Genomic DNA, 41,618 nt, shown 5'->3' with positions numbered 1-41,618 from the left:
TCAACGCCTTCGCCATCACGTTCGGTGACCGCTGGCCGGGAGCCGAAACCTACTGATCAACAACGCCGGAAACACCGATCATGGGATAGACCCGCTGTGTCGCGCGCGGGGTCCATCTCGACAGACCACACGCCCGCCACCCGTCGATGTCTTCCGAAATCCGCCGCTATCCGTGTTGGCCGTTGGCGAGGGTGTTGCCGAGTGGGGTGCGGGTGTAGAAGGTGTGGCCGGCATGGCGGGCTTCGGTGATGAGGTTGTTGTTGCGCAAGACGGCGGCATGGCGGGACAGTTGTGACGCGGAGACGCCGGTGCGCTGGTGGATGGCGCGGGTAGGGGTGGCGGTGGTGATGGCGAGCAGGACCGCCGCGCGCGTGGGGCCGATGAGTTTAGCCAGCGCGCGGGGGTTGGTGACCGGCGGCGGAATGTGGGTGAGGGGATAGACCAGCACTGGCGGCAGGGCGGGGTCGACCAGTGCGACGGGCATGTCGGAGCAGAACCAGGACGGGATCAGGGTCAAGCCGCGGCCTTGCAGGTCGATGGTGAAGTTCATCGGGTAGGGGGCTTCCAGGACGCGGTCGCCGGGGTGCCAGATGGTGGTGGGGAGCAGGTTGGCCAGCATGGCCTCGATGCCCTGGGTGGTGAGGATGCCGGTGAGGCGGGTGTGCTCGGTGGTGGTCCGGTCCTGGATAGCGGGCCAGGCGGGGGCGAGCGCGGTGGTGAAGTAGTCGCGCAGGGTGACGCCGAGCAGGTGCAGTGCTTGGGTGTTGCCAGCGGCCAGCTCGGTGCCCCAGCTGGGCGCGCCGCTGCGGGTGGTCAGCTCGTCCAGCTCCCGCCCGATCTGTGTTCGCGGGGTGGACAGCACGGTGTCCAGGCCGGGCTCGAGACCTTGCAGGCCGGTGTGCGGGGTGAGGAAGTCGGGGAAGTAGGAGGAGATCGGGGCCAGCGGCACCAGATGGTCGCGGACCCGGCGGCCGAGGGCCCGGCCGGACAGGCAGTCCAGGGTGTTGGCCCGCCACCGCAGGACCTCGTCCGGGACGGGTGGGCCGTGGCCGCCGGAGGGACGGCGCCGCTGGAGCCGGTGCAGGCTCAGCACAAGACCCCAGAGAGCGTCCGGCCTTCCCGATACCCGGGTACGTGCCAGATCCTCCCGGGTGAAATGGATCAGCAACCTCGCCGCTCCCCCGAGCGTGGCCATAACCCTATGGTGCCTCATGTCACGCCTTTTGCGCCAGGACGCAAAAGAGTGTACTTCCCACCAGGGCCCGGCAATACTCGGTGACCAGGCCGTTCATATCGAGGCCAACTGGCAGGGGGAGAGCTCGCACGGATGCAGTCCTATTGTGCTGGGTTCATGACACAAGGAAGAGATTTGTACTGAGCAGCAAGGTCGCGACTTTTCCCTGCCTTCTATGACAGTAGAGCAGAAGGGTGATGACCTTGATTCGAAAACGGTGTTCCACAATTGTGACACTACTTTTAGCGACACTCTCGGGATCGATCTCACTTTCGCAGTCAAACGCGAGTGCGGACGACGTCTGCGGCCCGGGACTTAGGGTTATTTACAGTGGCCACTATCGCGGCTGCCGGATCGACAACGATACGATGCATTACCCTTACGCCTCCGTCTACTGGCCCTCGGGCGCAGCCTATAGGACTCTGGTTGTTGTCGGCAAGGATTACAAAATGTATGTTGCAGACAATCAAGGCCCTTTCAGGAGGCTTGGAAACGGCATTGCCGGAACGGACGGCAACGGCGTCTTCATGAATTATGCTGACCCTGGCGGAAACAGTGCCGTCGCGAGGATTCTAGGCTCGGATAACCATACGAGGTATTGCATAAATTTCTACAAAAATGCGGATCACCCGGAATGGGATGCAACATTCCACGGGTGGTACGTGTGCTAACTTGGAAAATATCCGCTAACCTGAAGTCTTTTCGCATGGACGCCAGAGGCTCGCAATTTCCCTGAGCCTAGACCTAAATGAATTTTGCGAGTCCCTCCGACTGCGGATGGATCCCCGATCGCTAGATTCATCGCGATCATCAGACGCCGGATGGCCCCGATCCCTCGGGCTTGACTCATAATGGAAGGTTGGTGGCGCTCTCCCGGGATCGGAGAGCGCCACCAGAGACTGCCAAGGTGCGGCCTGTGGTCGGTTGACGCAGAGAGGCATGGCCGTGGCCGACTCCCGCGTCCATGGGGAATGCATCTCACGCCCACCACATTCCCGCCAGACGATCGAGACGCCTCCACCCGGTCAGACCAGCAGCATTATACGGGGCCACCGGAATCACCCCTCCACAGCGCTGGACGTGCGCTTTCGCGACGAGCGGAGCGGACAAGTTACCTCATGAACCCTTTCCCATGGGCATTCTTCGGAATTGTCGCTTCGCGCGGCCGCTGCCCAGCGCTGCTGTCTGAGGCGTCGGGGAGCGTCCTCCTCTAGCCGCTTAGCGCGCGTTCGTCGAACGTCCTGTCATGCCGTTGCGCGGGCGTTCGCCGATTTCGGACCTCAAGGTTCTGTTCCTCACTTGATTGGTCTCCTGATCGAACACCCAACCGACTCAGCTTGGAACGAAAGATCCGAATGGCGGCCACGATGTCCCCCCCTCCCTCCCGAACACAGCCAAGCACGTCCGCGGTGCCGTGCTAACGGTCGATGAGGCACCCCAACGTGCCGATCCACCGGCGACAACGAACGGCCCGCAACCGGATGCGCCCGGCCGACCTGTTCGACCACTCCGCGTTCCCCGGACTGGTCGACGGGCGGGTCTGGGTCTTCACCTCGCCCGGGACATGTCGACCTGGAACAGGGAGGAACCGCGCTGACAACACGACCGGGTCCTCAGCGTCGAAGGCGACTGGCTCGCCGTCCGAGACGCCCACCAGTAAGCGCGGGACCCTGCTGGCGCTGCTGATCGCCGACTACGCCCTCAATCAGGGCAGGTCGGTGGCCCTACCTGACCGGAACCCGCCAGTTGGCGAGGGAGTCAAGGACGAGGCCGCCAAGCTCGGCTTGGAGATCGTGCGGTTCGCCGGCGGGAGCAATCGTCCGACGTGCCGACCTCTTGATCGGCTCAGCAGGTCGCTGGCGGCAACCCCAGCTCGTGCCCCATCGAACATCCGCCGCATAGCGGCCGTTCGGGAACGTCCGGTATTTCCGACGAGCGGACGTTTGCCCGCTGTGTTGTCACGCGGTAGACGTCGTCGCGTTGCGGGTCGTAGACGGCCAGACCATGGTGCGCGGCCAGGCGCAGCACCGTCTCGATCGCCGGTGTACTCCGGGAACCGAGCCCGAGATGCATGATCACGTGGTCGATGCCGACCGAAAGCGGCGTCGAGTTCCACGGACAGTCAGGCGCTTCAACAGCTGGACCCTGGTCGGGGTGGATGGATCGCAGTTGCTCGTAGAAGGCCATGATGCGCCTGTCTGGCTCGCCGACGTCGTGTGTGCCCGCGGCGATGCAGTGCTCGTACATCCGGCGTGCGGAGCCGTCGTCGTTGTCGGCGCCCAAGGCCAGAACCGCCAGATCGAAGCTCATGACCTCACCCTTGTCCTCACGACCGGCGCGCGTGTGGTCGCCTGACTCAGTTCGTGTCCTCGTCTTCCAAGGTGGGGATCACCGGTGACAAAAGATGGTCCGCGTACTCGGTGACCGTGCCTCGGACCAGCCGGTGGATACGGAAGTTCAGCATGTGTTCCGGGTGTTCGTCGTCGTGGACGTACAGCAGCCCGTATGCCCCAGGGGCAAGCTTCCCGACCTCGGCGAACAAGCCGATCACCGCTTCAGCGTACTGCCCGCCGTGATTCGGATGCCCGCCGAGATGGATGTAGTACGTGCCGTTCATCGGCCGCAGATCCATCAACGCGTAACCAGCGAACTCGTCGACCAGGGCCTGGATCTCGCCGAGCCGAAGGGGCGGTTCGTCGTCAATCGCCTCAGCCGTCGAGCGAAGCGCTATCCAGCCGTGGTACTCGAACATGCCAAGAGCCTAGTAGGCCGGGCCGCTGGGCCACCCACACATTTGATGTGCAATACCGGCCCGCCTGCCTCCCCGGTCCCTTGAGTCGCCCACGGAGCATCCTCCCCGTCACCGAGATCGCCCCAACGCCGCACAAGAGCCTCGGCGAAACGTGCGATCTTCGGCGTCACCGGCACCTCCCCCTCTTCCAGGAACCGCTCCGCGAGCTCGCCGAAGACCTCACCTGCTTCGTCGTCACTGCCCGGCCGCGCACCCTCCCAAACCACCAAGTCGTAGCTCATGAACGAATCATGGCACCCAGCACCGACATTCCGTCTCCGCCACCCAACGCACACCCGCTGCCCGAAGATGCGACGACATCGCCAGGCGCTTGTCAGCCGCGATCTTGGGACCCCTCCCACGCCACCTAGCTATCGTGCGGTTCGAGCTGGGAAAGAGGGATGTGGGCATGCGGTGGCTGATGTCAGTGCTGGGGTCGGTGCTGGTTCTCACCGGGTGTTCGAAAGCGGGAAACCAGGCCGCGCCCCCACCGTCACCGGCTCCTCCCCCTGCCGGCCGGGCGCTGGTCGCGTGGGCCGAAACGACCTGTACACAGGTCAAGCAGATCGATGCCCTGCGCGCGAAGTCCGGCGAGCCGGGCAACCAGCAGGCCCCGCCGTCCGGCATGAGCTCGGTTCTCGCCGGTATGCAGGCCGAGTCCACTATCCGCGACGCGGCGGGGTCGGTGAATTCGGTGACCAAGGCGCTGCGGGAACTGGCGCCCACCGGAATCCCCGCCGCGGACGCGTATGCCGGCGAACTGGTGAAGACGCTGGACGGCGTGCGACCGCAATTGCCCGCCGCTGACGACGCCAAGCTGATGGCGGCACCGGACGAGGAGAAGATCGCCAAAGCCAAGCAGGTCAGCGCGGTCCTCGCCGCGATCGAAGCACAAGGCCCGAAGCTGGCGGCGATGGCCGACGGCACGCCGCAGCTGATCTCCTCCTACAACCTGGCCCCCAGCTGTGTGCCAGGGAAAAAACACGATGAACGGGCCCGCCGGCTGCTGGTCTGGTCGAACGTGCTGTGCGAGAGCACGAAATCGGTGCTCTCACTGGACACCGACCCGTTGGCGGATCCGGGTTTGACCGACCCGCGGTTCGCCCGGCTGGCGGAAAGCATGCTGTCGGAGTACCCGGCGAGATGGCTGCCCACCGTCGAGCAGATCGCTCGACAGCTGAGCTCGGTATCGGCGATCGGGATCAAGGATGCCGACGAGTACCGGTCGGCTTTGCTTGCCACCGCCCAGGCCGCACTGCCGAAACTGCCGAAGAGAGAATTCGGCGCTTCCCGGCCGGGGTCGCAGTCCATCGAACAGCTGAAGCAGCAGGCCGCTCAGGTGGCGGACACGCTCAGGTCGATCAAGCCGAAGGGGCCGGAACTGGCGGCCGTCGCTGCAGCCGACCCGCAGCTGTCGGCTGCGTACGGTCTGGCCCCAGCGTGTGAACCGCCCAAACCCGCGCCGTCGACCGCGCTGCCGACGGCGGCCAACGGCACCGACCTGGCGGCTTGCCGGTCCGGTAAATGCCAGATCCAGGTGAGCGGTTCGGCCGAGGTGACCATGAGCGGCTTCCGGTTCACGATTTCGGTGACCCAGTCCGGGGTCAACGTCGTCGACGATCTTCGAATGCTCCGGCTGGGTACGCACGGTCAAGGCTCGGTCGGCAGCGGCAGCAAAACCGTCACGTTCAAGGTCCTCGGGGTGAACGCGAACACCGCGGTGCTGGACATCGGCACCTCCTGATCCCGGCGATCCGGCGGCGGGGTGGTGGTGGGTGGGCATGGAACCCGGCAGGCCGCAACCCTCCGGAAGCCATGAAATCCCGCGAATCGCAAATCCGCCCGAGGGCACACAATTGTTCAGTACGCAAATCCCTCCCGGGGCATATCGTCCGCCCGGTCGCAACATTATTGACGAGAATCTCTAAACTTGACAGCCTCATGGAGTCTGCTTATGGTCATTCGAGTTCCCGCCGTTCGATATCCGAAGGTGGTCATGACCACGCCTCCCGCGCTGCCAAAAATCAGGCAGTATTCAGTTCTTGCCGTTCTCATGGTGTGTTCGCTGCTGATCTGGCTGGACAACACCGTCCTCAGTATCACCCTGGAAACCCTTGCCGACCCGGTCCGCGGACTGGGTGCCAACCCGGCCGAACTGCAATGGGCCACCGGCGCGTACACCCTGGTGTTCGCAACCCTGATGTTCACCGCGGGCGCGCTGGGCGACAGCTTCGGCCACCGGAATGTGCTCGCGATCGGCCTGGTGATCTTCGGCGGGACCTCGATCTGGGCGGCGTACGCGGGCGATCCGGGCCAGCTGATCGCCGCGCGGGCCGGGATGGGAGTCGGCGCCGCGCTGATCATGCCCGCCAACTTCGCCATCCTGTTGTGGACCTTCACCGGCCCCGGGCGGGCGACCGCGATCGCCATTTCCTCGACATCCACCGGTGTCGGAATGGCGGCGGGCCCGGTGCTGGCGGGACTCCTGCTCAGCCATTTCTGGTGGGGTTCGGTCTTTCTCGTCAACGTCCCCATCGTCGTGGTGGCGCTGGCCGGGATCATCCTGCTGGTCCCCAATTTCCGCAGCCCCATCGTGCGGCCGCTGGACCCGGCCGGGATTCTGCTGTCGATCAGCGGGCTCGCGGCACTGACCTACGGCCTGATCCGCGCGGGGCAGGTGGACGACTGGGGTCGTCTGGACGTCTGGGCGCCGATCGTGGCCGGGCTTGTCCTGCTGACGGTTTTCGTGCTCGTGGAATTGCGGGCCAAGCTGCCGAGTTTCGACCCGCGGCTGCTCGCGCAGCGGATGTTCGGCGGCGGCAACGCGTCCATGGCCTTGCTGCTCTTCTCCGTGGCCGCGGTCACTTTCTACAACGCGTTCTACATGCAGGGCGCATTGGGCTACTCCCCGATGAAGGCCGGCTTGGCCAACGTTCCGACCGCGGTCGGCGCGATCGTGGGAGCGCCGCTGGGCGCACGTCTGGTCCGCCTGTGGTCGCTGCGCACGGTCGCCGTGCCGGCGATCGCGGTGGGGGCGGTCTCCATGGGCGCCGTCGGGCTCCTCGATCTGAACACCCCGCTCCTCTGGATCGAGATCATGTTGCTGGTGCAGGGCCTTGCCGTCGGCATGGTGCTGGCCCCGGTGACCGGAGCGCTGATCAGCAGCCTGCCGCTGGAACAGTCCGGGGCCGGGTCGGCCGTGACCAACACGGCGCGGCAGGCAGGCAGCGTGATCGGGATCGCGGTGGGCGGCACGATCATGTCGATCGCCTATCGAAGCGCGATCGAACCCTCGCTGAGTACTGTTCCGCCGTCGCTGCAGGACAGCGTACGGGTTTCCGCGGAACAGGCCCGGCACGTCGCCGCCACGCTCGGCAGGCCCGCTCTCACGCAGGCCGCCGATCAGGCGTTCATCCACTCGATGCACGTCGGCGGGATCTGGATCATGGCCATCACGCTCGTCGCGACCGTCGTGCTGGTGTTCGCCCTGCGTCCGGCCGGAAAGCTCAAGAAGACGGCACAGAAGCCTGACGACGGCCGGGAAAGCAGCCCCGCCACGGCCGGGGTCACCGCCCACGCCGGGGCCGACACCGCAGCCACGTATTCGGGCGCTGACGTTGACAGCCACTGAAACAACGGGAATCCGGCACCGGCTTCCCGGTGCCCTGCTCGACAGTCAGGCCACGTATCTGCTCGACCGTCACATGTTCGCGTTGTGGACCTGGTCCGGGGATCACCGTGTGGCAGGGGATGCCCCACCACACGGTGACACCCAGAGCGTGGCCCTGGTCGTCCCGGCCTCGGACCTGTCCACGTTCGAGGTGTCCGACGTCGACTGCGCGCTGGTCGAGCCGGACAAGCTCGCCGGCACGCCTCTCGACTCGCCCGGTCAGTCGGTCGACGCCTGGCGGGCGCGGATCACGGGCGGCGACGCGGTCCTGCCGATCGCCGGGCATGCCGTTCCCGATGCCACGGGTACCGCCGTGACCTCGGCGGAGCATGCCGTGGCCGTTTTCCGGCACACTACTGCCGTCGCGGCTGAACTGCGCTCCGCACTGACCGCCGAGCTGCGGCCGTATCAGGCCCGCGGGGTGAGCTGGCTGCGCGAAGCCGTCGACGCGCACGGCGGTGCGGTGCTGGCCGACGAGATGGGGCTCGGCAAGACGCTGCAGGCAATCGGCTATCTCGTCGGGCGCGCCGACGAGGGGCCGCAGGTGGTGGTGTGTCCCACGTCGCTGGTCGGGAACTGGGCACACGAGATCGCGCGGTTCGCACCCGATCTGCGGACGATCGCCTGGCGTGGCGAATCGTTGGAGGCGCTGGACAAGCGGACGGTGGTGCTCACCGGCTATCCGACGCTGCGCCTGCACAGCCCTGTCCTCATGGAACATCAGTGGAGCACCGCGGTCTTCGACGAGGCGCAGGTGCTGAAAAACCCGCGCACACAGGTATCGAAGGCCGCGCGGACCCTCACGGCCGACGCGAGAATCGCGTTGACCGGAACGCCCGTCGAGAATCGCCTGGAGGAACTCTGGGCGATTCTCAATCTGGTCGTACCACAGCTGTTCGGGCACCGGACGCAGTTCCGGCGTCGCTTCATCAAGCCGATCGCGGACGGTTCCCTCGCGGCCGCCGCCCGGCTGCGCGGGGTGATCGAGCCGGCTGTGCTGATGCGGAAGAAGTCGCAGGTCGCCGGGTCGCTCCCGCCCAAGATCCACGCCGACCTGATCTGCGATCTCACCGAAGAACAGCAGCACCTGTACGACCGGCTGCTGGAGCAGGCGATCGACGACGGCTTCGGGAGCGGCGTACAGCGCCAGGCCCGGGTGCTGGCGGCGTTGACCGCGCTCAAGCAGGTCTGCAACCACCCGGGACTGGTCGGCGGCGATCCCGACGACGACTCCGGGGAACTGGCCGGGAGGTCGGGAAAGCTCGATCTGTGCACCGACATCGTGGCCAACAACCTCGAAACCGATTCTCCGACACTGATTTTCACCCAGTACCGGAAGACCGGCGAGCTGCTCGTGCGGCACTTCGGGGAGCAGTTCGGGGTGTCCGTCCCGTTCTTCCACGGCGGCCTGAATCAGGAACAGCGGGCCGGCATCGTCCGCGACTTCCAGGCCGAGCACGGCCCGAAAGTGCTGGTGCTCAGCCTGAAGGCCGGGGGAACCGGGCTCACCCTCACCCGCGCGGCCGACGTCATCCACTTCGACCGGTGGTGGAATCCGGCCGTGGAAGCGCAGGCCTCCGATCGAGTCCACCGGATCGGCCAGACCCGCACCGTGACCATCACCACCCTGACCACCAACACCACCGTCGAGGAGCACATCGCGGCCATGCATTCGCGCAAATCCGCGCTATCCGATATCGCCGACATGTCCGGTGTCGCCGAATTGGCCCGCTTGGACGACGACCGCCTCATCGCGACCCTGCGCCGGAAGCGAGCGGGCTGACATGGCGGACGACGACTTCGGTTACACAGCATGGGGACGGGACTGGGTCCGGCTCGCCCAGCCGTTGCGCCAGACCTTGCCCAACCCGGCCTTGCCGCGCGCCCGGAAGCTGGCGCGGGCCGGCGGAGCGCAGGTCACGATCGACGGCCGCATCGTCCGCGGCGCCGTCCAGCGTGGCCGCACCACCTCGGTGGTCCACATCGAAGTGGCGCCGATGTCCCGGGAGACGATCGCGGGGATCACCGGCCAATTGTCCGGCACCCGGCCCGTCCTCACCGACGAGGTGCACCGCGCGATCACCGAGGCGGGCCACCCGCCCGCACCGATACTCGCCGGCGTCGACTGCTCCTGCTCGGATGACACCGGGCGTTGTATCCATGTGCTGGCCGTCTATTACGAAATGGCACGGCGTGTCGATGACGATCCTCGAATCGCGCTCGACGTCCAGGAATTCTTCAGCGCCTCCCCGGCGAGCACTCGAGTACCCACCGCGGCATTACCGCAGCGGTGGATCGCGCTCAATGCCCTTGATCCGGCCGGCTACTTCACAGTGTCGAAGTAGCCGCACTCCCCTGCCCCGCACAGCGGAGTCGCACGGGACAAACGGGAAGTTTCGGTGCGCGCCGGCGGGAAATTCCCGTGAGCGGCGTCACAGTCGCCGGACCGAAGCCCGGCGGCCCGGGATTGATCAGCTACCGGACCGGACTTCCACCGGCAAGTGACAACAAACTTACGCATCACATCAATCGGGAGTAGTTTGTTTCCCGCGAGTTACTACTAATGTGCGGGATTGACATAGGCAGTGCCGGTATGGCTCCGGTGAGCGATGTGGACGTTCAGCAGGTAGCGGCGGAGGTGACGTCGTGGCTGGAGGAGCTGAAGTGGCGAGAGTCCGAGTTGTCTCGCGATCGCCGTCTTCATCCACCTGGAGCGCCCTGACCAGCACAAACCCGCCTCTGCGATCCTGAAAGGACCACCACCGGGCCCGCGGAACCCGGCAGTCCGCCTGCGGCCCCGGCCGCTCAATCAGGCTTACCAGCCGAGGTACGATCCGAAAACCCGCCAATCCCGCCCTCTTCCACCGAGCCACAGACGCGGCGAAAGAGCAAGGCCGCTTAGGGGGTGGATAGTTCCCGCACCTCGTCAGTTCGGGGTGGACAGTTCCCACGACTCATGCCATGCTCGTGCCCGAGGCTCGGCCTCCGAGGTTTTAACGTGAGCAACTGGGGGATTCACTGATATGAGTAGCGTGAACGACTACTTATTACCTGATATACGTGACAAACGATCTTTCCCTTGGACTGGACGATCCCCATTGCACACCGAGATCGCTGCGCCTGCCGGCACTCTCGAGACCAACCTCCAGGTCATGCTGATCATCCAGGACGATATTCGCCGATACAGTATCGAGGGAATGTTTCGTTCACTCGACATCCGGTTGACGGCGCAATTCAGCGCGAATATCGAAGATCTCTCGGCATTCTGCAACGGCCAGCTGATCATTTCGTCCAGCAATGCCTTGGCGCCGGTACCCGACGAGATCGCCGAAAGGCTGCGCGTCCACAACATTCATGTACTGATACTGGTGGATTCGACGGACGTCGTCGAGCAGTCCTGGGTCAACCACGCGAACGGTTTCCTGGACTGGGCGGACCTCCGCCCGGAGACCCTGCGCGAAGCGATCGTCGACGTGGCGGCCGGACGGTTTCACGTGTCGGCGACGCTGGCGCGGCGATCCGTGGCGGCACCCGACCAGTCCGGTGACGACACCACCTCGAAGCGCGCGTCGATGATCGCGCTGACGGCACGGGAGCACCAGGTACTGCGCCTGATCGCCGAGGGGCTGAGCAACCGGCAGGTCGCTCGGTCGCTGAGTATCTCCGAACATGGAGTCAAACGCACGGTCGGCATCATTCTGGCCAAGCTCAACTGTCCTAACCGGACTCTCGCGGTGGTCCGGGCCATCGAGTCGGGGCTCCTCGTCATGTGAGGTGCCGGGCCGGTGGCGAAGTTCCGCCCGACGGCACGGCCAGTGGCCCGCGGTCTCCGCGATCGCCAGGCAGGCGGACAAGCCCGAGCACGCCGCGCGGGCGGCCGGGCTTGTCCGGAACTGTCAGGTGTCCTCGGATCCGGCGATCCGGATATCACCGGCCGCCGAGTGAATCGAGCCAGCGGCGGAGGTGCGCGGCGGTCTCCGCCGCCTGTTCCTCGATGATCGAGAAGTGATCCGACGCGACGTGCCCGGCCGGTCCTCGGTGCAGCCAGCCGGGGACCGGATCGACGTCGCCGAAGCCGCTCAGCGTGACGGTGGCCCGCAGGTTCAGCGTCGGCGCGGCGATCGGCCTGGCCTCGCGCTCGGGAGTGATCCGCACATAGCCGCCCATGGCGACCAGGCCGTGGTCGTCGACGGGGGTCAGTGCGTTGTCCCGCGCCAGGATCTGCCCCAGCGCGTCGATGAGCACGCGGTGCTGCAGTTCGACGTCCTCCGTGGAGTAGGTGTCGATCATCGCGACGCCCGCGACCTCGCCGCCCTCGTCTTCGAGCCGCCGGGCGACCGCGTGGGCGATCACACCACCGATCGAATAGCCGACGAGCGCCACCGGGCCTCGCTCGAGTTCCGCCGCGACGGCCGCGGCGATGCTCTCGATCGCCGCCGCCCAGCTCGACGGCAGAGCGTCGCCTGCACGCATCCCGGGCAACCGCACCGCACTGATCCGCCGCTCACCGCCCAGTTCGCGGGCAAGGCGGGCGAACTGGTGCGGGCCCGATCCCGTCAGGAACGAGGGGACGCAGATCAGTGCCGGTGCCGCGTCGCCCCGCGCCAGAAGCTGGACATCCGGGCGTTGCGCGGCGGCCTCGCCGGCGGGGTACGTGGTCATCAGAGCCGAACTCGCGATCAGCAGGGGCATCGCCCCTTCCAGCTCGCCGCGGCGATGCGCCGCCGACACCAGATCGGTGATCGTGCCGCGCACGCCTGCCGGTGCCTGCTCGGCCACGCCGGTGCCGGATTCCTCGATCCGCGATCGCACCAGTTTCGCCACGTCGGCGGCGGTCGGGTGATCGAAGATCAGCGTCGACGGCAACGTCAGCCCGGTCAGCTGTGCGAGCCGGTTCCGGAATTCGACGGCGCCGAGGGAGTCGAAACCGAGCTCGGTGAACGGCGCGGCCGGATCGATCGCGTCGCCGGACAGGTGACCGAGGACCGCGGCGGCGACCTTGCGCACCTCTCGGACGAGCACGCCGTCGCGGTCGGCCTCGGGCAGCGCGGCCAGCTGCCGCACCAGGTCGGCACCGGCACTCGCGGCGGCCGGGGGAACCCGGATCATGCCGCGCAGTACCGCGGGCAGGGTGCCGCCGCTCGCCAGGGCGGTGAGCGCCGCCGTGTCCAGCAATGCCGTCATCGGTGTCGCCCGGCCGGTCGCGAGCGCGTTGTCGAACAACGCCATCCCGGACTCCGGGTCGATCGGGATCAGGCCCAGCCTGGCCCGGATCTGGCGGGCGTACTGCCCGGCGCCGTCCCCGCCGAGTATCCCCGCCATGCCGACGGTCCACAGTCCCCAGGCCAGTGAGTGCGCGGGCAGGCCAGCGTTGCGGCGCGCATGTGCCAGCGCGTCCAGGACGCTGTTGGCGGCGGCGTAGTTGCCCTGTCCCTGTCCGCCGAGCAACGGCGCCGCGGAGGAGAACAGCACGAACGCCGACAGCTCCAGGTCGCGGGTCAGCTCGTGCAGGTGCAGTGCCGCGTCGACCTTCGGTGCCAGCACCCGGGTCGTCTGCGCGGCGGTGAGGGTGTCGAGCGTGCCGTCGTCCAGGACGCCCGCCGCGTGGATGACGGCGGTCAGCGGGGCGTCGGCGTCGATGCCGGCCAGCAGAGCCTGGACCGCGGTGCGTTCGGTGACGTCGCAGGCCACGACCCGGACCTGGGCGCCGAGGCCGGTCAGCTCGGCGACCAGTTCGGCGGCGCCGTCCACCGCCGCGCCGCGCCGCGATGCCAGCAGCAGCCGTCGTGCGCCGTGCTCCGCGACCAGATGCCGCGCGACGATCGCACCGATACCGCCGGTGCCGCCGGTGATGAGCACCGTGCCGTGGCCGAACGACAGTGGCTCGCTTGGTTCGGTGGCGGGCACCGGCTGCAGCCGCGGTGCCAGGAGCCGGCCCTCGCGGACGGCCACGTGCGGTTCGTCCTGGGCCACGGCGTCGGTGAGCGACTTGATCGCCACGGTGTCGCCGTCGTGGTCGAGGAGCAGGGACCGGCCCGGGTGCTCGGATTGTGCGCTGCGCACCAGGCCCGCCACGGCGGCGCCGGTCAGGTCGGGTTCCTCCCCGGGCAGCCCGGCGGCCGTGCGCGTCAGGATCACGAGCCGGCCGGGGTGTTCAGCGCCGATCCAACCCTGCAGCAGTGCGAGCGTCGTCAATACGCCGGAGTGGATTTCCGCCGCGCCGGCACCGGTTCCGCGCGGGGCCTGCCAAACGACGGTGCCGGGAACATCGTGCAGCGCAGCGAGTTCCGCGAGATCGGCACAGCTTGCGAGGGACTCCGGGGCCTCGACGATCGCCGGGTCACCGAGCACGACGACGCGCCCGGTGTCCATTTTGGACTCGGCAGGCACGGCGACCCATTCGAGGTCGAACAACGGTGCCGCGCCACGCAGCCGGGCCAGCGCCTTCCGCTCGATCGGACGGACTCGCATCGACTCGATGCTCAGCACGAGGGCGCCGGCCGCGTCGACCGCGTCCACGCGCAAGGTGTCGGGTGCGACGCGGACGACGCGGACGCGCAGGGCATCCGCGCCGGACTGTTCCAGCTGGACACCGTCGAAGGCGAACGGCAGCGGCACCCGGCCATCGGACCCGCCCTCGGCGAGCCGGCCGACCGCGGCGTGGAACACCGCGTCCAGCAACGCCGGATGCAGTCCGAAGGCGGTGGCGCGCGCCGCCGTGTCGGTGTCGAGCGCCAGATCGGCGAAGACTTCCTCACCCCGCGACCACGCGGCGCGAACACCCTGGAACACCGGGCCGTACCCGAAGCCGAGGTCGCCGAGCGCGCGGTACACCTGTTGCGCGTCGACCGGATCGCCCGCGACGGGAGGCCACGCCTGGGACCAGTCCGGTGCCGCGGCCGGCGTGGCGGACGTGAGCAGGCCACGGGCGTGCGGCACCCAGGCGTCGACGGTGCGGGCGTGGATGGCCACGGCCCGGTGTCCGTCGGCGTCGGGTTCGCCCACGGAGAGCTGAACATCCGCGGCGCCATCGGCCGGGAGCACCAGCGGCTCCGCGAGCACCAGTTCCGCCAGGCGCGGCACGCCGAGCCGGACGCCGGCGGCCAGCGCCAGTTCCACGAATCCGGTACCCGGCATCACGACCGTGCCGTGGACGGCGTGGTCGGCGAGCCACGGGTGCGTGCGCAGCGAGAGCCTGCCGGTGAACAGCCACTCGTCCTTGCCGGCGAGCCGCACCTGGGCGTGCAGCAGCGGATGGCCGGCGGAGTCGGCACCGGCGAGCGGTGCGGCGGGCTCGGCGGGCAGCAGCCAGAATCGTTCGTGCTGGAAGGGATAGGCAGGCAAGGCGATCCGTGCCTGCGGCCGGGCTCCGAAGTAGTCCGCCCACCGCACCGGCCTGCCCGCGCAGTGCGCGGTCGCCAGCGCGGTGACCAGCTGCTCGGGCTCGTCGACGGTGCGACGGGAGCCCGCGACCACCGAGGCGCTCGCTGCGGGATCCGTCGCCACCGTGGCGCGGGCCATGGTGGTCAGCACCGCGTCCGGGCCCAGCTCGACGAACAGGCCCGCACCCGAATCGAGCAGCGACCGCACCGCCGGGGCGAAGCGCACGGCCTCGCGCACCTGCCGGACCCAGTACTCGGGCGTAGCCACCGCCTCGTCGGCGAATGCGCCGGAAACCGTGGAGCACAAAGGAATCCGTGGCTCGTGATACGTCAGGCCCACGGCGATCTCCGCGAACTCGGCCAGCATCGGATCCATCAAGGCGGAGTGGAACGCGTGGCTCACCCGCAGCCTGCTGGTCTTGACGCCCTCGGCCGCCAACCTCGATTCGAGCGCCGAGACGGCCTCGGTGTCGCCGGAGAAGACCACCACATCGGGAGCGTTCACCGCGGCCAGCGACACCGCGGCGACCGCCGGATCGGCCAGCAGCTGCCCGGCCCGCTCCTCCGGCACCGCGGCTGCCAGCATGCTCCCGCCCGCCGGCAGCGCCCCCATCAGCCTGCCCCGGGCCGCGACGAGCCGGCACGCGTCCGGCAACGACCACACACCGGACACGTACGCGGCGGCCAGCTCGCCGATCGAATGCCCGGCCACCGCGTCCGGCGTCACGCCGCAGGACTCGACAAGGCGGTACATCGCCACCTCGAACGCGAACAACGCGGGCTGGGTGTACTCGGTGCGGTCCAGCAGCGTCCCGGCGGTCGCGCCGAACATCACCTCCCGCAGCGAACGCCCCAGGTGTGCGTCGAATTCCGCGCACACCTCGTCGAGCGCGGCCGCGAAGACCGGGAACGCCCGGTACAACCCGGCGCCCATCCCGATCCGCTGCGCGCCCTGACCGGTGAACAGGAACGCCGTCGTGCCCGGCTGACCGACGCCGCTGACGATTCCCGGTCCCGGCTCGTCGGCGGCCAGGCGCGCCAAGGCCGCCAGCAGCGTCTCCCGGTCCGAGCCGACGACAGCGGCGCGCTGTTCGAGCCGCGCGCGGTGCAGCGCCAGTGTCACCGCGACGTCGGTCAGGTCCAGCTCCGGACGTTCGCACAGCGCGTCGTGCAGACGGCGCGCGTGGGACCGCAGCGCGGCCTCCGTCCGCGCGGACAGCAGCAACGGCACGACCTCCGGGCGCGGCGGATCGACCGGCCGCGCCGGGACCGCGGGCGCCTCTTCGAGGATCACGTGCGCGTTGGTCCCGCTGATCCCGAACGACGACACACCCGCCCGGCGCGGACGCTCCCCGGCAGGCCACGGCTCGGCCTCGGTCAGGATCCGTACCGCGCCCGCCGACCAGTCCACATGCGACGACGGCGTGCCGACGTGCAAGGTGGACGGCAACTGCTCGTGCCGCAGTGCCTGCACCATCTTGATCACCCCGCCGACCCCGGCGGCCGCCTGCGCGTGCCCGATGTTCGACTTCAGCGATCCGATCCGCAGCGGCTCGGCGCGCTCCTGTCCGTAGGCGTTGAGCAGCGCCCGCGCCTCGATCGGGTCACCCAGTGTGGTGCCGGTGCCGTGCGCCTCCACGGCGTCCACATCGGACGGCCGGAGGCCGGCGTTGACCAGTGCCTGCCCGATCACCCGTTCCTGGGACGGACCGTTCGGCGCGGTCAGGCCGTTGCTCGCACCGTCCTGGTTGATCGCGCTGCCGCGAATCACGGCCAGCACCGGGCGCCCGTTGCGCCGCGCGTCGGACAGCCGCTCGAGGGCGAGCACGCCGACGCCCTCGGCCCACGAGACACCGTCCGCGGTACTCGAGAACGCCTTGCAGCGCCCGTCCGGTGACAACGCCCGCTGCCGGGAGAACTCCTGGAACAGCAACGGAGTCGACATGACCGTCACCCCGCCCGCCAGTACCAGCGACGTCTCCCCCGCGCGCAGTGCCTGCACCGCCAGATGCAAGGCCACCAGCGACGACGAACACGCCGTGTCCACCGTCACCGCGGGTCCTTCCAGACCGAGGGCGTAGGACACCCGGCCGGAGACGACGCTGCCCGCCGATCCGGTCGCCAGATAGCCTTCCGCGGCACCGTCGGCGGCCTCGCGCGCCGTGAAGCCGTAGTCCTGGTACATGACGCCCGCGTACACCCCGGTATCGCTGCCCCGCAGTGCGATCGGATCGATACCGGCGTCTTCGAGCGCTTCCCAGGACGTCTCGAGCAGCAACCGCTGCTGCGGGTCCATCGCCGCCGCCTCGCGGGGTCCGATGCCGAAGAAGGCGGCGTCGAAATCACCCGCCGCATGCAGGAATCCGCCTTCCCGGGTGTAGATCTTGCCGGGTTTGCCGGGGTCGGCGTCGTACAGGCGCTCGACGTCCCAGCCGCGGTCGCCGGGGATCGGGGTGATCGCATCGACGCGCCCGGCGATCAGCTCCCAGAGCTGGTCCGGATTCTCGACACCGCCGGGATACCGGCAGCTCATGCCGACGATCGCGATCGGCTCGTCGGTTTTGGCCTTCGCTTTGACCGAGGAGGGGCGCGGCCGGGTCGGCTCCGAACCGTCGACCCGGGTACGCAGGAAGCCCGCGACGGCGGCGATGGTCGGATAGTCGAACACCAGCGTGGACGGAAGCTCGACGCCGGTGGCGGCGGTCACCTTGTTGCGGAACTCGACTCCGCCGAGCGAGTCGAAACCCAGTTCGCTGAACGGAGTTCCGGGGTCGATGGCGCCGGCCGACTCGTGACCGAGGACGGCGGCGGCGATCGCGCGGACCTCGTCGCGGATCAGCACCTCCCACTGATCGGCGGGAGCGTCGAGCAACCGCTGACGCAACGGGCTGTCGGCGATCCGGCCGCGCGCCGGGACGTGAATCAGGCCGCGCAGCACCGCGGGCAGCGTGCCGAGCCTGCCCAGCGCGGTGAGCGCGGGGGTGTCGAGCAGCGCGGTCATCAGCATCGGTTCGGTGGTGGCCAACGCGTTGTCGAACATCCGCATGCCGATATCCGGCTCGATCGGGGACAACCCGAGACGCGTGCGGATCTGCCGCACCAGATGTTCGCCGCCCGGGTCGTTCAAGGACTCGGCCATGCCGAGCTTCCACAGCCCCCAGGCCAGTGAATGCGCGGGCAGGCCGGCGCTGCGGCGCACCTGGGCGAGCGCGTCCATCGCCGCGTTCGCGGCCGCGTAGTTGCCCTGGCCCTGCCCGCCGAGCAGTGGCCCGGCGGAGGAGAACAGCACGAACGCCGACAGGTTCCTGTCGCGGGTGAGCTCGTGCAGATGCCAGGCGGCATCGGCCTTCGGGGCGAGCACCCGGTCCACCTGCCCGGCGGTCAGGGTTTCGATGGTGCCGTCGTCGACCACGCCCGCGGTGTGCACGACCGCGGTCAACGATTCGGATTCCAGCAGTGCCGCGAGCGCGCTGCGATCGCTGACATCGCACGCGGCGACGCGTACGTCGGCGCCCAGTGCGGTCAGTTCGGTGACCAGTTCCTCGACGCCTGGTGCGGCGGAGCCGCGGCGTGAGACGAGCAGCAGTCTGCGCACCTCGTGCCGGACGACCAGGTGGCGTGCGGTGACGGCGGCCAATCCGCCCGCGCCGCCGGTGATCAGGACCGTGCCGTCACCGAAGGGCTTGTCGGTCGCTTCGACGGTGGTCGTCCGGATCAGCCGCGGTGCCACCGTGGCGCCGTCGCGGATCGCGAGCTGGGGTTCGTCCGTGGCGACCGCGGCGGTGATCCGCCGGGGCAGGTCCGCGAGGTCGGCGAGGTCACTGTCGCCGAGGTCCACGTTCACGATGCGCCCCGGATGTTCCGATTGCGCGCTGCGCACCAGGCCGCGGACGGCCGCTGCCGCGGGATCCGGCGTCTCGCCGGGCAGACCGGCGCCATTGCGGGTCAGCACGATCAGCGTCGCGTCGGCGCAACCCGGTTCGGCAAGCCAGTCGCGCAACACCGCGAGGGCGTCGTGCACGGCGGTGCGGATAGCCGCGGGGACGTCGTCGCCGTCCGCTGCCGTTTCGGGCGACCAGACGACAAGCGCGCCGGTGTGTCCCCCGTCGGCCGCGAACGCCGCGACATCACCGAAAGTCTCGCCACAACCTGCGATCGGCCGACCCAGCGCGACCAGTTTCCGGTCCGGCGCCGCGGATGCCGTCACCGGCGTCCAGTCGAGGGCGTAGAGCGGACTGCGGGCCCCGGCGAGAGCGCGCGCGTCCGCGGGGCGGGCGAGCACGGCGTCGATCGACAGCACCGCGGCACCGGTGGCGTCGCAGGCGTCGATGCGCACCTTCTCGGGGCCCAGCCGGCTGATGCGCGCGCGGACCGCGGTGGCGCCGTGCCGGAACACCCGGACACCGCCGAAGGAGAACGGAAGCGGAAGTTTGCCGTCGGGCAGGTTGTCGGCGAGTCCGTCGAGGGCAGCGTGGAAGATCGCGTCCAGCAGCGCCGGATGGACCCCGAAGCCCGCTGTCGTCTCGTCCAAGGTCACCTCGGTGAACACGTCGTCACCACTGGTCCAGGCGGCGCGCACGCCCTGGAAACCCGGGCCGTAGCCGAATCCCCGTTCGGCGAGCCGGTCGTACAGACCCGTTGCGTCGATCGGCGTGCCGTCGGCGGGCGGCCAGTCGGGGTCGGTCCAGTCCGGCGTCACGTCGTCGGCGGGAGCGAGGACGCCGGTGGCGTGCAACGTCCAGTCCGGCTCGGCCTCCGCGGCATCGGTGACGGCACGCGAATGGATCGACAGGCGCCGACGGCCGGTGTGGTCGGGCTCGGTCACCGAGACCTGCACGTCCACGGCAGTGGCGCCGTCGAACAACAGCGGCGACGACAGGACGAGTTCGTCCACGACGGGCAGTTCCAGGCGGCGGCCCGCGGCCACCGCGAGATCCACGAACCCGGTGCCGGGCAGAAGGATCGATCCGAAGGCCGTGTGGTCGGCGATCCACGGCTGGCCGGTGGTGGAAAGCCTGCCGCTGAACAGCCATTCGTCGCGACCGGCGAGCGGCGCGGCGACGCGCAGCATCGGATGTTCGAGCGCGGCGAGACCGGCGCGGCCCAGGTCGCCGAGCGCGCCGTCGTCGGGCTGCACCCAGTAGCCGCGACGCTGGAAGGCGTAGACCGGCAGGTCGAGATGGGTGACCGGCTTTCCTGGCGACAGCGGCGTCCAGTCGACGGCCATGCCCGAGCACTGGGCGGCGGCGAGCAACCGCAGGAACTGGCCGGCCTCGTCGACGCTGCGCCGGGACGCCGCCGCGACCAGCGAGCGGGACGCCACTTCGTCGGTCAGTGTCTGGCGGGTCATCGCCGCCAGCACCGCGTCCGGCCCCACCTCGACGAACCGGCGCACGCCGGCGTCGGCGAGGGACCGCACCGCCGGGGCGAACCGCACGGCCTCGCGCACCTGCCGCACCCAGTACCGCGGCGTCAGCAGTTCGGGACCGATCGGCGCACCGGAAACCGTGGAGTACACGCCGATTCGTGGCGCGTGATACGCGACCGATTCGGCGACCTGCTCGTACTCGGCGAGCATCGGTTCCAGCAACGCCGAGTGGAAGGCATGACTGACCGTCAGCCGGGTCGTCTTCACGCCCTCGGCCACCAGCCGGTCCTCCAGCGCGGCGATCGCCGCCGTCTCGCCCGAAAACACCGTCGCCGCTGGCGCGTTCACGGCCGCCAGCGAGACCGTCCCGTCCGAAACCAGGTCCAGCGCCCGCGCCTCCGGCACCGCGGCGGCGAGCATCGCGCCACCGGCGGGCAGCGCGCCCATCAGCCGGCCGCGGGCGGCAACGAGCCGGCACGCGTCGGCCAGCGACCACACCCCGGCCACGTAGGCCGCGGCCAGCTCGCCGATCGAATGCCCGGCCACCACGTCCGGGGTCACACCGAACGATTCCAGGAGGCGGTACAGCGCCACCTCGAACGCGAACAGCGCGGGCTGCGTGAACTCCGTCCGGTCAAGCGAGCGTTCGGCGTCGGCGAACATGACCTCGCGCAGCGATATCCCCAGCAGGGCATCGAATTCCGCGCACACGTCGTCGAGCGCAGCCGCGAACACCGGGAACGCGGCAGCGAGTCCCGCGCCCATCCCGGCACGTTGCGCGCCCTGACCGGTGAACAGGAAGGCCGTCTCGCCGGTGGTGACGGCACCGGACACGACCTGCGGGGAGGCCGAACCCGCGGCCAGGGCCGTGAGGCCGGCGAGCCGGCCGGCCCGGTCGGCGCCGAGCACCGCGCCGCGCCGATTCAGCCGAGCGCGGGTGGTGATCAGTGCGGCAGCAATGTCGGCGTCAGCCGTCTCGGGGTGGTCGGTGAGCCAGACGAGTAACCGGCTCGCCTGTGCCCGGAGCGCGGCGTCCGACTTGGCCGAAAGCAACCACGGCACCGAGAGGATCGAAACCTCTTGGCGCACAACATCATCCGGCGCGGTTTCCGCATCGGCCGCACGGTCGCGCGGCGCCTCTTCGAGGATCACGTGCGCGTTGGTCCCGCTGATCCCGAAGGACGACACGCCCGTCCGGCGCGGACGGTCGAGCTCCGGCCACTCCCGGGCCCGTGTCAGCAGTTCCACCGTGCCCGCCGACCAGTCGACCTCGGGGGTCGGCTCGGCCACGTGCAACGTCGAGGGCATGACCCCGTTGCGCATCGCCATGACCATCTTGATCACGCCCGCGACACCCGCCGCGGCCTGCGTGTGACCGATGTTCGACTTGACCGAACCCAGCCACAACGGGTTGTCGTCTCCCCGGGCCTTGCCGTAGGCGGACAACAGCGCCTGCGCCTCGATCGGATCACCGAGCCGGGTTCCCGTGCCGTGCGCTTCCACAGCGTCCACTTCGGACGCCGACAGCCGCGCGTTGTCCAACGCGGCCCGGATTACGCGCTCCTGCGAAGGCCCGTTCGGCGCGGTCAGCTGGCTGCTCGCACCGTCCTGGTTCACCGCGGAACCGCGGACCACGGCCAGGACTCGATGACCGCTGCGCTCGGCGTCCGAAAGCCGTTGCAGCACCAGCAAACCCACGCCCTCGGCCCAGCCCGTGCCGTCCGCCGACGACGAGAACGCCTTACACCGCCCGTCCGGCGCCAATCCACGTTGCCGGGAAAACTCCACGAACGTCCCCGGCGTCGCCATCACCGTCACGCCACCGGCAAGCGCCATCGAGCACTCGCCCTGACGCAATGCCTGTGCCGCAAGATGAATCGAAACCAACGAGGATGAGCAAGCGGTGTCGACCGTCACCGCCGGGCCCTCCAACCCGAAGGTGTAGGACACCCGGCCCGACGCGATGCTGCCCGCGCTTCCGGTCAGCAGGTAGCCCTCGAAGTCCTCGGGCGCCTTCGGGATCCGGGAACCGTAGTCGTCGTACATGACGCCCGCGTACACCCCGGTACGCGTGCCCCTCAGCGCGGTCGGGTCGATGCCCGCGTGTTCGAAAGCCTCCCACGCCGTTTCCAGCAGCAACCGCTGCTGGGGATCCATCGCCGCCGCCTCGCGCGGACTGATGCCGAAGAACTCGGCATCGAATTGGTCGGCGTCGTACAGAAATCCGCCTTCACGGGTGTACGAGGTTCCCAGTTGTTCGGGGTCGGGGTGATAGAGCCTTTCCAGGTCCCAGCCAGGGCGCTCGGGGAAGCTGCCTACCGCGTCGCGCTCGGCGCTCACCAGCTCCCAGAAGTCTTCCGGAGAGGCGACGCCGCCCGGCAGCCGGCAGGCCATCCCCACGATCGCGATCGGCTCATGAGCGCGCTCCTCCAGATCCTGGACACGCTGACGGCTTTCTCGCAGGTCGACCGTCGCCCGCTTGAGGTAATCGCGCAGTTTCTGCTCGTTGTTCATGTCTACCTGCCGAGTTCGTTGTCAAGTGCGGCGAAGAGGTCGTCGTCGGTTTCCAGATCGAGGGCCGCGACGGCGGTCCCGCCGTCCACCATCCGGAGTAGCCCGCGCAATCGCGCGGCGATCGTTTCCGCGGCGTCGTCGGGCGTATCCGGGGTGGCGATGACGGCCTCGAGCGCGTCCAGTGCCTGCTGGACCGGGTCCGGCGTCTCGCCGATCAGCTCACCCCGAAGGTAGGTGGCGAGCGCTTCGGTAGTCGGGTGATCGAAAACGAGTGTGCTGGGCAGCCTCAGTTCGGTGGCGCTGGTGAGCCTGTTGCGGAGTTCGACCGCGGTGAGCGAGTCGAAGCCCAGGTCCAGCAGACCACGCTGGACGTCGATCGTCTGCGGCGCCGGGTGGGCCAGCACGATGCCGACCTGTTCCTTGACGAAGGAAAGCAGCAGCGCTTCCTGCTCTGCCTCCTCCAGTCCCGCGAGCCGTTGCGCCAGCGGGATTTCCACCGGTGTGGTGCGCCTGCCGGCTCGGCGTCCGGTACGCACCAGGCCCCGGAACAGCTCGGGCAGCGCGTCTCCGAGAGAGCGCAGTGCGGCGAGGTCGAGCGCCACCGGCGCGAGCACCGGCTGGGAACCCGTGGCACCGGCCAAGACCTGGTCGAGCGCCGCGAGTGCTTGCTCGTCCGGCATCGGCAGCACGCCGTTGCGCATCAGCCGGGCCCGGTCGGCTTGCTCGAGTTCGTCCGCCATTCCGCCCTGCCACATCCCCCAGGCCAAGGACACCGCGGGCAGGCCGGCACCGCGGCGGTATTCGGCCAGCGCGTCCAGGAAAGTGTTGCCCGCGGCGTAGTTCGCCTGTCCGGCGTTGCCCACCAGACCGGCGACAGAGGAGAAGAGGACGAAGGCCGTCAGCTCCAGTTCCGCGGTCAGCTCGTGCAGGTTCCAGGCGGCTGCCACCTTCGGCCGCAGGACCCGGGCGAGACGGTCCGGGCTCAGACCCTCCACAGTGGAGTCCTCGACGACTCCGGCCGCGTGCACCACCGCGGTGAGCGGGTGTTCGTCCGGGATCGACGCGAGCAGCTCCGCCAGCGCGTCACGGTCGGCCACGTCGCAGGCCGCGACCCGTACTTCGGCACCGAGCGCCGTCAGTTCGGCCACCAGGTCCTCCGCGCCGCCACGCCGGCTGGTGAGCAGCAGCCGGCGAGCACCGCGGGCGATCACCAGATGCCGGGCGACCAAGGCGCCGAGCGCGCCCGTGCCGCCGGTGATCAGCACCGTGTGTTCCGGGTCGAACATCTCGGCGGAGTCCGGGATCCCGTCCGGCTGCGGCACTTTCGCCAGCCTGGTCACGTAGGCCTGTCCGTTACGCAGCTCGAGCTGTGGCCGGGGATCCGCCAGCGCCGCCGCACGCAGCTCGTCACTGGCGGGCAGGCCGTCGGTGATCACGTGCTGGAACCGCCCCGGGTGTTCCGACTCGGCCGCCCGGATCAGCCCGGACAGCGCGCTGTGCCCCAGTTCCCCGGTGCTGAGCACGGCGAGTCGCGCGCCCGGCGGTGCCTCGGCGCCGAGCCACTGCCGCACCACCGCCAGCACCTCTTCGGTGAGCTGGCCCGTCTCCTGGGGAGTGGCCGGACGTACCGGAAGGACGACCACGTCGGGAACGGCCGCGCCCTTCGCCGCCCACGCGGCGAAATCGGGATGGCATTCGGCGGCGAGTCCGAGGTCGCTCGAGCCGAGGACCGCGATGGTCGCGGCACCCGCGGCGGGAAGTTCCACCGCGGTTCGCTCCACCGCGTACACGTACGGAGTGGACGACCCCGCCAGCGCGCCGGCCAGCAGTGCTCGCAGCGCGAGCGAATCGACGGTGGCGGCAAGCGTTCCCGTGTCGTCGGCGATGCGAACCGCGACGGTGCCGTCGCTGCCTGCCGACAGCTTCACCCGCAGGGGGCCGGGCCGGATTGCCGACAGCTGGACACCGCTGAAGGAGAAGGGCAGCCGGGTTTCCGCCGGATCTTCCAGGAGCAGCGCATGCAAGGAGGCGTCGAACAGCGCCGGATGCAGGGCGAATCCGTCGGTGTCCACGGATGCAGCCACCTCGGCGTAGAAGTCGTCGCCGGATCGCCATGCCGCCTGGAGACCTTGGAACGCCGGGCCGTACCCGTAACCTCGGTCGGCGAGGCGGTCGTACAGGTCGTCGACCGGCTGGGGTTCGGCGCCGGCCGGAGGCCAGGACGCCAACTCGGGATCGGGATCCGGGCTGCTGGGAAGGGCGGCCACCACGCTTCCGGTGGCATGCCGGTTCCAGCCGTCCTGGTCTCCGCGCGAGTGGACGGCCACCGGGCGACGGCCGTCCGCGTCGGGGCTGCCCACGGTGATCTGCAGTTGGAGCGCGCCCTTCTCGGGAAGGACCAGGGGTTCGGCGAGGGTCAGCTCTTCCAGCCGCGCGCAGCCGACCTCGGCTCCCGCGTGCAGGGCGAGCTCCACCAGGGCCGTCCCCGGGACCAGCGGGGTGCCGGCGACGGCGTGGTCCGCGAGCCACGGATGGCTGCGGGCCGAAACCCGGCCGGTGAACAGGACTCCGTCGGAATCCGCGAGCGGAACTCCGGCGCCGAGCAACGGGTGCCGCGCGGAGTCCAGTCCGGCCGAGGTGACGTCGCCGCTGCCGTGCCCGTCTGTGAGCCAGTAGTGCCGGCGCTGGAACGGGTAGGTCGGCAGGTCGACGGTTCCGGCGTTCTCGCCGAACAGGGCACGCCACTGGACCGGAACGCCTCGTACATAGGCGTGAGCCAAGGCGGTGACGACGGTGTGCGGCTCGGGCCGCCCATCGCGCAGTACCGGGACCAGCAACGCTGTCGCATCGAGGAAGTCCTGGCCCATCGCGCTGAGCACGCCATGCGGGCCGAGTTCCAGGAAGGTCCGTACGCCTTCGGCCTCCATCACGCGTGCCGCGTCCAGGAAACGCACCGGCAGGCGGACATGGCGAACCCAGTACTCCACAGTGGACAGTTCCCCGGCGTCGGCTAGCTTCCCGGTCAGCGTGGACACGATCGGGATGGTGGGCGGAGCGAAGGCGAACTCCTTCACGACCGCTTGGAAGTCGTCCAGCATCGCGTCCATGTGCGGGGAATGGAAGGCGTGGCTGACGCGCAACCGCTTGGTCTTCCGCCCTTGCGCGGCCAGCTCCGCTCCGATCGCCTCGACAGCCGCCGTGTCGCCCGAGAGAACCACGGACGCAGGGCCGTTGACAGCGGCGATACCCAGCAGGTCCTCCCGTCCGTCGAGCAGCTTCAGCACTTCGGCCTCGTCGGCCTCGACGGCGAGCATCGTTCCGCCGTCAGGCAACGACTGCATCAGCCGCCCACGGGCCGCGACCAGCTTCGCGGCGTCCGCCAGCGAAAGGACGTCGGCGACGTGCGCGGCGGCCAGTTCGCCCACGGAGTGACCGCCGAGGAAGTCCGGCCGGAGCCCCCAGCCCTCGAGGAGCCGGTAAAGCGCCACCTCGGTCGCGAACAACGCGGGCTGGGCGAAATCGGTCCGGTCCAGCAACGCGGCGTCCCCGCCCCAGAGCACGTCGCGCAGCGGCTTTTCCAACCACTGGTCGAGCTCGGCGCAGACGGCGTCCAGTGCTTCGGCGTAGGCGGGGTAGGCGGAATACAGCTCCCGGCCCATGCCCAGTCGCTGGCTGCCCTGACCGGTGAAGAGGAAAGCGGTACGACCGCCCACCGGCGTCCCGCGCACGCTCAACGCGGCGAGCCCGTCAACCGCTTCGGGGGCGGTGGCGGCCACGACTACGGCGCGATGCGGCAGTCCGGCGCGTCCGGTGGCCAGGGTGCTGCCTGTCGAGGCCAGTTCCTCTTGCGTGGCTTCGGCGAGAACCGCGCCGACCCGATCGGCCTGCGCCAGCAAAGCCGCGTCGTTGTGCGCGGACAGCACCAGCGGCACGACCGGCATCGGCTGAGCCGGCGCAACCGGCTCCGTGGCGGGTGGCTGCTCGACGATGACGTGGGCGTTGGTTCCGCTGATCCCGAAGGAGGAAACGCCCGCCCGGCGCGGACGTCCGGGCTCGGGCCACGGCGTCGCCTCGGCGAGCAGTTCCACCTGACCGGCGGACCAGTCCACGTGCGGGCTGGGCTCGTCGATGTGCAGGCTCTTCGGGACGACTCCGTGCCGCATCGCCATGATCATCTTGATGACACCGGCCACACCCGAGGCAGCCTGCGCGTGTCCGATGTTCGACTTCAGCGAGCCCATCAGGATGGGGGACGTGCGTTCCCGCCCGTACGTGGCGAGCACCGCCTGGGCCTCGATCGGGTCGCCCAAGGTGGTGCCGGTGCCATGGGCCTCCAGCACGTCGACGTCCGCCGCGACCAGACCCGCGCTGGTGAGTGCCTGGCGGATCACCCTTTCCTGGGCGGGACCGTTGGGGGCGGTGAGGCCGTTGCTCGCACCGTCGTTGTTGACGGCGGTGCCCCGGACCACGCCGAGGATCCGGCGGCCGTTCCGCTGCGCGTCGGAAAGTCGTTCCAGCAGCAGGATTCCCGCGCCCTCCGCCCAAGCCGTCCCGTCCGCCTGTGCGGAGAAGGACTTGCACCGGCCGTCCGGAGCCAGTCCGCGCTGCCGGCTGAACTCGACGAAAAGTGTTGGCGCGGCCAGCACTGTCACGCCGCCGGCCAGCGCCAGCCCGCACTCGCCGTTCCGGAGTGCCTGCGCGGCAAGGTGAATCGAGACCAGCGACGAGGAGCAGGCCGTGTCGACGGTGATCGCGGGGCCCTGCAGGCCGAACGTGTAGGCGACCCGGCCGGAGGCGACACTGGCCGTGCTGCCGACCGACAGATAGCCTTCCAACGCGTCAGGAGCGTCCTTCAGCCGCGCCGCGTAGTCGTTCGCCATGACACCGGCGAACACACCGGTCTGGCTGCCCTTGAGCGAGGTCGGGTCGATCCCCGCGCGCTCGAACGCTTCCCAGCAGATCTCCAGCAGCAGGCGCTGCTGCGGGTCGATGGCGGTGGCCTCCCGCGCGCTCACGCCGAAGAGCTCGGGATCGAATTGCGCTGCCTCGTAAAGGAATCCGCCGTGCCGGGTGTACGAAGTGCCCACGTGATCCGGGTTCGCGTCGTACAGGCTGTCCAGGTCCCACCCGCGATCGCCGGGGAACGGCCCCACCGCGTCCCGCTCGTCGGACAACAGCGCCCACAACTCCTCCGGGGAGCTGACCTCCCCCGGGTAGCGGCAAGCCATCGCCACGATCGCGATCGGCTCGTCCGAAACACCCGCGATCGGCTCGGCCACGGCCACTTCGGCGGCCGGATCGACGAGCTCGGTCCGGAGAAAGCCGGCCAGCTCGACCGTATCGGGGTAGTCGAACACCACCGTCGCGGGCAACTTGAGCCCGGACACCACGTTCAACCGGTTGCGCAGTTCCACTGCCTTGAGCGAGTCGAAGCCCAAGTCGTTGAAGGCCCGGTCCGGAGAGACCTGATCCGCGTCGGTGTAGCCCAGTACAGCAGCCACCGCGCCACGAACCAGCTCCAGCACTACGCGTTCCTGCTCCTGCGAAGGCAAGCCCGCCAGTCGCTCCTGGAGCGAGCTTCCGCCTGCCTGCACGCCGGAGGCGGCGCGCCGCGCCGGGCGCACCAGTCCGTGGAAGAGAGCGGCCAGCGTGCCGTCCTCGCTCTGTTTCCGCAGTCCGGGGTAATCCAGCAGTGCCGGCACAAGGACCGGACGACGAGTTGCCAACGCGGCGTCGAACAACTCCAGCCCCTGATCGCTGGTGATCGGCGCGATACCGCTTCGGGCCATCCGGGCCAGGTCGGCGTCGGTCAGGTGAGCGGTCATCCCGCTTTCGTCCGCCCACAGGCCCCAGGCGAGCGACGTACCGGGCAGGCCAAGCGCCTGGCGGTGGAGCGCGAGGGCGTCCAGGTAGGTGTTGGCCGCCGCGTAGTTGGCCTGTCCCGCGGTGCCGACCGTGCCTGCCAGCGAGGAGAACAGGACGAACGCGTCCAGTGCCCGGTCCGCCGTGAGCTCGTGCAGGTTCCGGGCGGCGTCGATTTTGGGACGCAGCACGGTGTCCAGCTGCTCGGGCGTGAGGGACTGCAGCGTGCCGTCGTCGAGCACGCCTGCCGTGTGGAGCACCGCGGTGAGCGGATGCTCGGCGGGAATGCCCTCCAGTACCGCGGCGACCGCCGCGCGATCGGCTGTGTCGCAGGCGGCTACGGATACGTCGGTTCCGTGGGCGATGAGCTCGGCTTCCAGCTCCAGCATGCCCGCGGCTTCCCGGCCACGGCGGCTCACCAGCAGCAGGTGCCGCGCGCCGTGTTCGAAGACGAGATGGCGGGCGAACAGCCGGCCGAGTGTGCCGGTCGCACCCGTGATCAGCACGGTGCCCTCGGGGTTCAGCGCAGACGCGGTGTGGCTCGTGGCAGGCGATTTGACCAGACGCGGTGCCAGCAGCGCTCCGTCCCGGAAACGCACCTGTGCCTCCGGGACCGCCAGCGCGCGGCCCAGCTCGGCCTCGGAGAGGTCCCACTCCGCCACGTCCACAAGGCCGAACCGATCGGGGTTCTCCGACATCGCGGTGCGCACCAGCCCCCAGACGGGAGCCGAGCCGAGACCGGCCTCCGTGGCGGCGGTGGTCGCGTCGCGGGTCACGAAAACCAGACGCGCGTCGCCGAATCGTTCGTCCGCAAGCCATTCCCGCGCCAACCGCAAGGCGCGGTGCGCCGCGGCGCGGGGACCGTCCTCGCCGGGGAAGGGGACCACGACGAACGGCGGGGTTTCCCCGATGCCGGCAAGGTCCGGATAGGTCCCCGACGGCGCGGGCAGACCGTGGCCGGACTCGGCGAGCACGGCCCACCGGGTGATCGCGGGGCCATCGGGGACGGCCGTCCACTCGACCTCGAGCAGCGGTTGGTCCACAGTGGACCGGCCGGCCAGCTGCGCTGGGTCGACAGCCCGCAGGCTGAGCGACTTCGCCGTCGCGATCGGTGCACCGCTCGCGTCGGCGAGGAACAAGGCAGTACCCGAGCCGTCCGGAGTGAGGCGCACCCGCAGCACGCTGGCGTCCGCCGCGTGGAGCCGGACGCCCGTCCAGGCGAACGGAAGCACCAGCCTGCCGTCCTCGGCCAGCGCCAGTGGATGCAGCGCGGCGTCGAGCAGCGCCGGGTGAATCCCGAACTCGCCCGGAGCGACGTCCTCCGGCAAAGCGACTTCGGCGAACATCTCGTTCCCGGCGCGCCACAGTGCTCGCAGACCCTGGAAGGTGGGGCCGTACTCGAAGCCTCGCTCGGCAAGCGTGTCGTAGACCGCCGACAGATCCACCGGTTCGGCACCGGCGGGAGGCCAGGCAGAGGTGTCCGGCACCGCCATACGCGCTTCCGCGCGGCCCAGTGTTCCGGTGGCGTGCTGGATCCACGGGCTGAGCGGCGCGTCGACGGCCTCGGGCTCCGGCCGGGAGTGGACCGACAGTGCGCGCCGGCCCTCCGCGTCCGGAGCGTCGACCACGACCTGGAGGTGCACTCCGCCGCGGCCCGCGAGGACCAACGGCGCCTCCAACGTCAGCTCGTCGAGCTGATCGAGGCCCGTGTGGTCGCCCGCCCGGATCGCGAGGTCCACGAAGGCGGTGGCGGGGAGCAGCACCGTGCCCGCCACGGCGTGGTCCGCCAGCCACGGCTGCCCGGTCAAGGAGATCCGTCCACTGAGGACCAACTTGTCCTCGTCGGCCAGCCAGAGCGCCGCACCGATGAGCGGGTGACGCTCGGCGGCCATGCCGAGCCCGCCCGCGTCCCCGGCCCGCCGCTCACCTTCGAGCCAGTGACGTTGCCGCTGGAACGGGTAGGTGGGCAGATCGACCGGAACGCCGGGACCGCCGAGCACAGCCGGCCAGTCGACCTCCACACCGTTGACGTGCGCCTCGGCGACCGAGGCGAGGAAACGATCCCGGCCACCGTCGTCGCGCCGCAGCGATCCGACCACGACAGCGTTGCCCACACCGGCTTCGTCGGCTGTGTCGCTCAGGGCCGAGGTGAGCACCGGGTGGGCACTGACCTCGATGAAGACGCGATGCCCGTCGCCGAGCAGCGCACGGGTGGCCTCTTCCAGCTGGACGGTCTGGCGGAGATTGCGGAACCAGTACCCGCCGTCGAGTTCCGCGCCGTTCAGCGGCTGCCCGGTGACAGTGGAGAAGAACCTGATGTCACCGGTACGCGGCGTGACGCCGGCCAGCAGCTCCCGCAGCTCGTCCTCCAGCGCGTCGACGTGGGCGGAGTGCGAGGCGTAGTCGACCGGAATGGTGCGGGCACGGTATCCCTTGGCCTCGCTCTGCGCGACGAGCTCGGCCAGCGCCTCCGGATCGCCGGAGACGACCGTGCTCGCGGGGCCGTTGTGTGCGGCGATGTCGATCGTGCCGTCCCAAGGGGCGACGAGCTCGCGAACCTCGTCGGCGGGCAGCGCCACCGACACCATCCCGCCGGTACCGGCCAGCTTCACGATCGCCCGGCTGCGCAACGCGACGATCTTCGCCGCGTCCTCGAGCGACAACGCACCGGCGACCACGGCCGCCGCGATCTCGCCCTGCGAATGACCGGCCACCCCGTCCGGCTCGATTCCTACAGAGCGCCACAACGCCGCCAGCGACACCATCACCGCCCACAACGCGGGCTGCACCACGTCCACCCGGTCGAAATCGGGCGCGCCCTCCGCACCGCGCAGCACATCCAGCAGCGACCAGTCCGTGAACGGCGCCAGCGCCCGCGCACACTCCCCCAACCGCCCGGCGAACACCGGAGAGGAATCGAAAAGCTCGAGCGCCATGCCCGGCCACTGCGCACCCTGACCGGGGAAGACGAACACCGTCTTGCCCGCGCCGGAAGCCATACCCCGCACCAGATTCGCCGCGGAACCACCCGAAGCCAGCGCCGCGAAACCCGCCAGCACCTCGTCGGAGTCCGCACCCGAGACAGCCGCGCGGAACGGAAGGTGCGGCACCCGCGTCGCAAGGGCCGAAGCGACCGCCGCCGGCTCCACGGCCTGCGAAGCCAGCAGTGCACGGATCCGCTCCGCCCTGGCCGCCAGCGCCGCCTCGCTCTTGGCGGACACCACCATCGGAAGACCCGCCGCGACCGGCTCACCGGACGCGACCGGCTCCGGCCCCTGCTCCAGGACCACATGCGCGTTCGTGCCGCTGATCCCGAACGACGACACCGACGCCCGACGCGGACGACCGAGCTCCGGCCATTCCTGCGCCTGCGTCAGCAGCTTCACCGTGCCCGCCGACCAATCGACCTCGGGGGTCGGCTCGGCCACGTGCAAGGTCGCCGGAAGCGCGCCGTTCCGCATCGCCATCAGCATCTTGATGATGCCCGCGACACCCGCCGCGGCCTGCGTGTGCCCGATGTTCGACTTGATGGAACCCAGCCACAACGGCTGATCGCCGGACCGCTCCCGGCCGTAGGTCGCCAGAAGCGCCTGCGCCTCGATCGGGTCGCCCAGCCGGGTACCCGTACCGTGCGCCTCCACAGCGTCCACTTCGGACGCCGACAGCCCCGCATTGGCGAGCGCCTGACGGATCACCCGTTGCTGGGACGGTCCGTTCGGGGCGGTGAGGCCGTTGCTCGCGCCGTCCTGGTTCACCGCCGAACCCTTGATCACACCGAGAATGTCGTGCCCCAGCCGCTGGGCGTCCGACAGCCGTTCCAGCACCAGCACGCCCGCGCCCTCGGCCCAGCCCGTGCCGTCCGCCGACGACGAAAACGCCTTGCACCGCCCATCCGGCGACAACCCACGCTGCCGGGAGAACTCGATGAACGTGTTCGGCGTCGACATCACCGTCACGCCACCGGCAAGCGCCATCGAACACTCACCCCGGCGCAACGCCTGCGCCGCCAGATGCACCGCCACCAACGACGAGGAACACGCCGTGTCCAGCGTCACCGCCGGCCCCTCCAAGCCGAACGTGTAAGCCACCCGGCCCGACAGCACACTCGCGATCGTGCCCGTCAGCAAATGCCCCTCGAAGCCCTCCGGAGCACTCCCCAGCCGCGACCCGTAATCGTTGTACATCACGCCCGCGTACACACCGGTCGAAGAACCACGCAACGAAGCAGGATCGATGCCGCCCCGTTCCAGCGCCTCCCACGCGACCTCCAGCAGGACACGCTGCTGCGGATCCGTCGCCACCGCCTCACGCGGACTCAGCCCGAAGAACTCCGCGTCGAAATCCGCGGCCTCGTAAAGAAATCCGCCCCTGCGCGTGGACGACTTGCCGGCCTTCTCCGGATCCGGGTCGAAGAGCCCGTCCACGTCCCAGCCGCGGTCCGCCGGGAACTCGCCGATCGCGTCCCGGCCCTCCGCCACCAGCCGCCACAGCTCCTCCGGCGTACCGACCCCGCCCGGATAACGACATCCCATGCCGACCACCGCGATCGGCTCGTCCGACCCCAGCTCGTGGGCGGCCACCGACGGGACGACAGCCGCTCCGGACGCATCGAGCTGCTCCAGCAGGAAGTCCGCCACCGCCGCGGGCGAAGGGCAGTCGAAAACCAGCGTGGCGGGCAGCCGCAAATCCGTCAGTTCGCCGAGCCGGTTGCGGAATTCGACACCGGTCAGCGAATCGAACCCGGCGTCCTTGAACGCCCTACTCGGATCGATGTCGACGCCGGCCCCATACCCGAGCACAAGTGCGACGGTCTCTCGTACGGAGTCGAGCACTGCCTGCGCTCGCTCGTCCGCGGGGAGCGGGACCAGCCGCTGGGCCCAGGACGAGCCGGCGCCGGGGGCGGCACCCGCCGCCTGCCGGCGGCGCACCCGGACCAGGCCGCTGTACAGGCCGGGGAGCCCGGTCTTCTCGGCCAGGGCACGCAGCGCGCCCAGATCCAGTTCGGCCGGAACCAGCAGCGGCTCCGGCGAACCCAGCGCGGCGTCGAACAGCGTCATGCCCAATTCCGGGCTCAGCGGAACGATTCCGCTCCGCCTCCACCGCGCGACGTCCGCGTCCCCGAGACTTCCGGCCATGCCGCCCGCGCTGTCCCACAGACTCCAGGCGAGGGAGGTGGCAGGCAGATCCTGCGCCCGGCGGTGCTGCGCGAGAGCGTCCAAGAAGGTATTCGCAGCCGCGTAATTCGCCTGACCGGCGTTGCCCACGAGACCCGCGATGGACGAAAAGACCACGAAGGCGGACAACTCGCGGTCGCGGGTGAGACGGTGCAGGTTCCAGGCCGCGTCCACCTTCGGACGCATCACCCGCTCCAGATGACCCGCCGTCAGCGACCCGACCGTCACGTCGTCCAGCACCCCCGCCGTGTGCACCACCGCGGTCAGCGGATGCTCGGCCGGCACCTCGGCCAGCAAACCGGCCAGCGCGGCGAAGTCCGACACATCACAAGCGGCCACCGAAGCCCGCGCGCCCAGCTCCGCCAACTCCGCCACGAACTCCGCGGCGCCCGGGGCCTCGCCACCCCGGCGACTCACCAGCAGCAGATGCCGCGCGCCATGGTGCGAAACCAGCCGCCGCGCCACCAGACGGCCCAGCGTGCCGAGACCACCGGTCACCAGGACCGTGCCCTCCGGGTCCAGGCCGTCGGCACCCGCGACCACCCCCGCCGCACGCGCCAGCCTCGGCACGGACAACTCGCCATCCCGCACCGCGACCTCGGGCTCGCCCGATGCCAGCACCGCCGGCAGCGACTCCGCCCCGCCCTCGTCCAGGTGAGCCAGGACCAGCCTGCCCGGATGCTCGGACTGGGCAGTACGGATCAGGCCCACGAGCGCGGCCGTGTGCAGCGCGCCGTCCGGCAGGACGACGACCAGGCGGCTCCCGGCGAACTGCGGGGCGGTCAGCCACTCCTGCACGGCTTCCAGGCCGCGCGCCGCCGTCAGGTGGGTCCGCGGAAGGACATCAGCCGGGGTATCGGCCAAGAGTTCCTGACCGCTGAGCACGACGAACTCCGGCGCGGGAAGGCCCGCGTCGACAGCGGTGCGAAGCGCGCCGAGGTCAGCGTGCGGTGCCTCGCCCACCCGGATCCACCGCTGCCCGGCGGCCGGCTCGACCGCGGGCACGGCCTCCCAGGTCACCCGGTACAGGGATTCCGCGGCCGGGCCGGCCGGTGCGAGCTGGTCGCGGGCGATCGGCCGCAGGGCGACCGCCTCGATCGTCGCCACCGGCGCGCCTGCCCCGTCCGCGACAGCGAGGCGCGCGGTCTCCTGGCCGGTGTGGGTCCAGCGGACCCGCAGCACGGTGGCACCGACCGCGTGCACGGTGAAGCCCGAGAACGAGAACGGCAGGTGGATCTTGCTGTCTTCCTGCGCCGCTTCGAGCACGAGCACCAGGGGGTGCAGGGCCGCGTCGAGCAGTGCGGGGTGCACACCGAACCGACCGGCTTCGTCGTGCAGCTGATCGGGCAGCACGACCTCGGCGAAGAGATCGTCCCCGGCACGCCAGGCGGCGCGGAGACCGGAGAAGGCCGGCCCGTACCCGTAACCGAGATCGTCGAGCTGGTCGTAGACACCCTCCAGCGGGATGGCGACGCCATCGGCCGGGGGCCACTGGTCCAGGGAAACCCCTGGCGACGCGGCGACGGGTGTGAGCAGCCCGGCCGCGTGGGCGGTCCACTGTTCTTCGCCGGTCCTCGAATACACCGTGAACCGGCGGTCGCCGCGCGCATCGCCCCGGTCGACGGTCAGCCGGATCGAGACAGCGGCGGTTCCGGTCAGCGCGAGGGGCGCGTGGAGAGTGAGCTCCTCGACGGCGGCGCAGCCGAGTTGCTCGGCGGCGTGGCCGGCCAGCTCCAGGAACATCGTCCCCGGAACCAGGACCGTCCCGCCGATCGCGTGATCAGCCAGCCACGGCTGCGCCGGCAACGACACCGACCCGGAGAACTGCACGCCATCGCCGTCCGGCTCCGCGATCGCCGCGGCCAGCAGCGGATGATCCACCGCCGTCAGACCCAGGTTCCCCGCATCGCCGGAACGCGGAGCGTTCAGCCAGAAAGACTGACGCTGGAAGGCGTACGTGGGTAACTCCGCCCAACCCGAGCCGGGCAGGAACCGCTCCCATTCCACGCTCACACCGTGCACGTGCACCGCGGACAATGCCGTTGCCAGAGAACGATTCTCCGGATTTCCTCGGCGCAACACGGGGACCACGACCGTGTTCTCGGCGTCCGTCAGGCATTCGTTCGCCAAACCTGCCAGCGTCGCGTCCGGGCCGAGCTCCACAAAGGACGTCACGCCCAGCCCGGCCAGTGTCGCGATGCCGTCGGCGAATCGCACCGCCGAGCGAGCCTGAAGTGCCCAGTACTCCGGCGTGAACTCCTCGATCAGCTCGCCGGTCACGTTCGACACCACCGGGATCCGCGGTGCCGAATACGTCAGCTCCCGCGCGATTCCGGTGAGTTCGTCCAGCATTCCGTCCAGGTGTGCGGAGTGGAACGCGTGGCTCACCTTCAGGCGAGTCGCTTTGACGCCTTGCGCGCGGGCCAGTTCCAGCACTTCCAGAACCGCGGTCTCGTCCCCGGAAACCACTGTGCTGCCAGGGCTGTTGAGCCCGGCCACGTCCACACCCGGACGGCCTTCGAGCCAGCCCGGGACCCGCTCTTCCCCGGCGTTGAGGGCGACCATGGCTCCGCCCGCGGTGACGCCTTCCATCAAGCGCGCCCGTGCGCACACCAAACGCGCCGCGTCGTCCAGCGACAACACACCCGACACGTGAGCCGCGGCCAGCTCGCCCACCGAGTGACCGACCAGATAGTCCGGTGTCACGCCGTAGTGAGCCAGCAGGCGGAACAGCGCCACCTCGACCGCGAACAAGGCCGGTTGCGTGAACGCCGTCCGTTCCAGGAGTTCCGGTTCGTTCCCGATCACCGCGGCAAGCGGGCGATCCAGGTGCGTGTCAAGTGCCGCAACGATTTCGTCGAAAGCGGTCGCGAACACCGGCTCGCTCGCATACAGCTCACGCCCCATGCCCACCCGCTGGCTGCCCTGCCCCGAAAACAGGAACGCCACTCCACCACCGGCGACCACACGGCCCGCCACCACCCCAGCGGCGGGCGCCCGCGTGGCCAGTGCCCGGACACCCGCCAGAAGCTCCTCGCGAGTCGCTCCCGCCACGACCGCACGGTGCTCGAAACGAGCACGGGACACGGCGAGCGAGCGGCCCACCGCCGCGACGTCCAGCTCCGGGCGCTCCTCCAGGAACGACCACAGCCGCTCCGCCTGCGCAGCCACAGCTTCCGCCGACCTGCCCGACAGCACCCACGGCACCACACCCGGCAGGTCGCCCGCCGGCGGAGCTTCGATTTCCGCGGCCTCCTCGACGATGAGGTGCGCGTTGGTCCCGCTGATCCCGAACGACGAGACCGCCGCCCGGCGCGGACGGTCGAGCTCCGGCCACTCCCGGGCCCGTGTCAGCAGTTCCACCGTGCCGGCCGACCAATCGACGTGCGAGGTCGGCTCGTCCACGTGCAGCGTCGCCGGGAGAATCCCGTTGCGCAGGGCCATGACCATCTTGATCACGCCAGCGACACCCGCCGCGGACTGCGTGTGACCGATGTTCGACTTCAGCGAACCGAGCCGGAGCGGCTCCTCGCGGTCCTGGCCGTAGGTGGTCAGCAGCGCCTGCGCCTCGATCGGGTCGCCGAGCTTGGTGCCCGTGCCGTGCGCCTCCACAACGTCCACTTCGGACGCCGACAGCCGCGCATTCGCCAAGGCAGCCCGGATGACCCGCTCCTGGGAAGGCCCGTTCGGCGCCGTCAGGCCGTTGCTCGCGCCGTCCTGGTTCACCGCGGAACCACGGATCACCGCCAGCACCCGGTGCCCGCTGCGCTCCGCGTCCGAAAGCCGTTGCAGCACCAGCAAACCCACGCCCTCGGCCCAGCCCGTGCCATCCGCCGACGACGAAAACGCCTTACACCGCCCATCCGGCGACAACCCACGCTGCCGCGAAAACTCCACGAACATGCCCGGCGTCGCCATCACCGTCACGCCACCGGCAAGCGCCATCGAACACTCGCCATGACGCAACGCCTGAGCCGCAAGATGAAGAGCGACCAGAGAGGACGAACAGGCGGTGTCGACCGTGACCGCCGGCCCTTCCAAGCCGAAGGTGTAGGCCAGGCGGCCCGACGCGACGCTCGCGGTGTTACCCGTCAGCAGATAACCGTCATGTCCGCCGGACGACTCGTGCAGCCGTGGCCCGTACTCCTGCGCCGTCGCGCCGACGTACACGCCGGTGCGGGTGCCGCGCAACACGGCCGGGTCGATCCCCGCGTGCTCGAAGGCCTCCCAGCCCGTCTCCAGCAGCAACCGCTGCTGGGGATCCATCGCCGCCGCCTCGCGCGGACTGACGCCGAAGAACTCGGCATCGAACCGGTCCGCGTCGTGCAGGAAACCGCCCCTGGCGGCGTAGGTCTTGCCGGGGCTGTCCGGATCGGGGGCGAAGAGCGAATCGAGGTCCCACCCTCGGTTGGCCGGGAATCCGCCGACCGCGTCGACCTCGTCGCTCACCAGACGCCACAGGTCCTCCGGAGAGGCGACCCCGCCCGGCAGCCGGCAGGCCATGCCCACGATCGCGATCGGCTCGTCAAGGGCTGTCGCCTCGTACGCGTCGTCATCCTGGCCCTGGTCCAGGCCGAGGAGTTGACCGGCGAGGTGTTCGGCGAGCACGGCCGGGGTCGGGTAGTTGAAAAGGAGGCCGGAGGGCAGTGAGAGCCCGGTGGCCGTATTCAGCGCGTTCCGGAGTTCGACGGCCGAAAGGGAGTCGAAGCCCAGGTCCTTGAAGGTCGTGTCGATGTCCACGTCGCGCGCCGATCCGTGGCCGAGCACCGCCGCCACGTGCGCACGCACCAGCTCCAGCTCATCGCCTCGCGGCGCGGACGGCTTCGGATCGCTCCGCCTCGCCACAGCGGTCCGGGCCTGGACCGGTTTCGCACCGTCCAGCCAGAAATGCTGACGCTGGAAGGCATACGTGGGCAGGTCGACCAGACCCGAACCCGGCAGGAACCGTTCCCAGTCCACCTCGACACCCTGTGCGTGCACAGCGCCCAAGGCGGCGAGGAGGGAACGCTTTTCGGCACGGTCCTTACGCAGCACCGGAACCACGACTATGCCCTCGGTTCCGGCCAGACACTCGCCCGCCAGACCCGCGAGCGTCCCGTCGGGCCCCAGCTCGACGAACGCCGTCACACCCAGACCGGCCAGCGTGGCGATACCGTCGGCGAACCGCACCGCCGCACGAGCCTGAACAGCCCAGTATTCCGGCGAGAATTCTTCGATCAGCTCACCGGTCACATTCGACATGACCGGAATCCGCGGTGCCGAATAGGTCAGCTCCCGCGCGATCTCGGTGAGTTCGTCCAGCATCCCGTCCAGATGCGCGGAATGGAAAGCGTGACTCACCTTCAACCGGGTCGCTTTCACCCCCTCCGCGCGCGCCAGTTCCAGCACTTCCAGCACCGCGGTCTCGTCACCGGAAATCACCGTGCTGCCAGGGCTGTTGAACCCCGCCACACCCACACCCCGACGACCATCGAGCCATTCCGAGACCCGCTCCTCGCCCGCGTTCAGCGCGACCATCGCCCCGCCCGCGGCCACACCCTCCATCAACCGCGCCCGCGCGCACACCAAACGCGCCGCGTCTTCGAGCGACAGCACGCCCGACACGTGAGCCGCGGCCAGTTCGCCCACCGAGTGACCGATCAGATAGTCCGGCACGACCCCGTAATGAGCCAGCAAACGGAACAGCGCGACCTCGACCGCGAACAACGCGGGCTGGGTGAACAGCGTCCGCGCCAAAAGCTCCGGCTCTCCCTCGATCACCTCGACGAGAGAACGATCCAAATACCCGTCAAGAGCCGCGACAACCTCATCGAAAGCGGCCGCGAACACCGGCTCGCTCGCATACAGCTCACGACCCATCCCCACACGCTGACTGCCCTGCCCCGAAAACAGGAACGCCACCGCGCCGCCGGGGACCACACGACCCGACACCACGCCAGCCGCGGGCACGCCCTCGGCCAGTGCCCGGACACCCGCGAGAAGCTCCTCACGGGACTCCCCCACGACCACCGCACGGTGAGCGAAACGAGCACGCGAGACCACCAGCGAACGACCCACCGCCGCGACGTCCAGCCCAGGAGGTCCCTCCACAAAGGACAACAACCGCCCCGCCTGACCGGCCACGGCCTCGGCCGACCGGCCCGACACCACCCACGGCACCACACCCGGGCCGGGCTCTGTGCCAGGCAACTCCTCCGCCGCCGATTCAATGCGCCAGTCCGAAAGCACGACGTGGCAATTGGTACCGCCCATACCGAACGAGCTGACACCCGCGTAGAGCGGCTCGTCCGGCCGCGGCCACGGCTCGAGGTTTCGCTGCACGGCGAGCTTCAACTCGTCGAACGGGATGTCCGGATTGGGGGTTTCGAAGTTCAGGCTCGGCACGAGCTCGCGGTTACGGATGCAGAGCGCCGCTTTCAGCAACCCGACGATACCGGCGGCACCCTCGAGGTGCCCGACGTTGGTCTTCACCGACCCGACCCGCAGCTCGGCTCCGCCCACGCGGCCGTCACCGAGCACCGCGCCCAGAGCCGCCGCTTCGATCGGGTCGCCCAGCCTGGTACCCGTGCCGTGCAATTCGACGTACTGCACCTGCTCCGCGGACACCTCGGCACGCTCGTACGCCTGCCGCAGGACATCCTGCTGGCCTGCCGGACTCGGTACGGTGAGGCCCTCGGTCGTCCCGTCGTTGTTCATCGCGCTGCCGTGCAGCACGCAGTAGACCGGGTCGCCGTCCGCCACGGCGGCGTGCAGCGGCTTGAGCACCACGAACGCGCCGCCCTCACCGCGCACGTAGCCGTTCGCCCGCGCGTCGAAGGTGAAGCTGAGACCGTCCGGGGAAAGCGCGCCGAACCGCTCCGCGCCGACGGTGCTGTCCGGCACCAGATTGAGGTTGACACCGCCGGCGATGGCCATGGCGGACTCGCCGCGGCGCAGGCTCTCGGCTGCCAGGTGCACGGCGACCAGCGAGGAGGACTGGCCGGTGTCCACGGCCGCGCTGGGTCCGTGCAGGCCCAGGGTGTAGGAGATCCGGTTGGCGACGACACCACGGTTGAGACCGGTCAGGGTGTGGCGGGTGATGCCTTCGATCCCGTGCTGATGCGTGAGGGCGGCGTAATCGTCGGCGATGACGCCGACGAAGACACCGGTCCGGCTGTCGGCCAGATCGGCCGGGATGATCCTGGCGTCCTCCAGCGCCTCCCAGGCGAGTTCGAGCATGAGCCGCTGCTGCGGATCCATCGACGACGCCTCACGCGGGCCGATACCGAAGAAGCCCGCATCGAACCCACTGACGTCCTCGAGATAGCCCCCCGGCCGAGGGGGCAGCTCGGGGCGGCCCGCCGGGGGCGTGCCGATCGCACTGCGGCCGTCGCGCAACAGCTGCCACAACTGAGCGGGGTTTTCCGCGTACGGCAGTCGGCAGGATATACCGACAATGGCGATCGCTTCGGTCGATGTCGACGTGTCCGCTGGGAATTCAACCATGGTCGAGCTGCCCCACCTATTTGTTGCGTACGATGCCTGAGCGGAGGGGGGGGTGCCCCCCCCGCGCGGCCGCGGGGGCGGCGCGGCGGTGGTGTTGGGGGCGGGGGCGCGCCGCGACCCGCCCGCGCCGGCGAGAGA

General features: G+C 69.7%; 9 protein-coding genes and 1 pseudogene. 5 read left to right on the top strand and 5 right to left on the bottom strand.

Features of this window, described 5'->3' with window-relative positions; translation table 11 throughout:
• Positions 1 to 166: 166 nt before the first annotated feature.
• The 3 genes from ACFWX1_RS35865 to ACFWX1_RS35855 all read right to left on the bottom strand — a co-directional run bounded on the left by ACFWX1_RS35865 (position 167) and on the right by ACFWX1_RS35855 (position 3,986).
• Entirely contained in the window at positions 167 to 1,195 is a 1,029-nt protein-coding gene (locus tag ACFWX1_RS35865) for an ArsR/SmtB family transcription factor (RefSeq protein WP_378394237.1), read from the bottom strand.
• A gap of 1,884 nt (positions 1,196 to 3,079) precedes the next feature.
• Positions 3,080 to 3,544, bottom strand: a complete 465-nt coding sequence (locus ACFWX1_RS35860; RefSeq protein WP_378394235.1) for a hypothetical protein — start codon at positions 3,542 to 3,544, stop codon at positions 3,080 to 3,082.
• Between the two features lie 46 nt (positions 3,545 to 3,590).
• Entirely contained in the window at positions 3,591 to 3,986 is a 396-nt protein-coding gene (locus ACFWX1_RS35855) for an Imm7 family immunity protein (RefSeq protein WP_378394234.1), read from the bottom strand.
• 448 nt (positions 3,987 to 4,434) lie between these two features.
• Between ACFWX1_RS35855 and ACFWX1_RS35850 the strand changes: the two genes are divergently transcribed.
• From ACFWX1_RS35850 to ACFWX1_RS35830, 5 genes are all read left to right on the top strand, one after another.
• Entirely contained in the window at positions 4,435 to 5,769 is a 1,335-nt protein-coding gene (locus tag ACFWX1_RS35850; RefSeq protein ID WP_378394233.1) for a hypothetical protein, read from the top strand.
• A gap of 252 nt (positions 5,770 to 6,021) precedes the next feature.
• On the top strand, positions 6,022 to 7,656 hold the full coding sequence (locus ACFWX1_RS35845) for an MFS transporter (RefSeq protein ID WP_378394232.1): 1,635 nt from the start codon (positions 6,022 to 6,024) through the stop codon (positions 7,654 to 7,656).
• Complete coding sequence (locus ACFWX1_RS35840; RefSeq protein WP_378394231.1) at positions 7,643 to 9,478, top strand: DEAD/DEAH box helicase; 1,836 nt, start codon at positions 7,643 to 7,645, stop codon at positions 9,476 to 9,478. Before ACFWX1_RS35845 ends, ACFWX1_RS35840 begins: the two co-directional genes overlap by 14 nt.
• Position 9,479: 1 nt before the next feature.
• Positions 9,480 to 10,040, top strand: coding sequence for a hypothetical protein (locus ACFWX1_RS35835; RefSeq protein WP_378394230.1), 561 nt, complete (start codon positions 9,480 to 9,482; stop codon positions 10,038 to 10,040).
• An 807-nt stretch (positions 10,041 to 10,847) separates the two neighbouring features.
• Positions 10,848 to 11,468 carry a response regulator transcription factor gene (locus ACFWX1_RS35830; protein WP_378394229.1) on the top strand — a complete coding sequence of 207 codons (621 nt, stop codon included), beginning with the start codon at positions 10,848 to 10,850 and terminating at the stop codon, positions 11,466 to 11,468.
• Positions 11,469 to 11,622: 154 nt separating this feature from the next.
• Here ACFWX1_RS35830 and ACFWX1_RS35825 read toward each other — a convergent pair.
• A pseudogene (locus ACFWX1_RS35825) lies at positions 11,623 to 22,956 on the bottom strand (SDR family NAD(P)-dependent oxidoreductase); the annotation flags it as partial.
• Between the two features lie 5 nt (positions 22,957 to 22,961).
• Complete coding sequence (locus ACFWX1_RS35820; protein WP_378394228.1) at positions 22,962 to 41,480, bottom strand: SDR family NAD(P)-dependent oxidoreductase; 18,519 nt, start codon at positions 41,478 to 41,480, stop codon at positions 22,962 to 22,964.
• Positions 41,481 to 41,618 lie beyond the last annotated feature (138 nt).

This window comes from Amycolatopsis sp. NPDC059021, assembly GCF_042739895.1.
Lineage (GTDB): Bacteria > Actinomycetota > Actinomycetes > Mycobacteriales > Pseudonocardiaceae > Amycolatopsis.
The sequence above is the reverse complement of the archived record's forward strand: the minus strand, read 5'-3'. Positions and strand labels throughout refer to the sequence as shown.

Coding starts and splice junctions, on each gene's coding strand:
- ACFWX1_RS35865 (WP_378394237.1), bottom strand. CDS start 1,195: ATGGCCACGCTCGGGGGAGCGGCGAGGTTGCTGATCCATTTCACCCGG.
- ACFWX1_RS35860 (WP_378394235.1), bottom strand. CDS start 3,544: ATGAGCTTCGATCTGGCGGTTCTGGCCTTGGGCGCCGACAACGACGAC.
- ACFWX1_RS35855 (WP_378394234.1), bottom strand. CDS start 3,986: ATGTTCGAGTACCACGGCTGGATAGCGCTTCGCTCGACGGCTGAGGCG.
- ACFWX1_RS35850 (WP_378394233.1), top strand. CDS start 4,435: ATGCGGTGGCTGATGTCAGTGCTGGGGTCGGTGCTGGTTCTCACCGGG.
- ACFWX1_RS35845 (WP_378394232.1), top strand. CDS start 6,022: ATGACCACGCCTCCCGCGCTGCCAAAAATCAGGCAGTATTCAGTTCTT.
- ACFWX1_RS35835 (WP_378394230.1), top strand. CDS start 9,480: ATGGCGGACGACGACTTCGGTTACACAGCATGGGGACGGGACTGGGTC.
- ACFWX1_RS35830 (WP_378394229.1), top strand. CDS start 10,848: ATGCTGATCATCCAGGACGATATTCGCCGATACAGTATCGAGGGAATG.
- ACFWX1_RS35820 (WP_378394228.1), bottom strand. CDS start 41,480: ATGGTTGAATTCCCAGCGGACACGTCGACATCGACCGAAGCGATCGCC.